At 50.0% G+C, this 57671-nt stretch carries 49 protein-coding genes (1 of these 49 cut by a window edge); 26 read left to right on the top strand and 23 right to left on the bottom strand.

Features of this window, described 5'->3' with window-relative positions; genetic code table 11:
* Window positions 1-161 precede the first annotated feature (161 nt).
* From KXJ70_RS15195 to KXJ70_RS15185, 3 genes are all read left to right on the top strand, one after another.
* A complete protein-coding gene (locus tag KXJ70_RS15195) occupies window positions 162-1073 on the top strand; it encodes a DMT family transporter (RefSeq protein WP_219044380.1) in 912 nt (303 codons plus the stop codon).
* A gap of 156 nt (window positions 1074-1229) precedes the next feature.
* Window positions 1230-2072 carry a glutathione-dependent disulfide-bond oxidoreductase gene (gene yghU, locus KXJ70_RS15190; protein WP_219044379.1) on the top strand — a complete coding sequence of 281 codons (843 nt, stop codon included), beginning with the start codon at window positions 1230-1232 and terminating at the stop codon, window positions 2070-2072.
* 172 nt (window positions 2073-2244) lie between these two features.
* Complete coding sequence (locus tag KXJ70_RS15185) at window positions 2245-3369, top strand: GGDEF domain-containing protein (RefSeq protein ID WP_219044378.1); 1125 nt, start codon at window positions 2245-2247, stop codon at window positions 3367-3369.
* 81 nt (window positions 3370-3450) lie between these two features.
* On the opposite strand, the gene KXJ70_RS15180 is transcribed toward KXJ70_RS15185, so the two are convergent.
* The 3 genes from KXJ70_RS15180 to KXJ70_RS15170 all read right to left on the bottom strand — a co-directional run bounded on the left by KXJ70_RS15180 (window position 3451) and on the right by KXJ70_RS15170 (window position 9846).
* Entirely contained in the window at window positions 3451-4641 is a 1191-nt protein-coding gene (locus KXJ70_RS15180) for a class I SAM-dependent rRNA methyltransferase (RefSeq protein WP_219044377.1), read from the bottom strand.
* Between the two features lie 106 nt (window positions 4642-4747).
* Window positions 4748-5977 (bottom strand): methyltransferase, encoded by a 1230-nt coding sequence (locus KXJ70_RS15175; RefSeq protein WP_219044376.1) that lies wholly within the window; start codon window positions 5975-5977, stop codon window positions 4748-4750.
* An 86-nt stretch (window positions 5978-6063) separates the two neighbouring features.
* Window positions 6064-9846 carry a response regulator gene (locus KXJ70_RS15170; RefSeq protein ID WP_219044375.1) on the bottom strand — a complete coding sequence of 1261 codons (3783 nt, stop codon included), beginning with the start codon at window positions 9844-9846 and terminating at the stop codon, window positions 6064-6066.
* Window positions 9847-10022: 176 nt separating this feature from the next.
* On the opposite strand from KXJ70_RS15170, the gene KXJ70_RS15165 reads away from it, so the two are divergent.
* Complete coding sequence (locus KXJ70_RS15165) at window positions 10023-10469, top strand: YaiI/YqxD family protein (RefSeq protein WP_219044374.1); 447 nt, start codon at window positions 10023-10025, stop codon at window positions 10467-10469.
* A gap of 4 nt (window positions 10470-10473) precedes the next feature.
* Here KXJ70_RS15165 and KXJ70_RS15160 read toward each other — a convergent pair whose 3' ends face one another.
* The 5 genes from KXJ70_RS15160 to KXJ70_RS15140 form a co-directional block, all read right to left on the bottom strand.
* Window positions 10474-11100 (bottom strand): hypothetical protein, encoded by a 627-nt coding sequence (locus KXJ70_RS15160; RefSeq protein ID WP_219044373.1) that lies wholly within the window; start codon window positions 11098-11100, stop codon window positions 10474-10476.
* A gap of 313 nt (window positions 11101-11413) precedes the next feature.
* Complete coding sequence (minE, locus tag KXJ70_RS15155) at window positions 11414-11668, bottom strand: cell division topological specificity factor MinE (protein WP_219044372.1); 255 nt, start codon at window positions 11666-11668, stop codon at window positions 11414-11416.
* Window positions 11665-12480, bottom strand: coding sequence for a septum site-determining protein MinD (gene minD, locus KXJ70_RS15150; RefSeq protein WP_219044371.1), 816 nt, complete (start codon window positions 12478-12480; stop codon window positions 11665-11667). Before minD ends, minE begins: the two co-directional genes overlap by 4 nt.
* A gap of 58 nt (window positions 12481-12538) precedes the next feature.
* Window positions 12539-13324, bottom strand: a complete 786-nt coding sequence (gene minC, locus KXJ70_RS15145; RefSeq protein WP_219044370.1) for a septum site-determining protein MinC — start codon at window positions 13322-13324, stop codon at window positions 12539-12541.
* Between the two features lie 196 nt (window positions 13325-13520).
* On the bottom strand, window positions 13521-14246 hold the full coding sequence (locus KXJ70_RS15140; protein ID WP_219044369.1) for a 4'-phosphopantetheinyl transferase family protein: 726 nt from the start codon (window positions 14244-14246) through the stop codon (window positions 13521-13523).
* Between the two features lie 44 nt (window positions 14247-14290).
* On the opposite strand from KXJ70_RS15140, the gene KXJ70_RS15135 reads away from it, so the two are divergent.
* The 7 genes from KXJ70_RS15135 (at window position 14291) to KXJ70_RS15105 (ending at window position 23532) form a co-directional block, all read left to right on the top strand.
* On the top strand, window positions 14291-15442 hold the full coding sequence (locus KXJ70_RS15135; RefSeq protein ID WP_369409799.1) for a DUF2804 domain-containing protein: 1152 nt from the start codon (window positions 14291-14293) through the stop codon (window positions 15440-15442).
* Between the two features lie 168 nt (window positions 15443-15610).
* Window positions 15611-17476, top strand: a complete 1866-nt coding sequence (locus tag KXJ70_RS15130) for a S8 family serine peptidase (RefSeq protein WP_219044368.1) — start codon at window positions 15611-15613, stop codon at window positions 17474-17476.
* Between the two features lie 83 nt (window positions 17477-17559).
* Complete coding sequence (locus KXJ70_RS15125) at window positions 17560-17715, top strand: hypothetical protein (RefSeq protein ID WP_219044367.1); 156 nt, start codon at window positions 17560-17562, stop codon at window positions 17713-17715.
* A gap of 243 nt (window positions 17716-17958) precedes the next feature.
* Window positions 17959-18636 carry a c-type cytochrome gene (locus tag KXJ70_RS15120; RefSeq protein ID WP_219044366.1) on the top strand — a complete coding sequence of 226 codons (678 nt, stop codon included), beginning with the start codon at window positions 17959-17961 and terminating at the stop codon, window positions 18634-18636.
* Between the two features lie 14 nt (window positions 18637-18650).
* Window positions 18651-19799, top strand: coding sequence for a cytochrome-c peroxidase (locus KXJ70_RS15115; protein WP_219044365.1), 1149 nt, complete (start codon window positions 18651-18653; stop codon window positions 19797-19799).
* Window positions 19800-19832: 33 nt separating this feature from the next.
* Entirely contained in the window at window positions 19833-21227 is a 1395-nt protein-coding gene (locus KXJ70_RS15110) for a parallel beta-helix domain-containing protein (protein WP_219044364.1), read from the top strand.
* 43 nt (window positions 21228-21270) lie between these two features.
* Entirely contained in the window at window positions 21271-23532 is a 2262-nt protein-coding gene (locus KXJ70_RS15105; protein ID WP_219044363.1) for a TonB-dependent receptor, read from the top strand.
* Between the two features lie 74 nt (window positions 23533-23606).
* On the opposite strand, the gene KXJ70_RS15100 is transcribed toward KXJ70_RS15105, so the two are convergent.
* Window positions 23607-24257 (bottom strand): TetR/AcrR family transcriptional regulator, encoded by a 651-nt coding sequence (locus tag KXJ70_RS15100; protein ID WP_219044362.1) that lies wholly within the window; start codon window positions 24255-24257, stop codon window positions 23607-23609.
* A gap of 89 nt (window positions 24258-24346) precedes the next feature.
* Here KXJ70_RS15100 and KXJ70_RS15095 point away from each other — a divergent pair, with 89 nt between their 5' ends.
* Genes KXJ70_RS15095 through KXJ70_RS15080 form a run of 4 tightly spaced genes read left to right on the top strand, consistent with a single transcriptional unit; the run spans window position 24347 to window position 28474 of the window.
* Window positions 24347-25813, top strand: coding sequence for a flavin-containing monooxygenase (locus KXJ70_RS15095; RefSeq protein WP_219044361.1), 1467 nt, complete (start codon window positions 24347-24349; stop codon window positions 25811-25813).
* A 10-nt stretch (window positions 25814-25823) separates the two neighbouring features.
* Complete coding sequence (locus KXJ70_RS15090; RefSeq protein WP_219044360.1) at window positions 25824-26687, top strand: SDR family NAD(P)-dependent oxidoreductase; 864 nt, start codon at window positions 25824-25826, stop codon at window positions 26685-26687.
* Window positions 26684-27625: an alpha/beta fold hydrolase gene (locus tag KXJ70_RS15085; RefSeq protein ID WP_219044359.1), complete on the top strand. Its 942-nt coding sequence runs from the start codon at window positions 26684-26686 to the stop codon at window positions 27623-27625. The genes KXJ70_RS15090 and KXJ70_RS15085 overlap by 4 nt, the downstream gene beginning before the upstream one ends.
* 30 nt (window positions 27626-27655) lie before the next feature.
* Entirely contained in the window at window positions 27656-28474 is an 819-nt protein-coding gene (locus tag KXJ70_RS15080) for an SDR family NAD(P)-dependent oxidoreductase (RefSeq protein WP_219044358.1), read from the top strand.
* 50 nt (window positions 28475-28524) lie between these two features.
* On the opposite strand, the gene KXJ70_RS15075 is transcribed toward KXJ70_RS15080, so the two are convergent.
* Window positions 28525-30870: a 1-acyl-sn-glycerol-3-phosphate acyltransferase gene (locus KXJ70_RS15075; RefSeq protein ID WP_219044357.1), complete on the bottom strand. Its 2346-nt coding sequence runs from the start codon at window positions 30868-30870 to the stop codon at window positions 28525-28527.
* 103 nt (window positions 30871-30973) lie between these two features.
* A complete protein-coding gene (locus KXJ70_RS15070) occupies window positions 30974-31807 on the bottom strand; it encodes an alpha/beta hydrolase (RefSeq protein ID WP_219044356.1) in 834 nt (277 codons plus the stop codon).
* Window positions 31808-32302: 495 nt separating this feature from the next.
* Here KXJ70_RS15070 and KXJ70_RS15065 point away from each other — a divergent pair, with 495 nt between their 5' ends.
* The 3 genes from KXJ70_RS15065 to KXJ70_RS15055 are packed head-to-tail and all read left to right on the top strand — an operon-like array spanning window position 32303 to window position 35956.
* On the top strand, window positions 32303-33469 hold the full coding sequence (locus tag KXJ70_RS15065) for a 1-acyl-sn-glycerol-3-phosphate acyltransferase (RefSeq protein WP_255558507.1): 1167 nt from the start codon (window positions 32303-32305) through the stop codon (window positions 33467-33469).
* Entirely contained in the window at window positions 33470-35593 is a 2124-nt protein-coding gene (dinG, locus tag KXJ70_RS15060; RefSeq protein WP_219044355.1) for an ATP-dependent DNA helicase DinG, read from the top strand.
* A gap of 18 nt (window positions 35594-35611) precedes the next feature.
* Window positions 35612-35956: a YqcC family protein gene (locus KXJ70_RS15055; protein ID WP_219044354.1), complete on the top strand. Its 345-nt coding sequence runs from the start codon at window positions 35612-35614 to the stop codon at window positions 35954-35956.
* Here KXJ70_RS15055 and KXJ70_RS15050 read toward each other — a convergent pair.
* Window positions 35953-36573: a response regulator transcription factor gene (locus tag KXJ70_RS15050; RefSeq protein WP_219044353.1), complete on the bottom strand. Its 621-nt coding sequence runs from the start codon at window positions 36571-36573 to the stop codon at window positions 35953-35955. The genes KXJ70_RS15055 and KXJ70_RS15050 overlap by 4 nt on opposite strands.
* A 183-nt stretch (window positions 36574-36756) precedes the next feature.
* Here KXJ70_RS15050 and KXJ70_RS15045 point away from each other — a divergent pair, with 183 nt between their 5' ends.
* From KXJ70_RS15045 to KXJ70_RS15035, 3 genes are all read left to right on the top strand, one after another.
* Window positions 36757-39822 carry a cache domain-containing protein gene (locus tag KXJ70_RS15045; protein WP_219044352.1) on the top strand — a complete coding sequence of 1022 codons (3066 nt, stop codon included), beginning with the start codon at window positions 36757-36759 and terminating at the stop codon, window positions 39820-39822.
* Window positions 39812-41326: a response regulator gene (locus KXJ70_RS15040; protein WP_219044351.1), complete on the top strand. Its 1515-nt coding sequence runs from the start codon at window positions 39812-39814 to the stop codon at window positions 41324-41326. Before KXJ70_RS15045 ends, KXJ70_RS15040 begins: the two co-directional genes overlap by 11 nt.
* A 71-nt stretch (window positions 41327-41397) precedes the next feature.
* Entirely contained in the window at window positions 41398-42153 is a 756-nt protein-coding gene (locus tag KXJ70_RS15035; RefSeq protein ID WP_219044350.1) for a M48 family metallopeptidase, read from the top strand.
* Between the two features lie 7 nt (window positions 42154-42160).
* Here KXJ70_RS15035 and KXJ70_RS15030 read toward each other — a convergent pair whose 3' ends face one another.
* Entirely contained in the window at window positions 42161-42799 is a 639-nt protein-coding gene (locus tag KXJ70_RS15030; protein WP_219044349.1) for a TetR/AcrR family transcriptional regulator, read from the bottom strand.
* A gap of 141 nt (window positions 42800-42940) precedes the next feature.
* Here KXJ70_RS15030 and choxAB point away from each other — a divergent pair, with 141 nt between their 5' ends.
* A complete protein-coding gene (gene choxAB / locus KXJ70_RS15025) occupies window positions 42941-44590 on the top strand; it encodes a cholesterol oxidase (protein WP_219044348.1) in 1650 nt (549 codons plus the stop codon).
* On the opposite strand, the gene traF is transcribed toward choxAB, so the two are convergent.
* A complete protein-coding gene (traF, locus tag KXJ70_RS15020) occupies window positions 44568-45713 on the bottom strand; it encodes a conjugal transfer protein TraF (protein WP_219044347.1) in 1146 nt (381 codons plus the stop codon). The two genes, choxAB and traF, sit on opposite strands and share 23 nt — an antisense overlap.
* 210 nt (window positions 45714-45923) lie before the next feature.
* Between traF and KXJ70_RS15015 the strand changes: the two genes are divergently transcribed.
* Together KXJ70_RS15015 and KXJ70_RS15010 are read left to right on the top strand one after the other, a co-directional pair.
* Complete coding sequence (locus KXJ70_RS15015) at window positions 45924-46532, top strand: 1-acyl-sn-glycerol-3-phosphate acyltransferase (RefSeq protein ID WP_219044346.1); 609 nt, start codon at window positions 45924-45926, stop codon at window positions 46530-46532.
* Window positions 46533-46819: 287 nt separating this feature from the next.
* Window positions 46820-48052 carry a sensor histidine kinase gene (locus tag KXJ70_RS15010; protein ID WP_219044345.1) on the top strand — a complete coding sequence of 411 codons (1233 nt, stop codon included), beginning with the start codon at window positions 46820-46822 and terminating at the stop codon, window positions 48050-48052.
* A 58-nt stretch (window positions 48053-48110) separates the two neighbouring features.
* On the opposite strand, the gene KXJ70_RS15005 is transcribed toward KXJ70_RS15010, so the two are convergent.
* The 3 genes from KXJ70_RS15005 to KXJ70_RS14995 all read right to left on the bottom strand — a co-directional run bounded on the left by KXJ70_RS15005 (window position 48111) and on the right by KXJ70_RS14995 (window position 49656).
* On the bottom strand, window positions 48111-48353 hold the full coding sequence (locus tag KXJ70_RS15005; protein ID WP_219044344.1) for an anti-sigma factor family protein: 243 nt from the start codon (window positions 48351-48353) through the stop codon (window positions 48111-48113).
* The gene (locus KXJ70_RS15000; protein WP_219044343.1) at window positions 48347-48961 is read right to left on the bottom strand and encodes a sigma-70 family RNA polymerase sigma factor; all 615 of its coding nucleotides are present in this window, start codon (window positions 48959-48961) and stop codon (window positions 48347-48349) included. Before KXJ70_RS15000 ends, KXJ70_RS15005 begins: the two co-directional genes overlap by 7 nt.
* Before the next feature lie 83 nt (window positions 48962-49044).
* A complete protein-coding gene (locus KXJ70_RS14995; protein WP_219044342.1) occupies window positions 49045-49656 on the bottom strand; it encodes an HvfX family Cu-binding RiPP maturation protein in 612 nt (203 codons plus the stop codon).
* Between the two features lie 229 nt (window positions 49657-49885).
* Here KXJ70_RS14995 and KXJ70_RS14990 point away from each other — a divergent pair, with 229 nt between their 5' ends.
* Both KXJ70_RS14990 and KXJ70_RS14985 read left to right on the top strand, forming a co-directional pair.
* Window positions 49886-50215 carry an HvfA family oxazolone/thioamide-modified RiPP metallophore gene (locus tag KXJ70_RS14990; protein WP_255558505.1) on the top strand — a complete coding sequence of 110 codons (330 nt, stop codon included), beginning with the start codon at window positions 49886-49888 and terminating at the stop codon, window positions 50213-50215.
* A 167-nt stretch (window positions 50216-50382) separates the two neighbouring features.
* The gene (locus KXJ70_RS14985) at window positions 50383-51261 is read left to right on the top strand and encodes a DMT family transporter (protein ID WP_219044341.1); all 879 of its coding nucleotides are present in this window, start codon (window positions 50383-50385) and stop codon (window positions 51259-51261) included.
* Between the two features lie 28 nt (window positions 51262-51289).
* Here the strand turns inward: KXJ70_RS14985 and KXJ70_RS14980 are convergent, their stop codons facing one another.
* The 6 genes in view from KXJ70_RS14980 to KXJ70_RS14955 are tightly spaced (at most 37 nt apart) and all read right to left on the bottom strand, a layout consistent with a single transcriptional unit that may run on beyond the window.
* On the bottom strand, window positions 51290-53011 hold the full coding sequence (locus KXJ70_RS14980; protein ID WP_219044340.1) for a BatD family protein: 1722 nt from the start codon (window positions 53009-53011) through the stop codon (window positions 51290-51292).
* 37 nt (window positions 53012-53048) lie between these two features.
* Entirely contained in the window at window positions 53049-55103 is a 2055-nt protein-coding gene (locus KXJ70_RS14975) for a VWA domain-containing protein (protein ID WP_219044339.1), read from the bottom strand.
* On the bottom strand, window positions 55100-56131 hold the full coding sequence (locus KXJ70_RS14970; protein ID WP_219044338.1) for a VWA domain-containing protein: 1032 nt from the start codon (window positions 56129-56131) through the stop codon (window positions 55100-55102). Before KXJ70_RS14970 ends, KXJ70_RS14975 begins: the two co-directional genes overlap by 4 nt.
* On the bottom strand, window positions 56124-56639 hold the full coding sequence (locus tag KXJ70_RS14965) for a DUF4381 domain-containing protein (RefSeq protein WP_219044337.1): 516 nt from the start codon (window positions 56637-56639) through the stop codon (window positions 56124-56126). Before KXJ70_RS14965 ends, KXJ70_RS14970 begins: the two co-directional genes overlap by 8 nt.
* Window positions 56636-57586, bottom strand: coding sequence for a DUF58 domain-containing protein (locus tag KXJ70_RS14960; protein WP_219044336.1), 951 nt, complete (start codon window positions 57584-57586; stop codon window positions 56636-56638). Before KXJ70_RS14960 ends, KXJ70_RS14965 begins: the two co-directional genes overlap by 4 nt.
* On the bottom strand, window positions 57583-57671 hold the end of the coding sequence (locus tag KXJ70_RS14955; protein ID WP_219044335.1) for an AAA family ATPase. 868 nt of this gene lie beyond the right edge of the window; only the last 89 of its 957 coding nucleotides appear in the window; its start codon lies beyond the right edge, outside the window — the gene reads right to left on this strand; it ends in the stop codon at window positions 57583-57585. Before KXJ70_RS14955 ends, KXJ70_RS14960 begins: the two co-directional genes overlap by 4 nt.

The raw sequence follows: 57671 nt of genomic DNA, 5'->3' as shown, positions 1-57671 counted from the left end.
CCAAACGCAATCTCGCATTGCGCTGGGTGGTGTGGCGTGCGGCAGAAAAATGATGCATTGATGTAAAACGCAAAATTTCTCAAAGGCCGCAGACACTCTCTGCGGCCTTTTTCGTTTCTGGCCACAGATAAATGACTCGGCAAGTATTCAGGTAGACGATCATGCTTGTAAGATTGACCTATGTATTGGTCATATTTATTTGGGCCACAACGCCGCTAGCAATAAAGCTAGGCGGTGATTCCCTGCAGCCAATTGCGGGTCTAACCATGCGAATTGCATTGGCCTTTGGCGTGGGCAGCATTATTTGTACCATTGGCGGCTTTGCGGGGCTAGCGATTCGTCGCCACTGGAAATTGTATTTTGCGGCGTCAATCAGTCTTTTTCCCAATATGGCATTGGTGTATTTCGCTGCCGAGTATCTGCCGTCTGGCCTTATTGCCTTGCTATTTGGTTTGACGCTATTTTTTACCGCCGTACTTGCGGGGCCTATTTTGGGTGAAAATCTATTGCAGCCGCGCAAGGTATTTGCGATTGTTTTGGCCGGCTTGGGCCTGCTGTGCATTGTATTTGACGATGTGAGCGTGACGGGAGATAGCTATATCGGCATTGGGCTTATGTTGCTGTCGAATGTGCTGTTTTCGGCAAGTGCATTGTGGGTGAAAAAGCTAAACGCAGAAATGGCGGTTGAACCCATTGAACAAGCACTTGGCGCAATGGCATTTGCCTTGCCGGGAATGGCACTGAGCTGGGTGTTTGTCTTTGGTGTTGAGCCTATTTATATTAGCTCGCAGTCCCTAGGGTCGTTATTGTATTTGTCGCTGTTTGGCTCATTGGTGGGCTTTGTCGCCTACTATTCAATACTGAAACACATGGCTGTTGAGACAGTGTCTCTGATTCCGTTTATTACGCCGGTACTTGCAATCGTATTGGGCGTGCTGGTGGCGAATGAGACCGTGACTGTGGCGATTTTGCTGGGGGCGGGTTTGATTTTTCTCGCGCTGGCAATTCATCAGGGCTTTTGGCGTCGAGCCAAAGTGGCGCAGGAGGCGTCAGTGGCGTCGCCTAGTCATTGATCTTTGGTGATGCGGAGAAAACTCCCTGCAGATTGGATGTTGTGTGGCGTCGCCCTAGGTTTCGCACGTGCGGTAATCTATTGATAGAGTGAACGAACACGGCGATCGATTTAAGTAACAAGATTGATTTTTGATATTTAGCGGGAGAATCTTCCAATGGCAGACTTTAATACCTACACGCCACCGGCGGTGTGGAAATGGGACAATCAAAGCGGCGGCAAATTCAGCAATATCAACCGGCCAATATCTGGCGCTACCCACGAGAAAGCATTGCCGGTAGGTGAGCACGATCTGCAACTGCATTCACTGGCTACCCCCAATGGGGTGAAAGTGACAGTGATGTTAGAGGAGTTGTTAGAGCTCGGTATTAATGCGGCAGAGTACGACGCCTACACGATCAATATCGGCGAGGGGGAACAGTTTGGCAGCGGCTTTGTGGAAATAAATCCCAACTCCAAAATCCCCGCCTTGCTTGATCGAGGTGTAAGCCCGCCGATAAGAGTCTTCGAGTCGGCGGCCATTCTGCTCTATCTAGCTGAAAAATTTGATGCTTATTACCCCAAAGATCCTGCTGAGCGAGCTGCTTGTCAGTCGTGGTTAATGTGGCAGCAGGGTAGCGCTCCCTTTCTCGGCGGTGGATTTGGACATTTTTACGCCTACGCGCCAGAAAAGTATCAATACCCCATTGATCGCTACACGATGGAGGTAAAGCGACAGCTAGATGTGTTGGATAAGCACCTGTCGCAAAACACCTATTTATGTGGTGACAACTATACTATTGCAGATATGGCGACTTTCCCTTGGTACGGTGCGCTGGCGCAAGGTCGTCTATACGATGCCGCTGAATTTCTTGATGTTGCCTCGTACCGTCACGTTGTACGGTGGGCAGAGTTGATCGCTGAGCGACCAGCGGTGCGGCGTGGGCTTCGTGTGAACCGTCCCTGGGGCGATGAGAAGACCCAGGTAGTTGAGCGGCACAGTGCGGCTGATTTCAAATAGTGCTGCTCAGCGCAGGAGGGTGATGTGTGGCTAGGAATGACGCTTGCGAGTTGCTTCGCCACTGGCTTGCCGCCATAATTTGCAGAAATGGGCCAGTGGTTGTAGTTTTGCTTTAGCTTGTGGCGCGATGATTTACAGGTGAAGTGCGCTAATAAGGGATATTTAGCTTAGGATGTTTAAGTTCAAGAGTTTTAACATACTTTCATTGGTAGACTCATTTCACTCTAAAACAGGTGGCGGCAATGCAAGATTGTATCGTCATCGTTTTGTCGCCAGTTTAATCCTTAGCGTCCTGTTTTATGTCTCGCTTATCATTTTTGTTGCCACGTATTTTCTTCCTTTGGGGGAGCACAGCGTACATATAATAAGGCTGTTCTTCATCTTCATTGGTGTTGGCGCACTGCTGTCGATCTATATTTTGCGAACATTGAATCAGCGTGTTTTCGCAGTGAATACTCTTATTACTTTTCTTGGCTTGGCCTTGATCTATCTCGCCATGATGACTGGCGGGATTGAATCTCCTGCGGCGATTTGTCTGATTATTTTCCCTGCCGTTGCTGCGCTCAGTATCGATTTTAAGGCGGGAATAATTTGGGGTCTTCTAGCGGCGCTATCGTGGTCGCTGCTGTTCGCAGCGCCTTACTTAGGTATTCCGATACAAAATGCGATGCCCGACGTTGATGATGGCCTTGCCTTTTTTGTCAGCATTTTTACAACCCACTTTTTCATTGCCTTTGTTGCGCTTTATTACAATAAAACCTCTAAAAGCTTGCGCGAAAAGTTATTGAAAGAGCGGCGTGAATATCATTACTTAGCCAATCATGATGCACACACCGGGGCCATCAATCGGCGTCATTTTCTGGAATTATTAAAAATGGAGATTTCTCGCTGTGAACAGAGTGGAAGTACATTCTGCTTATTCTTCATTGATTTAAACGATTTTAAAAAGGCTAATGATCAATATGGTCATCATTTTGGCGACGAGATATTAGAAGTGTTTAGTCGCCGTTTGCGGCATCGAGTGCGGGAAATTGATACGGTGGCGCGTATTGGTGGTGATGAGTTCTGCATTATTAGCCGCGACATGGGAAATGAGGAGGATGCGAAGCGGGGCGAGCGACGGATTGAGGAGATCCTGCAAGAACCGCTTTCACTCAAGGAAGGGAAATACACGCTGAAGGCGAGTATCGGCTGGTCTATCTACCCGCAGCACGCCACAGACTACGAATCCTTGCTCAAATACGCAGATCAGCACATGTACAAGGTGAAACGCTTAAGTAAGACCGCGCGAAAATAATCGCCGCGGCGTTTTACGCTGACTTAGTTTTTGAATTACCTTTATTGATTAGAGCTTGCGAAGCGAGTTATTAGCCAAAAGTTAGGTGCGGGAAATTCGGCTCAATACGGCTTTTAAATAGCGCGTTTCAGGTATTGCCGAGTGAACTGGATGGTCGGCTCCCTGCATACCCTCCGCAAGAATTTGGGCGTGGCGATCGATATGTCGCGCAGAGGCGCGGACTAAATCTAGCATTTCCTCCCGAGGCATGTGCATTGAGCAAGAGCCTGAGATAAGAAAGCCGTCGTGGTTTAGCAAGCGCATGGCCATCTCGTTGATACGGCGGTAGGCTAGAATGCCTTCTTTCTGATCTTTCTTACGTTTGATGAACGCCGGTGGGTCTACGATGATGACATCGAAGCGTTCGTCAGCTTCTTTCAATGATTTTAGCGTTGTGAAAGCATCGCCTTGTACGGTGCTGAGTTTATCGGCAACGCCATTGAGCTCAGCGTTTTTGTGCACCATATCAAGCGCGGATTCGGAGATGTCAGCGCACCAAACATCGCTTGCGCCAAAGACAGCAGCTTGCACACCAAAGCTGCCCACATAGCTAAATACATCTAGCACACGCTTGCCGGGGGCTAAGGTGCGCAGCCACTCGCGGTTGGGGCGCTGGTCGTAGAACCAGCCGGTTTTTTGACCCGCAGCCAGTGGCGCGAGAAAACGCACACCGTTTTCAATCAGTTCTACTTCATCTGGAACCTCGCCATAGGCAGTGACAACCTCTAGCTCCAGCCCTTCAAGTTTACGAACTGCGGCATCGTTGCGTAACAGAATTGACTGCGGCTGCAGCATGCGCACAAGCGCTTCAATGATAATGTCGCGCATTGCATCCATGCCTGCAGTGTTGAGCTGTACTGAGAGGTGGTCGCCGAAACGGTCGACAACTAAGCCCGGTAGTAAATCACTCTCACCATAGATAAGTCGGTAGCAGGGGTGTTCATACAGGGTTTCGCGCAGCGCGAGGGCGGATTTGATCCGCTTTTTTAAAAAGTTCACATCGATAGGCCGCTCATCGTGACTCATGAGTCGAGCGCAGATTAGAGACTGGGGGTTAACATAGGCAACCCCCAAGCTCTTGCCCTGTTGGTTTTCCACAATAACGTGTTCGCCCGCCGAGAAATTGCGCAGTGGTGTCGCGCTGGCGTCTATCTCATTACTATAAATCCATAAATGACCGCTGCGCAGACGTTTGTCTTCGTTCTTGGCGAGGCGGAGGCGTTGAAGTGTCATTACTGGATTCCTGAGGATGGTCGCGGGAAAAGCTGGCATTATCCCCGATTGCTGCCTAGTGTGAAACACCGCAGCGATGAGCGGCGTTGGATTACCTTAGTTGCCTTTATATTGCTGCGCGTTTTACGGCTTGAACAAGCAGGTTTCGTGGCGTGAGTGAGCTGGGGCAGAACTCACTGAGCGTGCAGTCATAATGCTGTTCTTGTAGATATAAAATACTGTCGAGTACGCAGCGCAGCTCTATCGCCCGTCGAAATGCCATGCGAATAAGGTCGAGTCGTTCCGCTTTGCGCAGACCTTGTGCACCCGCGACTTCATACTGAGCGATATTGGTCGGAATGGTGACGGCGATTGATTTGCGGCTGAGTATTTCATTTACCCAATCCCGAAAACGCACCTTGCTCCAGTGCTGAGGGCTTGAGGGTAGAGCTGTGTCAGTGGCGAAACCCTGTTCAGCAAGTAAAATTCTAAGTCCTATATAGCGGGCTTGGAGCCGTCGCCTAGCGGCGGTTTCGCCCGCCCCTGCAGTGCAGGTTTGTCGCACGGCGGTACGCAGATCGCTATTGGATAATGACAGTGCGCTAGCCTTCATTGAGCTGGAAAGCGCTTGATATTCGCCGTGATTAAAGCGGTGGTAGCAGCACGGCGAAAAACTGATACGCGGGCTGTGCGCTGTCGCGCTAACGCTTAAAAGGCGTTGATGGAGTCCGCCGCAGGCGTGTAGCGCTAGGATCTGTGTTGATGAATTGACGAAGTTAAATACACCCTCACTGAGCACGTCGCATTTCACAATTTGGTATGTTCGCCCCGCGCTTTTTCCAGCTCGCTTATTTCCCGAGTCCACTAGGCTTGCGTCAATTTCAAGACCAACAGAGTCTAGTGCATAGCGAGAGAATAATGCTTCACTTAAATAGCCCTTACCACTGCACCATTCAATGGCGGGTGTATTGTTGAGGAGCGCTGGGTTTTGGTTTGCCTGGGTTTCGCCTATTTTAGTTGGGTGGGCATCGATAAACGCCTGGATTTGCTGCCATTTATTGCCGGGAATACCGACGGGTGGTTCGCGGTGGGAGGCTGCAGGTGCTGATGTGATCGTGATTAGCTCAAGCAATTCGACGGCGGGCGGAAAGTAGGGAATTAAGCGTGTGAGCAGTTGCTGGTCATTGCGTTGTAGTTGCGCAAATTCATCGTCATTAAGCGCAAGTAGAAAATCTCCAAGAACGGCATTGTCGTCAATTGGTGACGCTGTGAAGTTGCTGTAGGCATTGTGACGCCATAAAGATTGATTCTGGATCAATACCGTATTTAGTCGCTGAGCCCAAAGTTCGAAATTCATGATTGATAAATGCCGCCAAGTTGACCGCAGTATAAGCGCTAAGCCGTGGAAGCCCTAAGCCGAGTCTTGGCAAATTTTAAATTTGATCAGTTTAATGCGGTGCTGGTCGCTGCAGTGTGTTTTGGCGTTAAATAGCTTTTGAAGCAGTTCCTGAGGTTTTCACTTTGTTGTTTGAAGTCATTGTAGAGCTGGTCGACGTCTGTGCTGTTTTGATCTTTCGCGGCGCGCTCAAGTTTAGCGGCGCACTCTTGCAATTTTATGCCGTGCAATTGTGCTGCACTACCTTTAACGGCATGGGCGATGGACGCCATCTCGTTGTGGTTTGACTCAGTATAGGCGGAGTCCAATTCCTTGAGTTGGGCACTAATTTGTTCGCAGAATAAAGTCAGTAATTTCTTAAGCACCTCTTGACGCCCCATAGCACTTTCTAGTGCCCTTTCTTTAATCCAAATTGCCCCTTCGTCGCAGCTGCTATTTGCGGGGTCTACGTGTGGTAGCGAAGTCGGTAAAGCGGGGCTTGGCGTTAAGGTCTCTGTAGGTAACCAGCGTTGCAGCTTTTCAATTAGATTGCTCGGGGTAAAGGGCTTGGGTAGATAGTCATTCATTCCCGCACTAATGCACTTCTCTTTATCACCAGACATCGCATTTGCAGTGAGCGCGATGATGGGGATAGAGCGATAATCATCGCCTGCGCTACCGTTGCGTATATGCTTGCAAACTTGGTAGCCGTCCATTTCCGGCATTTGGCAGTCAAGCAATATCAGTGCATAAGGCATGTCGTTCGGAGTGGCATTTAACATTTGCAGTGCTACTTGGCCGTTGGCCGCGACATCGGTGTCAAATCCCATTTCCGTCAAGGTGCAGCGTCCTACTTCTTGGTTAACCGGATTGTCTTCAACCAATAGCACCTTGTGTTGGCTGAACGCGTCCTGTTTTTGATGAGTGCGCGAAATGGCAACGGTATCGCTTGCGTCTAAGTTGCTTAATTTTCCTTTTGCCGCTTTTGTTGGGAATGCCTTTTCATGTGGCTTGAGCTTAAGGATTGATGTGAGATCACTGTATGAAATCGGCTTGAGATAAAAGCCATTGGCACCGGCGAGTGAAAGTTGTTCGCCGTCAGCAATATCGGTATACGCTACTATCACAATTGTTGCGCAGTCAAAGTGAGGGTTTTGGCGAAGTTTGGTGCACAGTGCGACCGTATCGCTTTGGTGTTCGTCAGTCATACCGATGATGACGAGTTTTTCTGCGTCGTCTTTGGCCTCGGATTCCACTTGTAAGATTAAATCATTGGCACTTTCTGGAGCGCTAACGTCGACTTTCCATTTTTTAAGTTGATTGCAAATAGAACTTGCGAACGCCTTATTGTCGTCAAGGATAAATACGGCACGATTACGTGTTGTATCTAGATTGAATTGATCTGCGGTGTCGCGGTCGCTGCAATCTTTTAGGCAAACTGTAAATGTAAAGGTGCTGCCTTCGTGATAGGCGCTGGCGACGGAAATGCTACCACCCATTAGCTCGCATAAATTCTTACAGATAGATAAGCCTAGTCCAGATCCACCAAATTTGCGGGTTGTGCTGGCATCGATCTGTGTAAACGGTGAGAAAAGTCGTTTTATTTCGCTATTGGGGATGCCAATGCCAGTGTCGGTAATGGCGCAGCTTAGAATCAAGTTGCCATTTTTGGAGCGCAATCCGGCGCGTAGAATAATGTTGCCCTGCGCGGTGAACTTAATGGCATTGGCTAATAAATTGGTAATAATTTGACGTAGGCGAGCTGGGTCACCAGATACCCAACTCTGATTAATCGCGCTTTGATCAATGATTAATTCTAGCCCTTTTTCATGGGCGTTTAAGGCTTGACTCGCACCGATGTCGTCAAACAGTTTTCTGATATTGAAAACAATGTTTTCTAATTGCAGCTTGCCGGCGTCGACTTTAGAAAAATCGAGAATATCGTTTATCAAGTTTAATAGGGATTGCGCGCTTGTTTTCGCGACATTGATTTTACGTTCTTGGTCTTTATTTAGCGGAGAGTTTTCTAATAGATTTAGCATGCCTAGCACGCCATTCATTGGTGTGCGTATTTCATGGCTCATAACGGCTAAGAATTCGCTTTTGGCGTGTACGGCGGCTTCTGCTTTTTCTTTGGCGTCGATAAGTTCATCTCGTACTTTTCTGCGACTATCGATGTCTTGCACTGAACCATAGACACGAATACAGCTCTGGTCGTGGAATTCGGCTTGACCGGTAATGTGAACCCAGGTTTCGCGCCCGTTCGCCGCGCGTATTTTTATCTCTTCGCTGAAGGGGACGCCGTCTTCCATTGCTTCTTTTATTGCTTTGTTAATTCGTAACAGCGAATCTCTGGTGTGATAGAACTGATTATTATTTTGGTAGCTTGGAGTGAAATCGTCGGCTACTTTGAATATTTTTCTGGTCATTTCCGACCAGTACATTTTGTCGGCTTTGACGATATATTCCCAGGCGCCAACGCGGGCTTGTGCGCCCATTGAGCGCATTAGCGATTGCTGGCGTTGCATGATCTCGGCCGTTTTCTTTTGTGCAGAAATATCTTCGATTATCGACCAGACAAAGGCTTTTCCGGAGTCGTCATGAATTAATAAGCCGCTCAGCCGCACCGGGAATTCACTGCCATCTTTGCGGATATAGTTGCGTTCATAAGGGCCGTAGCGACCGGTTTTTTGTAGCGCTCGTATTTGATATTGCTCGGCTTCTTCGGCATTTTTTGCACTTAGCTGCCAATCGTTTAGGGCTATAAACTCTTCGCGGCTATACCCTGTGCTGGCGAGCAGGGTATCGTTAACTTGCAAAAAATCACCGCTTTCAAAGTCGCTAAGTGCAATGCCGTTGGGTGATAAATCAAAAAGACTATGCAATAAAAAATTGTGTCGTTGACGGCGTACAACCAATTGCAGAATGGCCGCGATCATTGAAAAGATGGCTAGACCTGCAATAACGAGATAAGTCCTCAGTGCACTGGCATTATTAGCTAGTGTCGGCCAGCCGCTTTTGGGTATGGCAGCGAGCTGCCATTTCTCTCCTGAGGGCATGGATATTTCGGCGGTAACGGGACGAGCATCTTCGACAAAGGAGCTGGTGTTGCCGAAAAACACTGCTGAGGAATCCGACCCTAGCTTGCGTATTGCGATATTCAACTCTGAATTTATTGCCAGCAGGCCGCTGGCCTCATACAAGCGCTGTAGGTCGATGACAGCGGACACGGTGCCCCATACGCTTGCCGACTGATCTTCCGCATTCGTTATAACGACTGGTATTCGGGCGATAAGTCCCTGCCCACCCTGGATAAGTTCAAACGGGCCAGAGATGATGGTTTGTTGCGTGTCGCGTGCGCGAAGCAAGTCTTTGAGTTGATCTGGGCGTTTATTGTAGTCGAAACCGATTGCGCTCTCGTTGCCCTCTACAGGGTACATATACTGCAGCGTTAGGTTACGTGTGGCGCTAATATTGCGGAGCTGCGCGCTGCCATCGAATAAGGGTTTTGCAAATTTAGCGAAGCCTTCTTGATCGATATTTGGGTTAGAATAAATTGCTGACAGCATGGCTTTAGAGGTTTGTAGATTGCCTAGTATATTGCCTTCTAGTCTCGCGGCGATAATTTGGAGCTCTTTGTCTGCTTGGTCGCGAGAGCTTATTTTATAGGTGTGATTATTGACTTTGTCGATGTAAGCGCCAATGGTAATAATTGAGATGACGCTGACTATCCATACTAGTAAATGCAGGCATTTCATTTTGTCGTAGTAAAGGCGATAACGGGCATTGGGCTGTGTTTTTCCCGTTTCAGTGTGGTGATTTATTTTTAAGCCTGTAAATAGGTCTTTCATGCAATAGAGCTCTGCATCGTTCGGCTCTCTTGGTTTTCCGCGACCTCGTCATGCTACGGTAGCTATAACAAGGTCGGTATTCGTACTTTCCCTAGGGCTGCTTATCGGCCTGTGTTTGATTCCGGTGCTGAAATTGTCGAGTACAGGTGTTTTGTTAACTGAAAAATGAGGTGGTCGTGACGATTTGGGTGGACGCGGACGCATGTCCAGTGGTGGTAAGGGAAATCTTGTTTAAGGCGGCGGTGCGAACCAAAATTATGTTGACCTTGATCGCGAATCAATCGGTGCGGGTGCCGCCATCACCCTATATTTCAGCTGTGCAGGTAAGTAGTGGCTTTGATGTGGCGGACAATGAAATAGTGCGCCGCGCGCAGGCGGGCGACTTGGTGATTACCAGTGATATTCCCTTGGCTGCCGAAGTAATAGAAAAGGGCGCTTTGGCGCTGAGCCCACGAGGCGAATTGTTAACGGCAGACAATGTCCGAAGTCGCTTAAACATGCGTGACTTTATGGACACCATGCGATCCTCAGGGGTACACAGCGGCGGTGCGCCCGCCTACAGTTCGGCAGACAAGCAAGCCTTCGCCAACCAGCTCGATCGCTATCTGGCGCGGCAAGCGTAATATGCTATTTCAACACTTCAATAAAGCAGCCGTATTCTTTATCGAGTTCGACGCTGAAACGAAAGTGCTCTGCGCCAGCGTTGATAATGTAGCGCTGAAAGCCGGGTAGTAAATGAATTGAGTTAATCACGCTGTCTACGGGCAGCGGGATATCTAGAGTGGTATCGAGCAGGCGATTGTATTTGCGCGCCTTTACGGTGCCGGCTTGCAATCCGGCGCTGAAGCAGTCAAGTGCGCGCAGGTAGTTTTCGGTAAACTTCGCATTTTTATCGCTATCACCTGCGGCAGAGTCCGTATCGATGGTGGTACCCTGATATTTGATGCGCCTGCCTTCACTGGCCTTGCAGCTAACGTCGTCTGCGGCTCGGCCCTGGTCACAGCTGACCATGCGGTAGTAGGTGAAGTTGTCGTCTTGCTCGTGGGCCGCCAATTTGATCTGGCGTTTTGATCCCGGCCCGCTTTCACAGCGGGAGATAGCCTGCTTGCTAGCTGACTCGCCGTAGTTCTGAACGAGTTGAGTGATGGCGCGAGTGAGTAACTCCCCGGTAAAGATCTCTCTGTCCTCGCAGTCCGCCGCGAAGCTGATAGTTGGTGAGGAGAGGAGAAGAGCAAAACAGATACGAAGTAGCATAGATGACTCTTTTTCGTGCCTTTTCGGTGATTGAAGTGTCACGCAATTGTATTGCGCGCTAGATGGCAGATTGGCCGTGCCGTCTAGTAAGTAGCAATATTATCAATATTAAGTAGCTGCCCCCAACCGCTATTGGAAATAAAAGAGTCGCTAATGATAGGGACGTTACTCAGCGTCTTTCCGCGCGCCTGAAGATTGAAATAAACAGCAGCGACGTAAGCCATAAGCTACCGTCGCTGCTTTGCAGAAGATGAGTTAATCATCACTGCGAGTTTTATGGCTAAGCCTAATTTACTGGGCTCGGTCAGAGAGACTAAACCCGATCAGGCAGCGTGATGTTGAGCTCCAGCACGGAGCAATTGCCGTTATTATCCAGCTGTACTTCAACCTGATCTTGATCGACATCGACGTATTTCCGAATCACCTCTAGCAACTCTTGTTGCAGCTTAGGCAGATAGTCGGGCTTATTTCGCTGATTGCGTTCGTGGGCGACAATGATTTGCAGGCGCTCTTTGGCAATAGATGCCGTATCTTTCTTCGCGCTGCGGAAATAATCAAATATGCTCATGCGCTCCTCCGAAACAAACGTTTGAAGAGTCCCTTCTGCTCTACACTCATGAAGCGGTGTTCGACTTCTTCGCCGAGTAGGCGGCTTACCGCGTCTGAGTACGCTTGGCCTGCGGGGCTTTCTATATCATGGATGACGGGAATACCTTGGTTCGAGGCTTTGAGAACGGTCTCGGATTCAGGGATAACGCCGAGTAGTTTGGTGGCGAGAATTTCTTCTACATCCTGTACGCCGAGCATTTCACCTTTGGCAACGCGCTCGGGGTTGTAGCGGGTTAGCAATAAGCACTCTTCAACGCGTTCGCCATTTTCTGCGCGCCGCGATTTGCTTTGCAGTATGCCTAAAATGCGGTCTGAGTCGCGCACCGACGATACTTCTGGGTTGGCAACGACAATGGCCATATCAGCGAAATACATCGCCATAAACGCGCCGTGTTCAATGCCGGCAGGTGAATCGCAAATAATGTACTCAAAGCCGTCGGCGGCCAATTCGTTCAGAATGCGCTCTACGCCTTCGACGGTCAGCGCGTCTTTGTCACGGGTTTGCGAGGCGGGCAATATATAGAGGTTTTCCGCCCGCTTGTCTTTAATCAAAGCTTGGCGAAGATTGGCTTCACCATTGATGACATTGACGAAGTCGTACACGACGCGGCGTTCGCAGTTCATGATGATGTCAAGGTTGCGCAAACCGATATCAAAATCGATAACCACGGTTTTATGGCCGCGCATGGCGATACCACTACTTATCGCGGCGCTGGTGGTGGTTTTACCCACACCGCCTTTTCCTGAGGTAACTACAATAATTTTGGCCAAGGCTTTAATCCTTCTGTGCTGGTGTTGCGTGGTAAAAATAGGTGAAGTTCAGGCAAGGCTATACGAGTGGGGTAATACAAAGTGTCTGCTCGTCCAGGCTGGCGTGAACCGCGCTTTTCCAATGATCTTTGCGAAGATCTTCATCTACTTTAAAGTTGCCGGCGATAGAGACCAGTTCGGCTTCTAAACTTTGGCAAAAAATACGTGCCGAGGTGTCGCCGCGCACACCGGCTAGTGCGCGGCCGCGCAAGGCACCATATATATGAATATTGCCGTCGGCTAAGACTTCAGCGCCAGCAGATACCGATGCCATGATAATGAGGTCGCCGCCGGGCGCGTAAACCTGTTGGCCGGAGCGAATAGGCGTGGTGACTATTTTGCTGGGGCTTGAATTGGGGTTGATCTCGCCAATATGCTCCGCTGCTGGCGCGGCGCTGGCGTCTTCGGTGGCTGTTGGCGCGGTGTCGCTTGCGGTCTTGTCCGCATTGGGTTTGACGCGTCCGACGGGCATAATCGCCAACGAGATTTGTTTTGCTTCGTCCTGTAGTGCTGCATTGCTGTTGCGCAATGCCACCGGTAGGAGCCCGTGTGTCTTACAAATTTCAACTAGCTCGCTCAGTGGCAAGGTGCTTAATTCGCCGTCAAATTCTTCAAAGCTGAGTACAACCGGCGTTTGTTTAAAGAAGATGGGGGCTTCTGCGGCTTTGTCTTGTAGCTGTTGCTCAAACTCAGTGCGGTCGTAGTGAGATATTTCTAGCAGGGTCAGGGGGAATAAGCCCCCTTTCAGACGAAAGGCGGCGGATGATTCCGTATTTTTACCTGTTAATGATTTTAAAAGTGGCAATCTACTTTCCTGAATTTTTTTACTGATGGAGCCGTGCGTGGTGGTGTTTCGTCCTGCGCGACAAGGTAGCAAAATTATTGGGGCTTAGAGTAAGGCATCGCCGCGATTGTTCAACTGTTTTTCACTTTGTTGGCCTTTAGTTTGGCTATATCTGCGATTTGTTCGTTATTTCTTACTCGGGTCGTGTCTTTACGGACTACTTTTGCACGGTGCGCAGCATTAAACAGGTCAATATCCTTTGCTTGGTGATTTGGTAGCGAAGATGCAAAAGGTTGCGCTCATTGTGCAAAATCCATAAGGCTGGATCAAAGCGAAATGCGAGGCTGCAACTATCGGCGTCAATGCTGTGCAGTTTTGCGGCATTGAAGCCGAAATACTGCTGAATCCGCGGATAAAGGGCTTTGTAGATGGCTTCTTTTGCCGAAAAGCACAGGCTCAGTCCAAGCCCGGCTGACAGGCTACTTTGGGCGATAATTCGTGATTCGGCGCTGTCGATAATTCGCGACTGCAGGCGCTCGGCACGCTCGTCATCGAGAATATCTTGGGCGTCGATGCCTATCGCTGAAACCTCGGATTTTTCAGCGACAATGCAGGCGGCGTAATCGTCGGTATGGGTAATGCTTCCCACTAAGCTGCTAGGCCACTGCGGGCATCGCTTGGCGTCGGCGATGAGTTTAAATTCGCTTATTCCTAAACTGGTCATAGCCTCGTTGGCTAAAAACCGCCCGGCAAAATACTCAGCTTGGCGTTTGCGGCTAGCGCGGATCAGCGTGGGTGGGCAATAAATCGACGACTGCTGGTATTTTGCCAGTTCAAAGCTATTTTGGTCGAAGTGGCTGCTAACGAGTATGGCGGGCGGGTAAGTTTCGGTGTCGTGGACAGGTTGAATAAAGGCCTTGTTCGCTGCACTGGAGTTGTCCATGTTTTGTCCGCTGGGTGGTATGGCCTGCCTTGTTGGCGCTAAGTGTGCCTGATGGTAATACCCTGCGCAATGTATGGCCTTGTTCACACTTTGGGCTTCATGTGTTTGACCGTCACTTTTTACTGCAACAGAATGCGAACACTTGTATACCAAACAATGAAAATAATAATGAGAATAGCAAAGTGAATCGCAAAGCGGCGCTGATTGGCGAAAATGGGCAGCCGGCATTTGGCGTATTTGAGCAGGGCGTAGAGCGCATTAACTTTCAAGATTATGATTTGCGTTCGCCTATGGACCGCAAATTGGGGCGCTGTGCCAAGCATTTCAAATTTAATCAATTTCAATTTATTGCCTTGGTGAGCCCGCAGTTGATCGTCGGTGTGGCAATCGTGGACTTAAAATTGCTCAGCAATGCCTTTGTATACTTATACGATCCGCAGACCCAGGCATTTGACGAGTTTAGTTTTGTTCAGCCACTGGCTCGATACACCCATATTGATACGCAGCCAGAGAGCGGTTCGGCGTCTTTTCGCAGCGGTAAGAATAAAATTTCAATCGAGGTTAAAAACGGGCGGCGGCAGCTTCGCGCCACCCTCAAAAGCGGTGTCACTATTAGTGCAGATATTGATGAGACCGACGCGGCATCGCTGGCGATGTGCAGTCGCGCCGGTTATCAGGGCTGGGTGTTTACTCGTAAGAATGCGGCTTTGGTTTGTGATGGCAGCGTTGTCTGGGCTGGTAAACATATCAATTTAGCTGAGGCGAAGGCCTTGGCTTCGGTCGACTGGACCGCTGGCTATATGCGGGGTGAAACTTTCTGGAATTGGGGGAGTATGTCGGCAACCCTGCGTGATGGTCGTAGGCTGGGGATGAATCTCGCTGCGGGGGTGAATGAAACCGGATTTACAGAAAACGCACTATGGCTGGACGGCAAGCTGATAAAGGTAGATGCGGTGGATTTTCAATTTGACCGCTATCTTCCCAATAGTCCGTGGCGCATGCGCTCAGCGGACGGCATAGTCGACTTAGTATTTACGCCATTGGGGCGGCGCAAAGAAAAAATTAATGCGGTTTTTATTGCGTCTAACTTTACCCAGCATTTTGGTGTGTTTGAGGGAGAGCTGCGCATAGGCAATGAGCTAATAAGCATTAATGATTGTTTGGGCTTTGCTGAGGATCACTACGCGCGCTGGTAGTTGGCTCCCCCGCATTTACCGTGGGCTGAGTCCGGTTAGATAGCTACTGGGCTGAGCGGTTTCCCTTATATTGGCAAATCTCGTATGAGGTTCTAATAATAAGTTGGAATGGGATTTACGAATTTACTTGAGCTTATGAATAATAAAATAACGAAGGGTGGTTGATATATGAGGTTAATTATACGTGGGCGAGTGCTGCTTAGCGGCGTTGTTTTAGCGTTTTTGTCGGCGTGTGGCGGCGGCAGCGGTGGCGGTGTCGATGTTGCAGAGCTTAGCAATACGGTAGAAGAGCAGGCGACCGTATTTGAAACGTCGGTGTCCGATGCACTTAGCGCCGGTGAGCCGATCGACGGCCAATATATAGTCTTATTGAATAAATTAGACCAGCCGATTTTATCCGCTCTGCCCCTCGGGGATTTGATCGGTGACTTGCTGGGCGGCGTTAACGGCGTATTGCTGGGAAGTTTTGAAAATGTTGTTCGCGGGTTTGTCGCGCAACTTAGCCCAGAGGCGGCAGAGCTATTGGCCCAAAACCCATTGGTTAAACTGGTTGAGCAGGATCGCACCGTGACAATTGCGGCGAGCCAAGCCAATGCGACGTGGGGCTTAGACCGAATTGACCAGCCCAACTTACCTTTAGACGGTGTCTATACTTATAACGGCAGCGGCAATGGCGTGCATATTTATATCGTCGATACCGGCTTGCGCACTAGCCATCAAGAATTTACCGGTCGAGTGGGTGTCGGTCGTAATTTTGTTTCTAGTGGTTTTCTTTTTGCTAGTACTGACCCCGCAAATATCGAAGATTGTAACGGCCACGGTACCCATGTTGCCGGTACGGCGGCGGGTACTACATGGGGTGTAGCTAAGGACGCGACGGTGCATCCGGTGCGTGTCTTGGGTTGTAATGGCTCGGGTAGTAATGCCGGTGTTATCGCCGGTATTGATTGGTTGGCAGCTAACCATGTTAAACCTGCCGTTGCCAATATGAGTTTGGGCGGTAGTAGCAGCGAAGCCCTCGATCAGGCAGTGCGGGCGGCGATTGCGACCGGTGTTACCTTTGTGGTCGCAGCGGGTAATGACAATATTGATGCCTGTAACGGTTCGCCAAACCGTGTGGATGAGGCGATTACCGTCGGCTCCACCAGTTCAAATGATGCGCGGTCATCGTTTTCAAACAAAGGTGCGTGTGTCGATATCTTTGCGCCGGGTTCGTCTATTACCTCGGCGTGGTATCAAGGCAATACCGACACCAATACAATCAGCGGCACCTCAATGGCATCACCCCATGTGGCGGGTGTGGCAGCCGTGATTTTGGGGCAACAGCCTTCTGCTAGTCCAGCGACCGTGTTTGCCCAGATTGTTGGCGAAGGTGCGGCTGGTAAGCTCAGCAGTATCGGTACGGGTTCCCCGAATCTCTTGCTGCAAGTCTCGGCGGCCGGCAATGGTACGCCAACGGATTTTCCACCAAACGCCTCGTTTACTTATAGTTGTGCTGACCTGAGCTGTACCTTTAGTGGCGCCAGCTCTAGCGACGATAACGGTATTAACAGCTATCAGTGGAATTTCGGCGATGGTGGTTCGGCGAGTGGTGTGGCGCCATCGCATGATTTTTCTGCTGCGGGAAGCTACACGGTGGCATTGACGGTTAGTGATACCGCTAATCAGCAAAACACAGGTGTGCAAAGTGTGGTGGTGAGCTTGCCGGGCAGCGGTCCCTGCCCAGAGTGCGCCCAAACCAGCGGCACCCTTAGCGGTACCAATGCCCAGGCTTATAGCCCGAGTAGTAGTGGGTTCAGCAGCGGTGGTGGTCAGTTCCGCGGGTTCTTAGTGGGCCCTGCGACCGCTGATTTCGATTTATATCTAGAGAGGCTGGGCGGTTTTATTTTCCAAAGCTGGTCAGTGGTGGCTGCAGGTGAGACAAATAGCTCTGATGAAGCGGTAACTTATAATGGCAATGCGGGTACTTATCGCTGGCGTGTAAAATCGTTTAATGGCGGTGGTGATTATATTTTATACACCGATAATCCTTAAATTTGTTGTTAGTCATTTAGCTTAAGGAAAACGGCACATTTGTAGTGCCGTTTTTTTTGCCTGAGTTTTGGGGCTAGGCTTAGATGACTATTTTGTTTAGCGCAATATCGATGAGTGGCAATGGCTTTGCGGGGGAGTTGTCGCTCGGGGTGGTGAAAAAATTGCACAAACCTGGTTTGATCGGTGTTGTCATTGACAACATATTAAATTCACTATTCAATCGCCTAATGTCACTTTAAGTGAAGTTTGTATCTCAGTGCCAATTGAGTCAAACAACAATAAAAATGAAGACAAAATTCGCTAAATGTAGATAACGTGTTGGTTCAAGTATATTGCCTTGGCTAGGTTTGTTCGGTAAGTTACGGGTAGATAACTTTCGAGCAAAGACGCCTTTCGGCATCTATACTGGGTGTTGTCGCCGATATGACCTCGTGATTTTCTCTAGTGAGCTTGATTAACCAGAACAGAAAAGGATCGTCAGAATGAAACGATTGGTGTTATTGCTAAGTGTGTTCTTAGTGGCTTGTAGTAATGACAATACTCCTGACGTGAGTAGCGATAAGGCTGCGGCTGAAGCAGTGCAGGCTCTGCAGCAATCTGGCTCTGTTGATGGTAAAGCGCTTTATGCCGCGTGCGCTGCCTGTCATGGCGCGCAGGGTGAGGGGAATCCAGGTTTACATGCGCCATCGTTGGCGAATCAGCAGGATTGGTATCTCGAACGGCAGCTTCTGGGTTTTAGGAGTGGCGTGCGCGGCAGCCATCCTGAAGACGGCTACGGTGCGCAAATGCAGGCAATCGCTAAAACCCTAGCAGATGACGCGGCAGTTAAAGCGGTCGTCGCCTACATTGCAGACTTCAAGGCCAAACCTGCTGCGAAAACCCTAGAGGGTAATATTAAGCGCGGCGCGGATTACTATTCTAATTTGTGCGGCTCCTGTCACGGTCCTGCGGCGGAAGGGAATGAAAAACTCCAATCGCCGGCGCTGGCGGGTGTTGATGATTGGTATTTATTGAAGCAGTTCAATCATTTTCGCGACGGAATTCGCGGTGCGGATCAGACCGATCGCTACGGCTATCAAATGGGCATGATGGGTAAAACCCTGCCTAACGCTGAGATAGCAAACGACGTCATTGCCTATATTCAGTCGCTGGCGGATTAATAATGCGGGGAAGGATGCGCCTGCTGATTATATGGCTATGTGGTGCTTCTGCGTCGGTGCCACTGGCGGCGAGCGAGTGGACCTTAAGCGATGTATGCCCCGCTGGCTTTCATCAGCGCAATGATGCTTGTTATTTGCAAAGCTTTTACAACGACTACGGGTCGCTGCAAGAGTCGGGAGTGGGCGGCTTAAAGACGGGGCTGCCGCCGCTGCGAGAAGGCTTTAGTGCCCAGCAAATAGATCTTGGCCGATTATTGTTTTTCGATCCCTTATTGTCGGTGGATGGTGATATGGCGTGTTCCTCCTGCCATCAGCCGGCGAGAGGTTTTTCAGATGGATTGGCTGGCAGTGCGGGGCGACACGGTCAGGCGATGACCCGTTCTGCGCCCACGCTTTGGAATGTGGGATTTTTGCGTGAATTGTTTTGGGATGCGCGGGCGAGCTCACTAGAAGAGCAAATGCAGGGGCCGTTATTTGCCCAAGAAGAAATGGCGAATACGCCGGCGCAGCTGCTAAAGAGTTTGCAAGACAATGCCAATTATCGCGAATTATTCAAGCAAGCTTTTAATGGCGAGCCATTGAGATTAGAGCAGGTTTACACTGCGTTGACCGCGTTCCAGTCCTCGCTGGTGTCCTTGAGTAGTCGCTATGATTTATATGCTAACGGCTTTCATGAGGTGTTAACGCAGCCGGAAATAGACGGCATGAATGTGTTTCGATCTTTTGTGGCGCGTTGTGCGGAATGCCATACGCCGCCATTGTTTACCAATCAGCAGATCGCGGTGATTGGCTCGCCGGAGCCTGACGGTGTGGCATTGGATATTGGCGTTGCGGCGATTACGGGTGATGAGTCGCAGCGCGGTGGGTTTCGAGTACCGACATTGCGCAATATTGAATTAACCGCACCGTATATGCATTCGGGTCGTTTTAACACCTTGCGCGACGCGGTGGCGTTTTATACCGGTGGGCGTGGACATGCCGTCCCGAAAGGCGAGCACCTGAGTTTGCACTGGCATATTTGGGAGCCCAATCTTGCTGACCACGAACTTGATTTATTGGTGGCATTTTTAAAGACCTTAACCGATCAAAGTTTCATGCCGGTATTACCGCAAAAAGTACCTTCGGGCTTGGCGCCGGTGGCGACCCAAATTCTGACGCATTAATTATCCAGACTCTGGAAATAGAGGAGCACAACAATGAAGAAAATAATTCCACAGGGGCTGTTGTGGCTTAGTCTAATACTGCCGGCACCAAGCTTGATGGCGGCTGACATTTTGGTCAAAGACGGCGAGTCTATTCAGGGCGCGGTGAATAAGGCGAGCACCGGTGATGTTATTTTAGTTCATCCTGGTACGTATAAAGAAAGCGTTTATGTCGACAAAGACGGCATCACTATTCGCGGTGTTGTAATAGACGGCGAGTGGCCGGTGATGGAGGGCGAAGGGGTTCGCAATGACGCCATTTTGTATTCCGGGAATGATTTTACCGTTGAGTGGCTAACGATTACCCATTACAAAGGCAATGCCATTATGGGGCAGGCCGGTAATAATTTTGTGATTCGCTACAACCGCGTTATCGATACTGGGGTGTACGGTATTTTCCCTCAGTTTGGCAAGAATGGCTTAATTGAATACAACGTCCTGAGTGGAATTGAGGACGCCGCCATTTACGTGGGCATGTGCGACAACGTCGATGTTCGCCACAACGAAGTCTTTGATAATGTGGCCGGCATAGAAATTGAAAATACCCGCCACGCCCTAGTCGAGAATAACTACGCCCACGACAATACAGCTGGCCTATTAGTATTTATTACCCCCGGGCTGCCGATTAAAACCACCTACGATGTTGTTTTGCGCAACAATTTTGTTGTTAACAATAATACCGCTAATTTTGGCGCACCGGGTTCGATTGTGTCTAAAGTGCCGGCGGGAATCGGTATTGTCGTCATGGCGGCCGACGACGTTATTGTTGAGGGAAATATTATTTCCGGCAATAAAACCGCGGGTATGGTTGTTACTGACTTGGCATTTATTACCGATATTTCCAGTGACCCCGATTCAGAGCCCAATCCAGATCGCATGGTGTTTCTCGATAACCTGATGTTTGATAACGGCGCTGATCCTGTGGCGGACGTTAAAGCATTAATGCTGACCCAATTCAGTCGCAGTGGTCCGGATATCCTGGCTAATTTAGGTTCAGCCCAAGAGCCTGATAATTGCATTATCAATCGTGAACGCTACACCAGCTTTGGTATAAAGAAGTGGAGTGAGTGCGAGCGCAAAGACACCAAAGACATCGTGAGTATGCTGATTCCCGGCGGGGCGCCAAGTGAGGTGGTGACTACCGAGGGCCGCACAAAGCTCCTTTATCAAGGTATTTGCGCTGGCTGCCACGCCTATAACCTTCGCATGATTGGCCCGCCAACCTTAACTGTGCAGGCTTTATATTTAAATGATCCCCAGGGTATCGCCGACTACATTGCTGCGCCCCATAAAGTACGGACAGATTACCCCACTATGCCGCCACAGGGTCATTTGTCGCCCGAGTTACGGCGTGATGTTGCAGAGTATATGTTGAGCGTTACTAAATAATGTTGAGCTAGATGATTTTTTGCGAGGGCATATTATGAAATCCATGAGTAGAAGTCGTTTGGCCTGCGCTGTTGGCCTTGCAGTACTGGGGACGTCATCGGCATATGCAGCCAAAAATCTCGCTTTAGAGGAGGTGGTGGTTACGGCCCAGAAGCGCGAGCAGAGTGCAATGACGGTGCCGGTCACGGTAGACACCTTTACTAATCAAGATTTGGAAAATACCGGCGCGCTGAATATGGAAGATATTCAAGCCTATATTCCCGGCTTAAAAGTGGGTGATGGGGTGCGCGGCGGCGGTACTACTCAGTCTTCATTTGTGATTCGCGGCATAGATAGTTCCAATATCAGTACGGGTGGCGACCCCTCTGTCGCCACCTTTTTAGATGGTGTTTATTTACCGCGTGCAGCTATTACCGTGCCATTTTCTGATATGGAGCGGGTGGAAGTGTTGAAGGGGCCGCAGGGCACATTGTTCGGTCGTAATGCCGCGGCGGGGGTGGTGAGCTTTATTCCCAATGCGCCGAGCCTAGAAGAAAGCGAAGGCTTTGTGATGGCAAAGTTGGGTAGTTACAATTTATTCCGCGTAGAGGGTATGGGCAATATGCCGCTAAGCGATAGCTTGGCACTGCGGGTTAACTTGCTACACAACCAGCGCGATGAGGTGACTGAAAATAAAGGCCCAGCATCACCTAATCCCGGAGAACAAGATAATCAGTTTGCGCGTTTCGCTCTGCGCTGGGAGGCAAATGATAGGCTGAGCATGCAGTTTGCCTATGATATTGATCGTGTCGATAACGGCCCGCAGGCGCGAATCAGTATTAGCGAAGAGTTTTCTAATTTTCCTGACCCCACTGATCGTAAATTAGAGACGGATGCGATCGGCGGTGGCGAAACTAGAGATATGGAGGGCTTTACCGGTAAGCTTTGGTATGAGCTAAACGACGTTAGCAGCATGACCTTAATTGGCAGTTACCGCGCATTTGAAACCTATAATTTGCAAGATGAAGACGCCACCAGTGATGAGTCGGTGTATGTTGATACCAATAATATTGAAGACTCTGATATCGCCTACTTTGAAATGCAGTTCAATGTTGCACTCGAATGGGTAGACGCGGTATTCGGTGCCAACTACAGCAAGGAAGATACCTATCAGCAAACCGCTCTCACGTTTAGCTATGGTGCAGTATTGGAGCTGGCATCCGGCATGGCAAGTATTCCTCAGGGGCTTTTAAACTCCCTAATAGGTGATGTGGTAGAGGGTAATTTTGTTACCGAACGAATGACCAATGAGGGGGATTTCGAAAGCTACGGTTTATTTATGGACTTAGATTTCCCAATTACGGACAGGCTGAATGTTATTACCGGTCTGCGCTATAGTAACGATAAAAAGTCATTTAGTTGGGATGCGCCACTAACGGACTTTGTCGTGTCGCAATTGCTACAAGAAAATTTCTTTTTTAATTCTGATGGCGTAGAAACTGCCTCTGAAAGCTGGGATAAAATTACCGGTCGCGTGGTTGCTAATTTTCAAATCACCGACGGAGCGATGACTTTTGCAAGCTACTCCACTGGGTATAAGTCTGGTGGTTATGATTCCTTGAATACTGGTACTCGAGAAGCACCATTAGCCCCCGAAGTTGTTAGCAATATAGAGCTGGGTGTGAAGGGCGATTTCTTTGACACCCAAGTGCGTACCCAGATTGCTCTGTTTAAAATGATTATTGATGATCGTCAAGAAGCCATTGAATCGAGATCACCTGACAGTAACGGCGCGGTGCCTACAGTCATCAATACCGATGAAGATATTCAGGGTATCGAATTGACTGCAGATTGGCTGGCGACCGAAAATTTGCGCTTTGGACTGGTTTATACTTACCGCGAGCAAGAGTCTAGTCGTGAAGCGTACTTCAACGCACAGGGTGAATTTGAGGTGGCCGATCAGTTGAATGTTAGCTCGCCGCAGGAATATACCCTGACAATGGATTGGTCTCCGGAGTTTAATTACGGATTGCTTTTGTTCCACGTTGACTACATCTACGAAGAAAATACTGAGCCCAGCAATGAAGATCATCAGCCTTTCTTTAATACCGTTAGTGGCTACGGCGACGATACCCAGCTATTAAACGCGCGGGTGGCGTGGAGCACGCCGAGCGGCGGCTATGAGATGGCCTTATGGGGTAAAAATTTACTGGGCAATGAGCGCGTGTCACAGCCCGGAGGTTTAACTGGCACTGATATTGGCACCTTCCATGTCGGTATCGTTGATCCTTTAACTTACGGGGTGGATTTTAAAGTTATCTTTTAAGGTGCTTGCTTGGGTTTTGGTTGCTAGGTAGTAGCCAATAAAAAGGTAAAGCGAGCCCTGTGGCTACGGGCACCTTAATGCGAAGGCGTGTTGAAGAGTCCTCTAATCAGACGCCCGTTCGCGCTCACTAATGTTGCTCTCGGTGAGCGGTAGTCATCGAGCAGCCATTGCATCGCAGACTGGCTTATTGCACCAACCAACGCTATGCCTGTTATGCGCGTTTCCTCTTCGCCAAGCGGCCAATTTGACATCATGGATTTGCCAAGTCGCAGCAATAATTCGGCAAACTCCTGTATGCGGCTGATGTATAGCGTGTCAATACGCGGGCTGACGCCGAGGACTTCTAACCAACACACTCTAGCCACTCGCGAGTTTTCAAATGCACTAAAAAACGCCTCAAGGCCAAGTTCAATGTGCTTGGCTGTAATTGGCTCGCTGCCAGTGGCATTGATTGCTGCCAGAACCTGAGTTTGGATTTGGTCTAAGGATTCGGTATAGACCGCAGCTAATAAATCTTCAGTATCAGTGAAGGTTTTGTAGAAATAGCGATCGATTAATCCAGCTTCTTTGCACAACATTCTGACGGTTGTCGCTCGGTAGCCAACCGTGCCAAATAGCTCTAGTCCTGCGTCCATAAAGGTTTGGCGCTGACGCGCCAGTCTTTCGGCCGCACTTTCACCGCCGTAGGTTCGCCCCGATTGACTGTTTTTTTCAATTTTGTTCATGCTGTTATTTGACGACAAGCGTCATCAGAAGTAAAGTGATGTCGTTCGTCATCACATGAAATTTGCTAGAGCCCTCGCGGGGAGAATAAATGCAAGCAAAGCAGTGTTATCGGGTTGTTATCATTGGCAGCGGTTTTGGTGGTCAGTGTGCTGCAATCCGCCTACAGGAGCGGGGCATCACCGATATTCGACTTCTTGAGCGCCGCGATTTTATGGGCGGGACGTGGTGCCAGAATAGCTATCCCGGCGCGGCGGTCGATGTGCAGTCACCGCTGTATTCCATTTCGTCGGAGCCTTACGTGTGGTCGCAAATGTTTGTAGAGCAAGAGGAGTTGCGGCAATACACCAATGCGGTGATTGATAAGCACGGCCTCCGCGACAAAACCACACTAAATGCCAATGTGGCGCAGGTCCGCTGGAATGAGGATGATAAGCGCTGGATTATAGAGACTGACGCGGCGGGTACGTTTGAGGCGCAAATTCTGATTAATGCCTCGGGGCCGCTGAGTACACCGGTGATTCCAGATTTTCCTGGTCGTGATACCTTCAAAGGTAAAAGTTTTCATACTAATGGCTGGGATCACTCCTATGACTACCGAGGCAAGCGTGTTGCTATTGTTGGGAGCGGTGCGAGTGCAGCACAGGTAATTCCGGCTATTGCAGGGGATGTAGCTGAGCTACACGTTTTTCAGCGCAGTCCGCATTGGGTGTTGCCAAGGCCAGATCGTAAATTTTCATCGTTCCAACAAAAATTGTTAGGCATTAAACCGCTTTATAAAGCACTGCGCTGGTGGATTTATTGGTGTCTTGAAACTCGTGTGATTGGCTTTAAGTATTCCAAGCTGATGCTGGATTTAGTTGCGGGGCGGGCCGCGTTGAAATTACTCAAAAAGCAAGTGCCCGATCCGGTGCTTCGTGAAAAACTCACTCCGGATTTTGTTATCGGCTGTAAGCGAGTCATATTATCAAGCACCTTGTATCCGGCTTTGTCGCGGTCAAATGTCAGTCTACATGATAAGCAAGATGGCATCGCAGCAATTACCGAAAATGGCATTCTCACCCAAAAAGGCCAACAAGTTGATGTTGATCTTATTATCTGGTCTACCGGCTACGATGCGACTGATGGTGTGATCTCATACCCCGTCATTGGCAAGGACAATAGGCGTTTAGCGAGTGCTTGGGAAGAGTTTCCTCGGGCCTACCTCGGCACTGCCATTCCAGGTTTCCCTAATCTCTTTGTGGTTACTGGGCCCAATACCGGCATTGGCCACACCTCCGCAATATTCGTAATTGAATCACAGATGAAATACATCATTGGCAGCATTCGGCAGCTGGAGAAATCTGGTAAACAGGCCATAGAAGTCAGCGCCGACGCCGAGGATCAATACACCCAGATGGTTCACTCTGAAATGGAAAAAACCGTTTGGAAGTCGGGCGGTTGTACCAGCTGGTACCAGAGCAAGAGTGGCCATGTTATTGCCATGTTTCCCGGCTTCAGTTTTACCTTTAACAGGCTAGCCAGCCGGTTTAAGACCAAGCACCATTTGTTTAGATGAGATCATCAATATGAAGGATTTTAATAATAAAATAGTCGCTATAACTGGTGCAGGATCGGGTATGGGTCGTGCGTACGCCCTAGAATTTGCAAAGCTAGGTGCAAGGCTGGCGCTCAATGATTACGACGAAAAGGGCTTAGCTAAAACAGTTGAAATGGTAAATAACACCGCTGAGACCAAGGTGTTCAGTGCAGTGTTTGATGTTGCTGATCGTTCTGCCATGGAGGCATTTGCTGCTAATGTAAAATCCTCACTGGGCAACGCTCATGTCATTATAAATAACGCCGGTGTGTCGGGTGATGGGAAGCCGGTGTGGGCAACGCCGCTGTCTTCAATCGAGCGTGTAATGGGTATTAACTTTTACGGTGTAGTGCATGGTACCCAAGTTTTTTTGCCACAGCTGATCGAAAATGGCGAGGGTGCTGTGGTGAACGTATCTAGTATTTTTGGCCTGATTGGGCCACCCAATAACAGTGATTACAGTGCGGCGAAATTCGCCGTGCGCGGCTTTACTGAAGCGTTAATGGTTGAGTTGCACGATAGTCCAATCAGTGTGCACCTTGTCCATCCCGGTGGAATCGCTACCAATATTGCCAGCGCCCCTCAGCACCAAGCCTTCTCGGACAAGTACTTATCAACACCGCCGGAGGCAATTGTGCGCCGCGTGATTCGAGGTATATATCGCGGTACGCCGAAGATTGTTTATGGCAAAGATTCATTTAAAACTTGGTTGGGCGCCAACCTAGTGCCCTTGCGTTTGCTCAATAAACTTATTTGGTGGGATATGCGCGACGTAATCGACCGCAGCGACTATCCGCTGAAACCGGTTACTAAGCCAATTGCTACGCTGATTAATACTAGGAAAGCAGGATGAAAAAGCCCTTAATATTTGCTGTTATTGCTCTGCTTGCGAGTTTTGCTCTCTGGGCTACGGTGACCTACCCGCGAATTGGCGGTGGCTTGCTGCACATGGCTAGCGGCATTGAAACGCGCCTTTATGGTTTGCACCGGGCCAAAATCGATATTAGCGATAGCCAGATGATGAGCTGGCAAGGTGGACCGCAAGATGCCCAAGAAACCGTGATAATGATTCATGGTTATAGCTCAGAAAAAACTGTGTGGATGCGCTTTGCCAGCCATTTTACCGATAAGTATCAGGTCTTAATTTTAGACCTGCCGGGCCACGGTGAAACCGCCTTTGATCCGTCCTTAAAATACGACACCGTGAGTCAGGCGCAACGGGTGGTAGAAGCGATGGACGCGCTAGGTATTAAGCGCGCCCATATTGTAGGCAATTCCATGGGTGGTTTTATTGCCGCTCAGTTAGCGCTGCGCCATGCAAACCGCGTGCAGAGCGCAGTATTGGTTGATGCCGCCGGTGTTGTTGCGCCACAAGAAAGTGACATGGCTAAAATGCTCGCGACGGGCCGCAACCCGTTTGAGATTCATAATCGCGATGAGTTTATCGAATTCTACGCGATGACCATGTCTCAGCCACCGTGGCTGCCAAGAATGATTTTAGATTATATGGCGGATGACTACATTATTCGTCGCGAGTCGCTTATCCGTATATTCCAGGACTTTCATAACACTGGTCTTTTGGATAAGCACCTAAGCGACATTAACGTGCCCATACTCATTCTGTGGGGTGAGCGTGATCGCCTGCTGCATATTAGTTCCGCAGCGATTTGGCAGAGCGGTATACCGAATGCCGAACTCATTACTTACCCAGAACTTGGTCATATGCCCATGCTAGAAGCACCGCGTAAGAGCGCAGAAGATGTGCTCGCCTTTTTCGCCAAGCATCGTTAAGGCTAGCCGTAATCACACAAGGGATCAGATATGAAAACATTTATAGACAAGGTTGCCATTGTGACTGGCGGCGGTGGCAGTGGCATCGGTCATCATTTAGTGATGGAGCTTGCGCGACGCGGCGCGAAAGTTGCGTTTTGCGATATTGCGAAGCTCGACGCTACCGAAGAGCAGCTCACCGCAATGCACGCAGACTATTACAGTGAGAAAGTCGATATGGGTGATAAGTGCGCCATCAATCTTTTCGTCGACAATGTCCTTGCGCACTTTGGTCATATAGATCTTCTCATAAATAATGCGGGTATTGCTTCCGGCGACCTCACCTTCGGCGAAGCCAGCGAGCAAGACTTTGAAAAAATTACCAATATTAATTATTGGGGAGTGATTCATACGACTCAGCGCTGTTATCAACATTTGCTCAGTCGGCCGGAGGCTGCCATCGTTAATCTATCAAGCTCGCAAGGTATTCTTGCCTTGCCGTATCTCGTACCGTATTGCACCACAAAATTCGCGGTGCGCGGTTTTACTGACAGTTTGCGCGCAGAGCATCGTATCCGAGGTATCAACAACGTAACGTTGCATACCGTGCATCCCGGTGCAGTGGCGACCAACATTACAATCAATGCTGATCATCACAATAGCAGCACAAAGCATTTTCACGAACTGCTTCAAAAAGGTACTCAGCCGTCGGAAGCTGCGAATATCATTCTTCGTGGCGTGCAGAAAAATATCGGCCGTATCTTTATTAGCGACGGCCGCGTGCAGGACATATTGGCGAGACTTATGCCTTCAGCATATATTGCTGTTGTACGCTTAGTAATGAAGTTACAGGGCGTTGCGGTGCGATAATTGTAGGGTGAGCTGCGCCCTAGTGGCGCAGCCTTTAATGCTGGAGCGGATTATTTTTCCAGTGCAGTTCGTATTTGTAGTCGTTTGGCATCGGCCATTGATGCTAAAAAGCGAACATTGGCGGAAATTTCGCGCAGCTCTTCCAGCCAGCGCTGACGCCCGGCAACCGCCTCGTCCCCCGCCTTGAGTAGCTCTTGGTTTTCTGCGATTTTAATCGCATTTTCAAAGTAGCTACCCGACACGGACTCTTCACAATGTATTCGCTTCTGCAGCACCCGCTGTTTACCCAGCGTGAGAGCGTGGTTGATGAGATGCTTTTGATCGCTGATTTCGCCCACCGGCTGCATCCGTAACGCTCTTGCCAAGACAAGATAGGCTTCGATAAATGGGCGAAGCGTGCCGTGACCTAGAATAGGGGTTATGCCTGCGAGGAGTTTGCGGGTTGCTTTAGCACCTTGTTTAACGCTGTCTCGCCAGTTGGGGGCACGCTGCTCAAGTTCATGTTCGAGCAGCACAATAAACGCACTTGAGCCCTCGAAGAAAAACTCGTACTTAAACATGTCCCGTAAACGCAGCGCTTCATTGTGAAACTGGCTAAGCGCTTCATCGCCTGTTGCGCTAACGGCAAGCAGTGCTAGATCGGCGATGGCACTGGTGATGAAGAAGTGAATCAGACCGTTGCGGTAGTAGGCTGCGGTGCGACCAGCGTCGCTCGGCAGCATATATACCGATTCGATGCCGTCGTTAAATATATTAATGACACCGGTTGTACCCAGGTCTTTTAAGCATTTCTGAATTCTGGCCTCATTGAGGTTTTGTACGTCGTTGGTGGTCGCAAAACCGAGTTTATTAATTAATTGCAGAAGTTCTTGAATGTCAGTGTTGAGCTCGTTGAATGTGATGGCCTTGTGGCCGTGCTCAAGAATGACATAGCAAATTAATGAGTTGACCGTAATCGGCGTGGCATTGTTTGCGTCGACAGCGAGTTCAAAGGCGATCTTTTGAATGTCTCTGGTTTGCGGTGCTGGGCTACTTAGGTCCAGGTGTTCGCTAATGGTAACGCCTTCACCAAATCGCACATGAATTTTACCGTGGGGATTTTTAAGGCCGCTGATATATTCCATAAACCAAGATGTGGATTCAGGGCGCTTTTTACCGCCGGCTTGCAGTGCGTCGTAATCAGCCACTTCGGGCACTTGGTCGTACGTAATCGATACTGGCATTAATATTAAGTCGGGAGCGTCGTCGCGCATATGCGCGCTTACCACATAGTTAATTAAGCCGAAACGAGGCGGCATTAACTTGCCGGTGCGGGAGCGGGTTCCCTCTAGTGCCCACATCAAGGGGAAGCGTTTTTCTCCCAAGTAATCGATGTAGTTTTTGAATACAACTTTGTAGACCGGGTCATTCTGGAAGCTGCGTCGAATAAAGATTGCGCCAGACCGGCGCAGAATCGGTCCGATTCCTGGCATATTCATATTGATGCCACCGAATAAATGCAATGGCGTCAGATTTTGATCGTGAAAGATGGTCATCAGCAGGAAGCCATCAATATGTGATTTGTGGGTGAACAAAAAGGCGACGGGTTTTTCAGTGAGAAGTTTGCGAATGCGTTCAATATCGCCGTCGACATAGTCAATATCTTTGTCAAAACCGCGGGTATACATGAAGCGGCCTAAGGCGGCGGCGAGGTCGGTACCGAGGGCGCTTGGTTTTGCAGACATTTCGTCCAGGCACAGTTTTGCTTCTTTAATCAAACTATCCATCGAGCGACCAGTAGATTCGCTGATTTTGCTCAGGGCATTAATCACTGATGGTTTGCGAATGACTTCGTCTGAAAGAAGCTGAGGTATCTTATATCGAGCGCCTTTTACTTGGCGTTCGACTTTTTCGAGCGCTAAAAAAGCAGAGCGATCAATAAATTTAATAAGGTCTTCAGTTCCGCCATGTTTTTGGGTGTGGTGAGCGCAGCTGTCTTTGAGTTGCTCCAGGCTGGCGCCGTTGCCAACGGTGATACTGTAGCCGCTGCTGTCTTTGCGCAGTCGCAACTGCTGTTGAAACCAGCCTGGGTATTCGCGGTTGCCGGTAATTAAATCTCTCAGTGATACACCTTGCATGTCTCTCGGCGTGCGTGTTTGCCAGCAAATACGCACGGGAACAAAGTAAGGGTTGTCGTTTGACTTGGCTAGCTCTAGTAATTGGGTGGTGGAGCGCTGGCGGCGGGTCTGCATATTTCTTAGGTGGCGGTGGACAACATGATACCTTGAGCCGGCAGGTTGATGTTTGCGTATAGCATCTTCTAAAAGCTTTTTTTCGGTCCGATTAACGCTGTCGATAATGAAAACAACAGGGCAGGTGGTGGCTTCGGGCCAAGGGTTGCTGCGAGTTTGATCCATATTGCTGTTCCTTTGCTTCTATATCGCGAGAGTGCCACTAATTAAATCGTGTTACCTATTTTTGGAACCCTAAATAGTTAACTAGTAAATGTTGTGACCGTCTCTATAACTTTTTTTCCATCCAATCATATATCTCTGCGTAGATGGAATATTTTTCCGGCTCTAGAAAAATTTCATGATAGAGGCCAGGGTAAATTTTTAAGGTCTTATCGCTGGACGAGATGCCTGCGTACAATTTCTCTGAGCCTGTTGGAGAGGCCATTTTGTCGTCGCCGCCATGCAATATAAGCATCGGCAAGCTAATGCTTGCCGCATTGCGAATGACCATGTCGGCGGTGCGTAAAATTTCGCTTATTAGTCGAACGCGAATCTTGCCTGTGAATACTCTGGGGTCGTTGCGGTATGCCTCCACAACAGCGGGATCATGACAGACGTCATTTGCTTCTAATTGCAGAATAGGGAGTTTAGGTAAAATTTTCGATAAGCAGTGGACCACAAATTTTTGTAAGGGGCTGATAACGTCCCCCGTTGCGAGAGCGGCGCCAGACAGAATGCAGCCAGCAAGTTTCTGCTGATACTTTAATAGATAGGCAGTCGAAATTACGCCGCCCATGCTATGTCCGACCAAGAAGAGTTTGGCGTTAGGGTGGAGCCCGGTTATCTCGTTACAGTATTGATCAAGGGTGGTGATGAAATCATCAAAGCGGTTTATATAGCCGCGCAGCCCCTGTGAGTGGCCGTGCCCCTCATGGTCTAGCGCATACACTGCATAGCCTTGTTCGGTGAAATAGTTGGCGATATCGATATAGCGATTGCTGTGTTCTGCAAGACCGTGCACCAGAATGATCACCGCCTTTGGTGTGCCGACGGGTTGCCAATTTTGGGTGTAGATTCGGCAGCCGGATTGGCTGCTTAGGGTGCCTTGCTGGTGTGTCATTAGTGTGCTTCCACTGCAATGTCAGGTTTAGATTTTCGGGAGTCGGCTCTTAGACTGAGCGGCATGTCTAGTAATATACGATCAAGTGCATGACGGATGCTAGTTTGTAGTCGAATCCTTTTAATATAAGGCCAGTAAGCATGCGTGCAGTCGCTACTCCTATTCAGAATTAGGTCGACTGCGCGCCGAGAGTAAACTAATAGTGCCGTGATGCTGCCGATACCGCAAAATGCCAATGTCGCGAGTATAAGTTTGCGGTGTGGGCTCGGGCTTAAGTTAGACGTTGTCTAGCTCCAGTTGGATTAGGAGGTGTTGGACTTAAATTTGGCGTTTTACTGGCTGCGTATAATTGAAATTATCAGGTATATGAGTGTTTGTGCGACGTGCGCGTTGCGCTGAAAATAGCGAGTTTGCTGCTTACTAATGGTCTCTGGCAGATGACGACTGCCATTGAATCCTTTATTGTACGCCCCTTTATATCGTTGAGAGCACAAAATGATGGATGACTTCGCTGAGATCCGGCCATACCACGACGACGAAGTTGTGCCGGTTTTAGCCAAGTTACTGGGCGATGCCGAGTTGCTGAATGTGGTCGCAAACCTGCGCATCCCCAAACTCAATCGCTACCTACCTTGGTTAGTGCGCCCGCTTGTGGCGTGGTATCTGCGTCGCGAGCTGAACGGGGTTGCCGATGTGGTGGGCTTCCAGCGAGTTATCAAGCAGTATATGGATACCATGATTGAGGACCATACCTGCAGCTTTAATGTATCAGGCTTAGACGCTTTGGCGCCAAATTCCGCGTATTTATTCATTAGTAATCACCGCGACATTGCCCTGGATCCCGCCTTTGTCAATTATGCCCTCTATCACCACGGGCGCGACACGGTGCGCATTGCGATTGGCGATAATCTGCTTTCCAAGCCCTTTGCCGCTGATTTGATGCGTCTTAATAAGAGCTTTATTGTTCGGCGCTCAGCCAAAGGCCCGCGCCAGATGCTCGCCGCATTTAGGCAATTGGCGAGCTATATTCGTTTCTCTCTGCTGGAAGAGCGCAGTTCTATTTGGATCGCTCAGCGTGAAGGGCGCGCCAAAGATGGCAATGATGCAACCGAGGCGGCGGTCATTAAGATGATTGGTATGGCCCAGCAAAAGCCGGAAGAGAGCTTTTCTGATTATATTAACAAGCTGAATATCGTGCCGGTGTCGATCTCCTATGAATGGGACCCGCTGGATGCCGCCAAGGCTCAGGAGTTAGTTCACGTCGAGCGCGACGGTGCCTATTTAAAAGCGGAGCACGAAGATTTAAAAAGCATCGCCATTGGCGTGTTAGGCAACAAAGGCGATGTTCATGTCAGTTTTGGCGCGCCCTTAAAAGGCGAATTCGCCGACGCGGCGAGGGTAGCTGCGGTGTTAGACGAGGCAATAATTGATCAGTATCGCCTCCATGCCAGCAATGTGCTGGCGTATATGCGGATTTACAATGACGAAAGTTGGCGCGAGCTGCGGGTGCCGGAAATAACGGATCGCGATGTCGCAGATTTCGAGCAGCGTTTTGCAAAAATTCCTGACGCCTTTCGTTTAAAGGCGATGGAGATCTACGCCAACCCGGTTTGCAATCAATTGCGTAGTCGAGATTTACGGGCAATCGAGAAGGCGGTATAGGTGCTCACCGATGCACTTAAAAAGACAATTCAGGATGCGTACCGGCAATTTCTGGATGTAAAAGATTTGAAGCCACGTTATGGGCAGCGGTTGATGATCGCCCATATCGCGAGAGTCTTGGGTGGCGTAAAGCGCAATCAAGAGTTTCAGCGCGGGGGCGGTGATCATCTCTGCGTGGTGGAGGCCGGCACTGGCACCGGCAAGACCCTGGCCTATGCGGTGGCTGCAATCCCGATCGCACAAGAGAGCAATAAAACACTCGTTATTTCCACCGCGACGGTTGCGCTTCAAGAGCAAATTATCTACCGCGATTTACCTGATATTCTCACCAAAAGCGGCCTGCAATTTAGCGTTAGCTTGTCTAAGGGGCGTCGTCGTTACATCTGTCTGTCCAAACTAGATCAATTGTTGTCAGGGGCCGATGCAAAGGTATTACCCCTGTACATTGACGAGCACATGGCCGCGCCGGACGCCGAAAGCCTGTCTTTGTACACGGATTTCGCGCAGAAAATGGCAACCGGGAAATGGGCGGGTGATCGCGATGACTGGGATACTGTGATTGCCGATGATAAGTGGGCGCGGGTGACAACCGATCACGCCCAATGCACCGGTCGCCGCTGCAGTCACGTTAAGCAATGTAGTTTTTTTAAAGCTCGCGAGTCGCTCACTCAGGCAGATGTTATTGTCGCCAATCACGATCTTGTGCTGGCGGATTTAGCCTTAGGCGGCGGCGCCATACTTCCGCCTCCGGAAGAATGCATTTATATCTTCGACGAAGCGCATCACCTGCCCGACAAAGTGATTAACCATTTCAGCGCCAATTTTCGAATGGCTGCGACTGAGCGCTGGCTAGAGCAAATTGAACGCGCTTTGACAGCGATGATTGCCGTACCCGCTATGGACGTTACCGCCCGTGGCCAGCTAGAGAGCTTGCTTACCCAACTTATTGCCGTGCGGCGCGGTTTGGCGCCACTGCGGCCGCTATTGGAAGAGCTGCTAGAGAGCGCAGAAGAGCGGCAGGGAAGCAAGAGTGTGCGCTTTCCCGACGGTATCGTGCCCGACAATCTCGCCGCCCACGCCAAAAATATGGTCGAGGGGTTTAGCGGCGTGATCCATCAAGCGGAAAGGATTATCGATACCTTTCAAGACAGCTTAGATGGCAATCAATTGATGGCGAGCCGAGAAGTGACGGAACAATGGTTGGCGACGGTGTCTGCTGCGCGTTTTCGCGCGGAAAGTGCCTGTGCGCTCTGGCGCTCTTACGCCAGTGATGCCAGCAAAGAAAAGCCACCCAATGCGCGGTGGATGGCGTTAGTTGAAACGGGGCAGGGCCTGTTTGATATAGAGTTGAACGCCAGTCCCATACTGGCCGCCAATGCCCTTAAATCAGCGCTGTGGTCACGTTGTTATGCCGCGGTGCTAACCTCGGCAACACTAACCGCCCTGGGCAGTTTCAACCGCTTTAGTATGCGCGCCGGTTTAGATAGCGATGCCAGTTTTGAGGTGGTTCCCAGCCCTTTTGCACACGCCGATGCGGGCGAGCTGCACATACCGGCAATGAATTGTGATGCAGGCAATGCCGAGGCGCATACGGCGGCGCTAATCGATATGCTGCCAAACTTAATGGCGCCGGATGCCGGAAATTTAGTGCTGTTTTCCTCCCGCAAGCAATTGCGCGCGGTGCGCGAGGGTATGCCGGCGGATTGGCAAGGACGGATATTGGCGCAGGATGATTTGCCGAAGCACGAGATTCTGACCCGCCACCGCGAGGCTTTAGACAAGGGGAATGGCAGTGTTATATTCGGTTTGGCAAGTTTTGCCGAGGGTGTCGACCTGCCCGGTAAATATTGCTCCCACGTATTGATCGCCAAAATTCCCTTTGCGGTGCCGGAAGATCCGGTTGAAGAAGCGTTGGCCGAGTGGATTAGTCGCAATAATGGCAATCCGTTTATGGATATTACGGTGCCAGATGCGGCGGTGAAATTGATACAAGCCAGTGGCCGGTTACTGCGCAGTGAATCAGACGTTGGCCGTATCACCATTCTGGATAGGCGTATTGTCACGCGGCATTACGGTCGTAAAATGCTGGCGTCGATGCCACCGTATCGACAGATAATTGAGTAGATTTTGGCGGGCTGAGATATGAGCAAGTATCATGAAGTCGCTGCGGTTTTAATGGATATTGAGGCCGAGTTACGCCAGATTGGCCACTGGGATGCCGAGCCGCCACCGCCGGAGGCATTGCGCAGCGAGCAGCCATTCGCCATCGATACGCTCAATTTCGCGCAGTGGTTACAGTTTGTTTTTATTCCAAGAATGCGGTTTTTAATTGAACAAAGGCAAGAATTGCCTCGGGCCAGCGGAATCGCGCCTATGGCGGAGGAGTATTTTCGGGCGAGCTTGTTGCCAGTAGGGGGCTTAATGACGGCCCTGCAGACAGTGGATGCGCTGCTGGGCAGTCAAGGTATTAGTGTAAGCAAGCCCTAGCTATTGCTGGACTCTTCGGCTGCCATCACCATGCGTACCAAATGGGCTAGTGAGCGAACGCCCATTTTTTCCATAACGCGTGCGCGGTGAATTTCGACGGTGCGCTGGCTAATATCCAAGTCGTAGGCGATAACCTTATTCGCCTTGCCCTCGATCATCAGCTCCATAACCTGACTTTCGCGCGGCGTAAGGTCGCTCAATTTGGCCCGAATTTTGTGTTTTTCTTCGAGGTCGGCGCGATTCTCAGCGTCGGCAGCAATAGCCTGTTGGATTTTGCCTAGTAGCTCTTCTTCACGATAGGGCTTTTGCACAAAGTCCACCGCGCCGCGCTGCATAGCGTCGACGGCCATTGGCACATCGCCGTGACCGGTTACAAATATAATCGGTAATATAGAGTTGCGAGTGTTGAGTTGCCGCTGCAGCTCCATGCCGTTCATGCCCGGCATGCGTATGTCTAACACCATGCAACCGGCCATATCGATGGAGTAATCCTCCAAAAACGTATCGGCTCGTGAATAGCTCACTACTTTGTGGCCAACTGATTCCAATACCATTTGTAGTGAGTCTCGTACGGCTTCGTCATCCTCTACGAGGTACACCGTCGCTTCTGTAGTCATTATTAGGTCCTTGCGGTTACCGTTTTATATGGGATAAGGCTATCATGAAATTATTAACTTTGGGCATGCTTAATCGGTGAAATAGTCGATTGATACTGGCGGGAAGCGTCAAGACTGGATAAGCTTCCGCCTTATAATCCGCATTGCAACGAAGCAAATGCCATAAAACAACAAGGGTTGCGCATGCGAACTAAGCGCAGTTTAGTACAAATTTATCTTCTTAGCCTAGTCGCACTGTCTGCGATCCCTTTGGCTATTTTCGGCTACATCTGGATTGCCAAAGAATACGAGCGCTATACGCAGCAAAGTGAAGCGTGGCGAGATACCTATGTAGAGTCCCGTCGGGAGTTGTTGCGCAGGGAAGTTGGCAAGGCGGTTGAGTATCTAGATTTTAAACACACGCAGCTAAATCAGCAGTTATACAACGATTTGCGCCAGCAAGTTGCCGTGGGTATTTCTCTGGTTGAAGACACCCGCAAAGAATTTGTTGGCGAAAGTAAGTCGCAGCAGTTAAACCGCTTGCGAACGACAATGGGATCGCTGCGGTTTTTAAATAATAAGGGCTTCTTTTTCTTATTTGATGGCGACGGCAAGGCTTTGCTGCCGCCGATGAACCCCCTTACCGATGAGCGAATGTCAGACAGTACGACGATTAATGCTTTCTCTCGTCAGATTAAAAGCGCTTTGTCAGACAAGAAATACGAGTTTCTAGAATACCGTTTCACCGATCCTAATAGCCAAGTCGCGACCGAGCGCAATTTTAGCTTTGTGTACTATTACAAGCCGCTAAATATTTATATGGGTGCCAGTATTTATCTGCGCGACGAGCTTAATCGCTTGAAGCGCGAAGTAATCGAGCGAATTGCCGCGGTACCTATTGATCCAGATAACTCTATTTTATTTGTCGTCGATAAAGATGGACGGCAATTGGTAAACGCCTACGATCCCAGCAATGTCGGTTTGCTCATGCCCGATATCGTAAACGTAAGTGCAAGGGTGGGCGGCGAAGAGCACAGTTTGTTTACCGAGCTAAGCTGGCTTGACCGAGATGGTATGAAAAAGCCGGTAATCTCCTATATTCGCCGTTTTGAACCTTGGGGTTGGGTGTTGGGTTCTGGCGTATTTTTGGACGAGCTCAATGTTAAATTAAGCGATGAGCGCGCCGCACTGCAGGAGCGGGTAAAAGAGCATATTCGCTTTATTGTGATTATAGCCTTTGCCTTGATGGTGTTTTCAACCTTCGCTGCGCGCTGGTTGGCGCGCCGAAGTGCTGCAGGCTTTACGATTTTCCAACAATTTTTTGCTGACGCAAGCAAGCGGTCTACCACCATAGATGTAAATCACCTGCCTTTTGCGGAATTTCAGCGCTTGGCTGAAGACGCAAATTTCATGGTTGAAAAGCGCACCGAAACCGAGCGCGCCTTAAAACTCAGTGAACGTCGTTTCCAATTAGCCTTGGACGCTGCCCAAAACCACCTCTGGGATCTAGATTTGCAGACGGGCTTAGTTACGGTGGGAGAGAGTTTCTTTCGTATGCTGGGCTATAAAGCCCCCGCTACGCCGTATCCGGTTGGTGCCTTCAAAAACATTGCCTGCGATGACGATGTGCAAATTATCGCCTCTGCGGTCGACAGCTGGCTTGGTATGGCGACGGGCAATAGCGTTGAGTTTAGAGTTAAGGATCGCGCGGGTAATTTCCGCTGGATCTATAGCCGTGGCGATGTTGTTGAAAATGATCAAAATGACAAGCCGATGCGCGCCATGGGGATCATGACGGATGTCACCGACCGCAAACGTATTGAGCAAGAACTGGTCAACGCGCGAATAGCCGCCGAAGATGCGCTACACGCTAAAAGTCAGTTTTTATCTAGTGTCAGCCACGAGCTGAGAACCCCATTAAATGGGGTGCTAGGTTATGCGCAGCTGCTTCAGCGCGACACGGGAATTCCATCCGGCAGTCAGGAATATTTGCGCGCGATAGAAAGCTGCGGCAAGCACCTGCTCACTCTTATAAACGATGTATTAGATCTGGCCAAAATTGAGAGCGGTAATATCGATATTGTTTGTCGACCGAACAAGCTCGACGACATTGTGGCCAATGTCAGCGATATCGTAGCGCACAGGGCGAAGTCGAAAGGTCTGGATTTTATTGTCGATCGTTCGCCGAATTTGCCGGAGAAAGTGCAAGTTGATGAGGTGAAGCTGCGGCAGGTTCTTGTTAACTTACTTGATAACGCCGTAAAATTTACCAGCGCTGGCAAGGTGGTTCTAAAACTACACGCTGATCAGGAAACCAAGCAGTTGATGTTTTCGGTGACCGACAGCGGAATGGGCATACCTAAAGAAAAGCTCCGCGATGTTTTTGAACCCTTCCGCCAGGTTAATCCACAGGATGGCAAGGGCACTGGTTTGGGGCTGTCTATCTGTCGCCGCTTGGTTGAGGCAATGGGTGGCAATTTAAATGTTAGCAGTGAGTTTGGTCACGGCAGTTGTTTCTATTTCGACGTACCGCTGTTGGAAATTCATGAAAGTGAGTTCGACGATGAATCGCTGGTAAATACGATTGATCCTGTTACAGAGCTTTTATCTACCGTTGGCGAAAACCCCGCGATTATTATTGCCGACGACGTGGCGGTAAATCGTCACGTGCTTCTCGGTATGTTGGAGGATGTGTCGACAGATATCAGAGAAGCCGCCAATGGTTTAGAGGTTATTGCGCACTTAAAAGAGCGCACGGCAAAATTGGTACTGATGGATTTGCGTATGCCCGAAATGGATGGCATGGAAGCGACCCGCGTGATTAAACAGGATATGGGGATGGTCGATGTTGCGATCATTATGGCGTCAGCGACAACAGATGAAGAGATGATGGATGAAGCTGTGCAGGTAGGGTGCGATGGCTTTTTACCTAAGCCAATTGGTATCGGCGATTTACTCAAGGTTGTTGCTGCCACTTGCGGTGTTGAAGCGCAAAAACAGCAGCCTATGCCTAGCCCAGTTGTGAGCAACCCACTGCCCTTACGTGATTTTGTATTACCTAAAGAAGATGATTTGCAGAATTTGAGTGAGGCGGTCGACTTAGGCGACGTCACGCGACTGCGAGAATTATTACAGCAGCTGCGCAGACGTTGCCCTGAGTGCGACCCCTTTCTTGACGAGGCAGAGTTATACCTCGCTGAATTTGACTTTGATAAGCTCGCCCACTTATTAGTACAAGCGACGCGCGAGACCACTATCGATGACGCCTGATAGCGGTAGTGAACAAATTTTATTGGTTGATGATAACCCCACAAATTTGCAGGTTTTGTTTAAAACCTTAGAGGGGAGTGGCTACCGGCTATTGGCGGCTAGAGATGGTGAGGCCGCACTATATACCGCTAAACGCGCTCGGCCAGCGTTGATATTGCTCGATGTTATGATGCCGGGTATGGACGGCTTTGAAGTTTGCGAACGCCTAAAAGCTGATCCAGAAACGGCGGATATCGCCGTGATATTTTTGTCGGCCCTAACCGATAGTCAATCGAAGGTGCACGGTTTAGCGATTGGTGGCGTCGATTATATTGCCAAGCCTTTCCAGACTGATGAAGTCTTGGCCAGGGTGCGTACTCATATAAAAATTCAGCGTCTTGAGCGCGCTTTGGCGCGACGCAACACCGAGTTGGAAGATGAAAATCAGCAAATATTAAATGCAGTCGAAGAGGGAATATTGGGCTTGGATGTCACTGGTCGTGTTACATCCATGAACGCTCAAGCAGCGGCAATTACAGGGTGGCCCGCCTCCGATTGCATTGGTGAGTTATTCTCTCAGCTACAGTTGTTCTCCGGTGACGAGGCCCTTAACCAGTCCTTGGGCTTGCTGTGCGCGGGAGGGGTTAGTTTGCGTAAAGACCACGTCAGCATTAATACTCGCACCGGCAGTATTGCGCCGGTTGCGCTCAGTGGTTCGCCGCGTAGTGAGGGCGGTGCAGTATTGGTGCTGCGGGATATTAGCGAGTGGTTGCAGAGTCAATTTGCCCTTGAGCAAGCTCGCGAAGAAATGGATAGCCAGCGTCAGCATTTGGCGCATATCGAGCGCTTAAGTACGGGCGGTGAAATGGCTGCCGGTATCGCCCACGAGGTGAATCAGCCGCTCACGGCGGTGACCAATTACGCGCGAGTTGCCCAGCGGTTGGTGGCAGATTTGCCAGAGGAGCGCCGCCAGAAAATGGATGAGGTGCTGGCTAAAATTACCATTCAGGCGGAGCGCGCAGCGGCGGTTATTCAGCGTATGCGCAGCTATGTTAAAAAGCCCTCGGGTGGTCGGGTCGTGTTGGCATTAAACGCGGTGCTCGAGGATGTGTTGGCGCTTGCGGAAGTGGATTCGAGGGTAAACGCAATTCCAGTTCGTTTGATTGCAGCGCCAAATTTGCCCGCAATTTTTGCAGACGAAGTTCAGTTACAGCAGGTGGCCTTAAATTTAATTCGCAATGCCATGGAGTCGACTGCGAATGCGGGGCAGAGTAATGCCGTGGAAGTAAGCACTTACCTAGAACAAGGTCTGGTGTGTTTCCGAGTAAAAGATTTTGGCGCAGGTTTGGCGCCGGAAATAGAGGCGCAGTTGTTCAGCCCCTTTGTGACGTCGAAGGAAGGCGGCATGGGTATTGGTCTGTCGGTCTCAAAATCCATTATGCAGGCGCACGGTGGTGATATTCGCTACCAGGCCAACCCTGACGGTGGCGCTATTTTCAGTTGTGAATTTCCGGTGCATCAGTAGGGCTCATCTTCCATGAACTGTATCTTGCACTCCTGCGCCTCTGCAAATTTTCTGACTAGCGGGCGACGATCGTGTTAAGAGCGCTTAAATCGAAGCGGGTTACCGAGCTGCGCAGTCAGCAACAGCTGCGGTACTCAGATCAAACTATTGTGATTACCATTATTCGCAGTCGGCGCCGGCGTCGCAAACTCAGTTTGCAGGTGGGCCGTTCTGGTGTGGTATTGCGAGCGCCATTTTCGACCTTGCAGGCCGATATCGATGAGATGCTCATCCGCAATAGAGATTGGATCTGCCAGCGTCAGCAAGTGGTATTTCTTCAGCAAGGCGACGTGCTTCGCTTCCAGTCGGGTGAGCTTCACGATTATTTAGGTGCGCCGCTGGCGCTTAGGATTGTGGCCGGTGCGCGGCGGGCAAAGGTGTTAGCCGGCGATGGTGAGCTGTGTGTTCACGGTGTAAATGACGATTCGGAGCAGGTGCGTCGCGTTTTGCAGCAATGGTATTTACGGCAAGCCCAGCAGTTGTTCGCTGAACGCTTAGCCTTGTGGGCTAGCCGTCTTCCCTGGCTTAGCGGCGTCCCGGAACTTCGGCTCAGGCGTATGCGCTCGCGCTGGGGTAGCTGTTCTGCAGAGGGGCGTATTTGTTTGAATACCCATTTGATTAAGGCAGATTTGCGCTGTATTGACTACGTTATCGTCCACGAGCTCTGCCATATCCAAGAGTTTAATCACAGCCCGAGATTTTATGCATTAATGACCGAGGCTATGCCCGAGTGGCGGCAGTGCAAGGCGGAATTGGAGGCGGTTGGCGCTAGAATCGTTCGCGAATAGTAAACTGCTATTGCGGTTTTGCAGCACTGTAATTGGTAGCCGCAACGAATAAAAATAAACTACTCTCAATGACGCTGTCCACGGGCTCACGGTAATTTGTGAGCGCCCAGCGGCGAGCGATTTGCAAGACTGCGCCGACCAAACCGGCGTACACCATGCCCTGATCAGGTATGTCAGAAATATCTGCCAATCCCAAGGATTCAGTCAGCGCTCGAATCAAGACCGCAAACTCTTCCATCGCTTCATAGTAGAGTTCGTCAATCGTGTCACTGACCCCCAGTATCTCGAAAAGCAGTAGTCGAGCGATATCAGGATTTTGAGAGAGTGTGTCGAAAAAAGCCTGTAAACCAGCGCGGGAAAAGGCGGCGGTGTTGCGCTCTGACGCTTCAAAGGCAGCCAGCATCCGGCTTTTTAGATAACGGGTTTGAGTCTTGTATACCTCTGCTAGCAGAGCTTCGCGATTGGCGAAGGACTCGTAAAAATAGCGTTCAGTTAATCCGGCCTCACTGCAAATACTCCGCACGCTTGCGGCGGCGTAACCTTGGTTGCCGATAACACTCAAACCGGCGTTGAGTAATTGCTCGTAGCGTTCGCTGCGGCGCTGGTCGCCACTGCTACCTCGGTAGCGGCGTGACTTTTGGGGCATTTGGGCGGCGTCTTTGTTGGATTTTGCGATTGTTTTTGGCATCTTGAAATTTTGACATGGGTTGATGTCAGATGTAAAGTGACATGAACTATTGTCAAATTGTGCCGCGCTGCTCGGCTGCGGTGAAAAAAGGTGTTTTGCGTGGAATACGATGTCGATTACTTAATTGTCGGGTCTGGCTTTGGCGGCTCGGTGTCTGCTTATCGCTTGAGCGAGAAGGGCTATAGCGTTGCCGTTATGGAGATGGGAAAGCGCTGGAGTGCTGAAACGTATCCCCCATCCAATTGGTATTTTCACCGCTGGCTGTGGCGGCCAATGCTGGGCTTGAAGGGCTTTTTCAATATTAAGTGGTTTAAGCATGTCCTGGTTTTACATGGCAATGCCGTGGGCGGTGGCTCAATTACGTATGCAAATACCTTATTAGTGCCGAAGCCAATTATTTGGCAGCAGGGCAGTTGGGCGGGTTTAAAAGACTGGGCAACCGATATGCCCGCGCATTACGCCACAGCTCAAAAAATGCTCGGGGTCACTGAAAACCGCATCCTTGGGCCGGCGGATATAATTCTAAAGGAGTCTGCTGAAGATTGGGGCTGTGGTGATAGTTTTTACAAAACCCAAGTTGGGGTGTTTTTTGGTGACGAGGGCGAGGCGCCGGGTAAATCGTATGCCGATCCTTATTTTGGCGGTGAAGGTCCTGATCGTAATAGTTGCATCGCCTGCGGTGGCTGCATGGTCGGTTGCCGCTACAACGCCAAGAATAGCCTCGACAAAAACTATCTCTATTTGGCGGAAAAGCAGGGCGCGCAGGTTTTCTCTGAAACCCGAGTCATTGACGTTGTGCCATTAAATGGAAAAGCAGATGGCGAAGACGGCTACGAGGTGACCACCGTCAGCAGCACGTCTTTACTGTTTCGCAATAAACGCCGCTGGCGTGCAAAGGCTGTGGTGTTTGCGGGTTCGTCGCTAGGTACTCAGGATCTGCTTTTTAAATTGCGAGACAAAAAGTCGCTCCCCAATATATCGACGCAACTTGGCCGTCGCGTTAGAACAAATGCGGAGTCGTTGATTGGTGTGCGCTTACCCAATGTGGACAATATGGATTCTGGTATCGCTATTGGTTCCGGCATTTACCTTGACGAAAAAACCCATATTGAAGCTACCCGTTATCCGCGAGGCTCTGATGCAATGGGGCTATTGGTGACCGCGATGATACGTGGGAAGACAGATTGGCGGCGATTGTTTAATTGGATTTACACCTTGATTCGACTTTTAGTGCGCAATCCTAGGCAGGCGATCGGATCGCTTATCCCTTTTGGCTTAGCAAAACAGACCATCATATTATTGTGTATGCAAACCTTGGACGGCCACATTGATATGCTCTATAAGCGTCGCTGGTATTGGCCTTTTAGTAAGCACATGGTCAGCTTTGGGCCCAAAATTCCCGCCCATATTCCCGAGGCTAGCGAGTTCGCCCTGAAGGCTGCACGGCGTTTGGGTGGCATGGCTGGAAGTCTGATCACCGAAGTTCTGTTTAATATTCCTGCGACAGCCCATTGCATGGGAGGTGTTGGAATGGGGCGCTCCGCCGCCGACGGCGTGGTTGACGTGCAGAGCAGAGTGTTCGGTTATAAAAATATGTTAGTTTGTGATGGGTCTACCTTGTCGTCTAACCTGGGGGTTAACCCATCGCTGACGATTACCGCGCTGACGGAGCACGCCATGGCGTATATTCCTGCTAAGCAATCTCTAGGCGCTGAGTCGCCAACGGTTACAGAGGCAGTTGCAGGCTAGCGCCACCGCCAAATTCGCGGGGCCCAGCATAGCTAAATTGGGCCTCGATTCTGAGTAATTCACCGAGGCGATAATGCAAGCCTACCGTCGGTAAATTCGAATCATTGCCGCTGTGTAGCCAAGTATAGCCTAGTAGTAACTGCAGCTTGTCACTAACAGGGAGTAGGCCGCTAAGCGCGTATGCTCTGCGGGACGACAATTCGCCAAACCCTTTTTGTGGGCTAAGGTCGGCGTCTAAGCGCAAACTTGCCCAGTTTGCGCTGTAGTTGATATTGCCACTGATATGCGTCCGCTGCTGGTAGCGAGTCCCCTCGGGTCCTTCAATTTCTTGCTGATAAATATCGTTTAATTCTAAGCCGAATAACCAATTGTCGATTTGGTGCTCAATTCCGAGGTCGGCATTGGCTTGGATGCTATTTTCAACGTCTCTGCCGCGGTCGAATAGCTTGTCTTCGTCGTAGTCTTCTATTGAAATTTTACGCTCGATAACACTGATGTTTTGAAGTTTTGCGGTAATGCCAATTCGGGTATTGGGCATGCTTTCCAAGCTGAAGCGATAGTTTAGGCCTAAGTAATTTTTCCAAAGTGCAGATACGTTAACGCTAGATTGCAGATCACCAAGCGAGAACAAGCCGAGAATTGTGGCAAAGCGCAGTCGATTGGCATCGCCTTCGTCGTAAATAAATCGACCACTGCCATTAAATTCAGAGCCCCCGACTACCACCCAATTTTTATCTTGTGTCAGCAGAGCGAAGTGACCGCCAGCGGCAAAACTGGTTATGTCATTATCGGCATTCTCTAATTGTTCGACCAGCTCGGTTTCGTCGCCGGGAATAACCAGAATGCCTCTTGATCGACCATCTAAAGCGACCCCCTCATCGTAAATGTTTTTCAAGTTGTCGAGCAGACTGTCAGCGTCGTTAACAAAACCGTAGCCATCTCCCTGCAGCGCTGGCTCAGAATGTGAATTAATTGCAGGGAATGAGGCGGAGCGAGTGTGTAAATTGCTTAACCGCTGGTCGCTAGCGCTATCGGCGGTCACATGTGTCGATATTAATGCGATGCAGATCAGCAATATTTGCCTTAAGCGGAGTTCGGAAAATATGGGCAAGAGTGTATTCATCCTATTGACGATATTATTCTTAAACGGCTTGGGCCGTCTTTACTAGGTGAGTCGGCAGAATAGTGGAGCGAGTACAAAGCGGCAAGCGCATTGGGCTTGTTTTGTGTAATATCTGCTAATCGTCGATATAGCCCAAGGCTTTGCTGAGCACAAATTACGTCGTTCTGAGGCCCTGGATCGATACAATAATAAAGCTGGTGAATGCATTAAATGGCGATGTCTCAAGGCAAAACGATTAGCAGTTATCCTCTGTTACTTAAAATTATTCGCGCTCTGGTAGGTGGTTTATTTGCCCTAAGGGGCTGGCGATTTACCAGCGAACAGCCTGTCGCTCGCAAGTACGTCATGATTGTTGCGCCGCACACCAGCAATTGGGATTTTTTTCTCATGGTCGTGCTTGCCGCTGGCTTGGGTCGCCAGGTGCGTTTTATGGGCAAGCACAGCTTGTTTACGGGTTTGCAGGGGCGCTTCTTGGTCTGGCTTGGTGGTGTTGCCGTCGAGCGAAGTAGTCATCATGATTTTGTCAGCCAAATGGTGGTGTTATTTAAAGAGACCGATGACATGGTCTTGATCATTGCCCCAGAGGGCACGCGTAGCAAAGTTCAGGCGTGGAAGGGCGGTTTTTACCATATTGCGTCAGGTGCGGATCTGCCGGTGTTGGCCGCTCAGCTAGATTATGCAAAAAAATATGTTGGTATTGCACCGGAATATAGGCTGAGCGGCAATTACGCTTATGATATTGAGCGGATCCAAGCGTTTTATCGCGACGTAACCGCAAAGTACCCCGAGCAAGATAGTAGCTGCGTAAAATCACTATAAATTAGGATAGTTACTGTTTGTAGGTCTATATTTAGTGCTGGGTGAGCTGATTTTGGCGTTCTGCTTTTGTCGAATTAGACGTTTTTAGCGTGACATCTAGTCTTGGGTTTGGGTACTGCAGTCCCACTAGCTTGCGGAGTTTTGTTGCCTGCTAGGTGAAATACACAGTGTTGTGCTTGAATTTAGCTTGCTATAAAGATGAACGACATTATGAAAGTGTATACAGTGACATTATTCTGCTGCGCATTGGAAGATGGTAGGCAGCATGCAAATTATGGATTGGTGAAATGTCCGACTTAATGAATTTTTTGCTAGGCCCAGAAATGCCACCCCACGGGCATTGTTATTTATGGAATGAAGACTTGGTGCTTTTACACGTCACAAGCGACGTGTTGATCACTCTATCCTACTTCACTATTCCCATTGCTTTGGTCTATCTAGTTCGCAAGCGTGACGACTTAAAATTCAACTTTATATTCGTCATGTTTGCGGTCTTTATCTTCGCCTGCGGCGCGACCCATCTCATTAATATATTCAATGTCTGGTACGGCGCTTATTGGCTTAGCGGTATTGTGAAACTGATCACCGCCATTGCTTCTGTTGGTACGGCCATTATTGTGTGGCCATTAATTCCCAAGGCCTTGGCGCTGCCCAGCAATAAGCAGCTGCTAGATTTGAATCAACAGTTGCGTGACGAAGTTGCCGAAAATGTTAAACAGCGTGCAGAGGTGGAGCGTTTGTCGCGGGATTTGCACCAGTTGGTGGATGAGCGCACTGAAGAGCTTGCCGAAACACGCGTGATGAAAACCCTGCTTGAGCAAAATCAGGTTTCCTTGGAGCGTTCGAATGTGGCACTTGAGCGCTACGCGACAGTAACGTCGCGTGATATCAAAGAGCCGCTGCGTTCGATTGCCGTATTTGGTGAGTTATTGTCGGATCGTTTGACCGATCGCTTGGCAGAGGACGAAGCCAAATGGTTGACGATGATGGTTAAGTCGGCCAAACACACAACGTCCATGATTGATGATTTACACGAGTATTCGAGTCTGAATACCGTCAGTGAATTTGAGCCTTCCTCGCTCAATGACGCTTTAGAAAAGGCGCTCTCAATGAATGCAGCAGAGATGAAAAAGTACGGGGTGGTATTGCAGCGCGAAGCACTCGATACAGTTGCTTTGCCCATGGAGGCATTAACGACCTTGGTTTCAAAATTATTGAATAATGCGATTAAGTTTAGTCGAGATAAGGAGCCCCCGACGATAGAAATTGGCCCGCTGAAAGATGGAGAAAGTGGCGAGCTTGGGTTTTATATTCGAGACAATGGTGTTGGGATTGCGCCGCAGTACAGTAAAAGGATTTTTGGCGTTTTCGAACGACTACACGCTGAGCAAGAGTATGAGGGTAATGGCATTGGCTTGGCAATCTGTCGACGGATTCTCGATGAATATGAAGGGCGAATAACACTTCATAGCGAAGAGGGACAAGGTGCTGAATTTAGAGTTTATTTACCCGCCGCGTAGTGGCGGGTTTAGAGCAGTGATGGGTGCGGTGTGAAGAAAGTGCGGGCGATGATGTGTCTTATTTTCCTGAATTTGACGGGTTAATTCGCGAAAATATCATATCCGCCATGGCGTCGTCGCCGCGCCATAACTGTTGTGCCAGAGCCGCACCAGTTTGGCGGCTGCGATCGAGGTGGCGGCGAAAACGTCGACAGTGGCGACAAATCATCAGGTGCGCGCGAATTTCAAGCCGTTTCCAGCCAGTGTGCTGGAGATCGATATCGTCGCTGGCGAGATCGGTAAATTGCCTGCAGTTTAGCATTCTCCAGTCTCCTGATAATGATTGATGGTTTTCATAAGTTGTAATCTCGCCCGGTGCAAAATCACTCTAACATTTGCTTCACTAAGAGATAGTTGCTCGGCTATCGTCTCCAAACTATGTTGCTCCACATCGCGAAGTAAAAACACGGCCTTCTGGTTTTCTGGCAATATTGTTAATGTGTGTTCTATGCAATGTCGTAACTGATCCTCTTGAAGCATGAGCTCTGGTGTATTGATGTCCCAGTGCGATGGGGGATTCACCCAGTGCCCCCCGCCATTAAAGCTATTCGCGTCAAGCTCGGGGCGCACTTCGTCGATATCCCCAAAACTACTGTGACGCTTTTCCCGGCGCAGCCTCGATTTAGCTTCGTTGCTCACAATCTGAATCATCCACGTCGACAGGCTGGACCGCCCCTCAAATTTAGCGATTGCCTTGTAAATAGAGCTCCAGGCTTCTTGGGTGACGTCTTCCGCAAAAACATCGCCGACAATGGCCCTGGCAACGATAAGTAATTTCGGGTGATAGCTGCTGATAAGCTGCTTAAACGCATTGTTATCACCCATTTTAAGGCGGCGAATAAGTTCTTGATCGTCGGCGGGCAAAGACACAGGCGTTTCCAATAAAAGATTAAGCCCCTAGTGTCCCTGATCCTCCTGCTTTCAGGCAACTGTTCACTGCTATGTATTCCACTTTATTTTGTCACTGTTAGCGCACGATCTAGCCAGTAATCAGCGCTAACAAAGCGACCGCCACCCATTACCATTAGGGCGAGCAACATAACAAGGTAGGTGACCGCAAATTCGATACCGTTGTTCAGTACCACGAAATTGCCACTTGATGTCAGCCAGTCATAATTTCCGTGGGTTTCAAGTAGCGAGCGTGCTGCGGTAAGTTTCTCTACCGAGTCAAGTACGCGATCATTGGCAAACGGCGCACTGGCGTCGGCGATTGCCTGCCAGCCATTGTGCCAGTGCACGGTGGTGGCGGCCACGATCATCGTCGCGGCTAAAGGTATAGAAATCCAGCGTGTCGCAAATCCGAGCAATAGCAATAGTGCTCCGCCCACCTCTGCGGCGGTTGCTAAAAAGGCCATTACGTAGGGAAAGGGTAATCCCAAGCCCCAGTCACTGTTGCCAAACCAGTCGACAGTGGCTGAGAAATGCATCATCTTGCTGCTGCCAGCCATCCAAAATACGGGTACCAGATAAAGGCGCAGCGCCAGTGCGGGAAGGCCATCCAGCGGTGTCACCATTTTCGCGATAGCAGTCTGCAGGTTGCGAATTTTGTTTATAAAATCTAGCATTGAGTTTACTCCGTATAGTTACCAGCATTGCGCTATAGTCGTTTGTCGACGGAAACCACAGTGTCGGTTTATGCGATTAAGACGTGCGGCGACAAGTCTTGTTACAGCCGGCGGGAAGAAATTTATTTTCACGACGGTGTAACAGATGGTTTTTAACTGTCTCTAATAAGTAGAGTCGCAATGCTGCGGCCAAATAGATCTTTTAACTGATTACAAAGGTGATGACATAATGAAAAATACTGCGATGACGGCACTAGGTGCAGCCATGTTAGCTTCTTCAATGGCCTCGGTTGCCGTTGCAGATACCAACCCATTTGCGGCTAAAGTAATGAGTAGCGGTTATCAGCTTGCTGATTACGCTAAAGATGCAGAAGGTAAATGCGGCGAAGCAAAATGCGGTGCCGAGAAAAAAGACGGTGAAGCGAAATGTGGTGAAGCCAAATGCGGTGCAGATAAAGCAGCTAAAGAAGGCAAGTGCGGCGAAGCCAAATGCGGCGCGGATAAAGCAGCTAAAGAAGGCAAGTGTGGCGAAGCGAAATGTGGCGCTGACAAGAAGTAATTGTTAAATCCCAAGCTCTTCCTTCGACGAGGAGCTTGGGTCTACTCACTATCCCCTCCTATTTCTAGCACTTGACTAGCAAACGTCTACTCGGCTCATTATAGTATTGCTGCATTCTGCCGGCACAGTCGGTCATTTCGCCTGCGATTAATATAAGAGAGCTTTGCTTGTTAACCCTCAGCCTTGAACGAAAACAATTACTCAGTGGTTTATTGTTGTCGCTGGTGACCGTCTTTTTTTCAAGCACTGTTGCGGCGGTGGGTAAGCATGTGTCGCAGGAGGTGCATGTCTCCGCCATTGTGCTTGTGCAGTACGGCATTAGCTTTTTATTCGCGCTACCTGCAGTGCTGCGAGCTGGCCGCTCCGGTGTGGTAACAAGTCGTCCCGGCTTGCATATTGTAAGAGGGGTAAGCGGCTGTGCGTGTTTCTATTTGTACTATATTGCGCTCAGTAAAATATCACTGGTTGAGGCAACCTTGCTGCGATCGTCTGCGCCGTTAATGGTGCCATTGGTGATCTACCTGTGGTTTAGTGAACGGCTTCGCAAGGAAACCTGGCCGCCTTTGGTGGTGGGCTTTGTCGGCGTGGTCCTTGTGCTTAAGCCAGGTTTTACCGGCTTAAGTTTGTGGCATTTGTTGGCGCTGCTATCAGGCTTGGGTCTGGCGGTATCGATGGTTAGTACCCGAGTGTTGGCTCAGCATGAGCCGCAGAACCGTATTTTATTTTATTACTTTAGTATCTCCTTGTTGGTCAGTCTGCCGTTTTTCATTTGGAACTATCAGCCTATTCCCCTATCTGCTTGGCCGGGATTATTGTATATGGGTGTCGCTATTTACCTGAGTTTTGTCATGTACACCTTGGCATATCGCTATGTATCTGCGGCCGCCTTAGCACCAATAAGCTATTTCGGGGTTGTGTTTAGCGGCCTATTGGACTGGTTAATTTGGGATCATATTCCCGATGTGCTAACTCTCTTCGGTATCGCTTTTGTGGTCTCAGGTGGGGTGTTGGTTCTTAGGTATAAAGTGACACCTGCGCCAGCTTAGACGCAGAGTATCGGCTTTTCAGTGACGCTTAGCTTTTATATAGCGGGGAAAGTGCTGGTTCAGCTAGGTGTGCGGCTGGCTTGCTGCGCGCCTTTTTGACTGCGTTTATGATGGTACTAGGGTCTATGGTGATCGCCTGCCCAGAAAATAAATGGGCGTCGAGTTGTCGGCATGGCTCTTCAAGTTCAGGTATGGCTTTCGCTATCTCGCTCAATGTCATCACGCGCTTAAAGTGGCAGCTTGCCCAGTGTGTTAGGGCATTGCGTAACTCTTTGTGCTCAGCCTTAATTTTTAGGCAGCGCTCCAGTGATTTGAAAGCTTTGCTCTCGTTTTGAGTGCTACTTTCCGGCGCGCTAATCGGGCTGGCAGGGCGATGCCGTCCACGCCACCACGCTGCCGCAAAAGCGATATTGCTGAGTAACAACATGGCGATAACAGTCCATAGTAGCGAGGAGTTATACGCTTGTGTGCTGTCGACGACATTCGCTTTAGCAGTGTCGTTATCGGCAGTGGGATTATTGACTTTATCGGTGGCATTGTTCGAGGCAATTTCGCCAATCGAGGCCGTGCCGTCGCTGGTATTTGCCAGCGCGGGCGCTACTGTGAATCGACGCTCAGGAAGTACGGCAAATTCCGCGCTGTCTGTATCGGTATTCCACCATGCGAGACGAACCTCTGGAAGCACAAAATCGCCAGCGCGGGTGGGAATGATAGCAAGGGATTCGCTGCGAATTCCGGTCCAGTGCGATTGCTCGTCACCTTTTTCAATTTTGGCTTGGTCTGGATAGAGTTTGGCATTCTGTAAATCTATAATAGGTAGCGCAGGCAGTTGTGAGCCCAGCAGGCCGTCAGCGTTGATATTGATAGTGCGGGTAACAGAGTCACCGACTTTAAGTTTGTCGGGATCCTTACTCCAGCTTTCTTCTATTTCAACTTCTTTGGCTGGCAACCACACCGAACCAGTAAATTCCGCGGGTGGAGGTGAGACTTTTACCCGGTGTTGGCCGCTGCGTTTTACCACCAATCTGCCCGGGTCGAGCATCGAGGGTCGGTAGCCTTCAACCCGCGCTTGCAAGGTAAGGCTGGGAATGGAGAGCGTGCCGCTAACTTGTGGGTATATGCTGTAGCGCCGTTCGATAACTTGAAAGTAGCGACCGTTGATTAGAGTTTGATAGCGTTGCTCGCCATTGGCCTCAACCACTGCATTGTCGACCTCGGGCGCGTCTAGCGAAGCGTCGAGTATATTCACCGAGGTAAATATTTTTACGGTGTACTGCAGCTCCTGCTGCACGTAAGCATTGCGAGGGGTGATGTCAGATTCAAGATAGATGCTATCGCTATTGGCTTGTTGAGATTTTGCGGCCTTGCTTACCGATATTGTGATGGGGCGGGTTTTGTACTTTCCCATCGGGAGAGCGGGTATTGTCAGGGTGCCTTCGCGTTTTGCGACCAGGGTATAGTCCCATTGTCGGCTACTATTCACCTTGCCATTGATAATATTGGTGCGGCTGCTCTGCTGTTTATTAATAATGTGAAAGTCTGCATCTAGCGCACTGACATCTGGTTCGCCGGAAAACAAAATGCTGTCTGCCACAAGCGATAGGGTGAAGGTTTCTTCGCTGGAAACTTGATTGCGATCAACGCTGGCGCGCACATTGGTTTCTGCGTAAGCGTTGTTCATCTGGCACAGGAGTAGTAGCAATACCGCCAATATTGGGCGAGTAAGAATATTTAGGAGGCTGTTTGGCATAAACGCTTTCCTGCGATGCGCATGGTCTGTTGTCGAATTAATAGGGTGCATAGTCTTCATTACCGCCTTGCTGTTCGCCGCGCTGCTGACGTTCTAAATGTTGGTAGCGAAATTTATTGCGCAATAAATTCCCCGGGTTGTCAGGGATTTTTCGCAGCCATTGCTCACGAGCCTGCTCCTCTTCGGTAAGCGGCTCGTCGCTCTCCATGGCAGCTTGCGCAGTTTGTTTGTCGGCAGCTTGGCCCTGTGTCTTGTTGTCTTGATTGGCTTGTAATGCGTTTTGAACGGCTTCGTTTTGTTCGGCCGCCTGCTTAGCATAGTCTTCTGCTAACTGTTCTTGGCGCTCCCGCGCTTGATCTTCTTCGGCCTTAGCCTGTTCACTTTGTTGCTCTGCCGATGCTTGTTCACCATCATCTTGCTCGCGGTCGTTTTCCTGTTGATCAGACGATGAATTATTTTCCTGATTCGCCTCTTGCTCAGAATTTTGATTGTCTTTGTTCTGCGAATCACCCTGTTGATTTTGTGACGGCGAGTCTTGCGAATTATTTTCATTAGAATCTGAGCTTTCAGATTCAGAGCTCTCTGAGTCAGAACTTTCGCTATCTTGATTCTGATTATTCTCACCTTGGCTTTCTTGGTTCTGCTTCTGCTGATCTTGCTTGTCGTTTTGGTCTTGATTCTGGTCTTTTGATTGCTGCTGATTTTGTTCTTGTTGTTTCTTCAGCTCTTCTACTATTTTTTTATTCGTTTGAGCGTCGATAAGATCCGGATTTTTTTCCAGTGCGGCCTGGTAGGCGGCAATGGCCTCATCGAGTTTGCCGGCCTTGGCAAGCGCGTTCCCGCGGTTGTAGTGGCCGTCTGCGTTGTCAAACTGGGAGTAGCTTTGTGCGGCGGCCTCAAAGTCGCCGGCGCGATACTGCGCGGCGGCTTTCCATTCCGGGTTTTCAAATTTTTCAGCGGCGGCTTGCGGCTCAGTTGCTAGTATTTTTGCCGCTTGCTGATCTGGGGTCTGCCACAGATCAGTAAACTCAAAGGCATTGGCCTTGCTGGGTTGAAGGATAAGCAGAGCCGGAAGCAGCAGGGGTAAAAAGCTGGCCAGCCAGCTTTTACGAAAACCGAGCAGCGCAAAGGGCAGTAGCAATAATACCAGCCAGGGGCCGGCGTCTTTCCATTGATCGTAATTGCGTTCAGTGCGGCTATCCGCTTCGGCGCTCAGACTTGTAGCGGTATCGACGGAGAGCGCTTTTATATCGCTGTCGTCTAAACTGAGTTCTCGGTAATCACCGCCACCCGCCGATGCAAGGCTTTGTAATTCGCCTGCGCTCAGTGCCGGGACAATAATGTTGCCGTCCTTGTCCCGTGCAAAGCCACCGCCTGGTAGGGGAATGGGCGCGCCATCCTCGGTGCCAACAGCGAGTACTGAAAGAGGGTAGTCGCTGTTGCCAAGGAAGGATTCTATGCCATCAAGTTGTCGGCCATTAATGCCGTCGCTAATGAGTAATATCCGGCCATTCGCGCCACTGCGATCCAGCAGGTCTTTGGCGAGGCTAATTCCTGCGAGAGGGTTGCTGCCGGGCAGTGGCATCATGCCGGGATTAAGGCCGGGAATCAGTGTGAGCAGCGTGTTTACATCGTCGGTGAGTGGCGCCACAACAAAAGCGTCGCCGGCAAATACCACCAAACCGGTTTGGCCGTCGCGCCGTAAATGCAAGATGTCGCGCAACTTAAAGCGCGCCTGACCCATGCGTGAAGGTTGTATATCTTCGGCCAGCATCGATGGCGATAAATCCAACACTACCACCAGGCCGTCGGTATTTTTATGGAGGGGCGAGGGGGCTTTCTCCCAGGCCGGACCTAGCAGAGCCAACCACGTCAGCACGGCGGCGATAAGTAAAATAAGCGCAGATCGGCGGGGCTTGCCACTCGGTTTGCCGTCGAGCAAAAAGGGCAATAGAGCAGGGTCAATATGCTTTTGCCAACTGCGTTGTTGAAATTGCTGGCGGCTGAGGAGTAGGGCGCAGATTAGCAGTGGGATCGCTGTCCACACTAGTTCTGGTCGAATCCAGTGTAATTCCAGGCCGGCGATGTTCATGCAGCCCCCTCACTTTGTCCGCGTGTATTAAACGGCCAGTTGCGGCTCAGTGCTAACAACAGCATGGCGGCAGCCGCAAAAAATAGTGGCCAGTGCAGCAGTGATTTTTCCGGGCGCAGCATTTCCTGTTCTTGTTCAACGGGTTCTAGTGCGGCAATTGCATCGTAGGCCGCTTGGAGTTCGGCGGGGTTGCGAGCGCGAAAATATTCGCCGCCGGTTTTGCTGGCAATGGTTTGCAGCGTGTCTTCGTCTAAATCGGCAGAGGGGTTTACGGTGCGCGCGCCAAAACTGCTGCCAAAGATGCCTGGCACTTTCATTTCAGTGGCGCCAACGCCAATGGTGTAAATCTTAATTTTTTCGGCGGCGGCGAGCTCGGCGGCTTTTAGTGGTTTTAAGGTACTGGCGGTATCTGCACCGTCGGTGAGTAAGATTAATACACGGCTGTTTTCCGGCCGTTGACGCAGCCGTTTTATGGCAAAGCCGATAGCGTCACCAATGGCTGTCTGCTTGCCTGCAAAGCCCACTTGGGCTTCATTCATCAAGGTGCTGAGGGTTTCTAAATCGAAGGACAGCGGCGACTGAATATAGGGATTGGAGCCAAACAAAATCAGTCCTAATTTATCCCCTTGGCGCTGTCGAACAAACTCATTCACAACCGCTTTGACCACGGCAATCCGCGGCAAGCCCTGGTCTTTAATAATCATGTCTTCCTGGCTCATTGAGCCAGAGATGTCGACTGCCAGCATCAGATCTCGGCCAGTGGTAGGCATGGCGACGGGTTCGCCAATCCAGATTGGTCGTGCTGCGCCGGCGAGCAGGGCTAGCCATACCAGGCTGAGCAAAATGAGGTTTCCATAATTGCCGCTGCGAATCGGGCCGCTGTCCTCGCTGCCCAAGCTGCGCAGCTGCGCAAAAAAAGGTACCCGCAATGCGGCCGCCGTATTTTGGCTATGTGGTTTTGACAGCCACCTCACCAGCAGAGGTAGGGGAATTAATAAAAAGACCAGCGGCCACTGAAATTCAAACATGGTGGCTCCGGTGACGTTTTATCCACACCGTACTTTCTGCAATAAGAACGTCGCGGGGGAGTGATTGGGCCGCAGACTGATAAGCCGCGTTTAGCATCGCCTCCATGGCGGTATCGGTGAACGCGGGTTTGTCACCGCAACTTCGATATAGAAAATCAGTCCATTTATCACCGCTTAAGCCGGCGATATTTTTATTTGCGTAGCTATGCAGTGCGACACGGCGCAGTAGTTGATTGAGTTGCTGTGCAAATTCCTGATTATTTTCTACGGCCTTAAGCGCAAATAATTCAGCGAGCGCTGCGCGCCGGAATGCATTTTTACGGCGGTAGTGACGAAGGTAAAGCACCGCTGCCAAGGTGACAAAGATGATTGCAGCGATCACTAGCCACCAGCCTGGTGCCCAGGGAAAGCTGGCCACGGGTGGCGGTAAATGAATATCAGCGAGCTGATCCAATGGCGATGATTGGCCTGCAGTAGGATTTAGTGCGGCTAGATTATTTGCGTTCATCCCCGCCCCAGTCCGCGCTGAAGTGTTTGAAAGTATGCGGCGTCGGTTGAAAGCGCAATATGGTGAATACCGCCTCTTTTCAGGCTGGCTTGTAATTCGTGACTTTCTTGCCGATGCCGATTGAGGAATTGTTCGCGCAGGCTATTTGTCAGGCGCATTTGTAAGCGTTCGCGACCGTTGCTGACAGGGTAGTTGCCGTTGGCGGGTAAGCTTTCTTCCATTGGATCGCTGATGGATATAGCGATCACGTCGTTGTGGCGGGCCATTAAATGCAATTGGCGTTCGGCTTGCCTTTGATAACCAGCGAAATCACTGACGACATAGACCGTGGAGCCGGGGCGAGTAATACGCCGCATTTCTTCAAAGGCAGTGGCCAAGCTCTGGTCGCTGGCGATATCAGGCGCGGCGCTTGCGTGGCTGAGGGTTTGGTTATATTCGGCCGCGGTGTGGATAAAATTGAGCACTGCGCGATGGCTGCGACGCGGCCGCACTTCGCGGTGGTGTTCATCGGCAAATACCAGGCCACCAACCCGGTCATTGTTTTCTAGTCCCGCCCACGCGAGGGTGGCGGCAACGTGACAGGCCAGTACCGATTTAAAGCAATGGCGACTGCCAAAAAACATGCTGGCGCGCTGATCCAAACATAGCACAACCGGCCGTTCTTTTTCTTCTTCAAAAATCTTGGTGTGCGCCTTTGCCGTGCGGGCTGTCACCCGCCAATCGATGTGGCGAATTTCATCGCCACCTTGATATTCGCGCACGTGGTGAAATGCCAAGCCGCGGCCCTTAAATGGCGAAGCGTGATTGCCGCCCTGTTTGGCAAAGTGGCGCCGGCGCGGTGTCGCCTTTAGTTTTGTGGCGCCAAAGCGGGTGTGAATCAGCGCCTGCTGATCGACGATTGCGCCTTTCACCGGTGCGCTAAAATCACTGCGCAGGGGGCTGTTCATGCCACTGGCACCACCTGCAGAAGGCGGTCAATAATGTCGTCTTTGCGGATGCCGTCGGCCTCGGCTTCAAAGCTCAGAATCAGGC

It is taken from the genome of Zhongshania aquimaris, from assembly GCF_019312595.1.
In the GTDB taxonomy this organism is placed as follows: domain Bacteria; phylum Pseudomonadota; class Gammaproteobacteria; order Pseudomonadales; family Spongiibacteraceae; genus Spongiibacter; species Spongiibacter aquimaris.
This window is presented reverse-complemented; position numbering and strand designations above follow the sequence as displayed.

What these genes read in the sequence shown, in the direction of transcription:
- KXJ70_RS15195 (WP_219044380.1), top strand. Translation starts at nt 162, where the DNA reads ATGCTTGTAAGATTGACCTATGTATTGGTCATATTTATTTGGGCCACA.
- yghU (WP_219044379.1), top strand. Translation starts at nt 1,230, where the DNA reads ATGGCAGACTTTAATACCTACACGCCACCGGCGGTGTGGAAATGGGAC.
- KXJ70_RS15185 (WP_219044378.1), top strand. Translation starts at nt 2,245, where the DNA reads ATGTTTAAGTTCAAGAGTTTTAACATACTTTCATTGGTAGACTCATTT.
- KXJ70_RS15180 (WP_219044377.1), bottom strand. Translation starts at nt 4,641, where the DNA reads ATGACACTTCAACGCCTCCGCCTCGCCAAGAACGAAGACAAACGTCTG.
- KXJ70_RS15175 (WP_219044376.1), bottom strand. Translation starts at nt 5,977, where the DNA reads ATGAATTTCGAACTTTGGGCTCAGCGACTAAATACGGTATTGATCCAG.
- KXJ70_RS15170 (WP_219044375.1), bottom strand. Translation starts at nt 9,846, where the DNA reads ATGAAAGACCTATTTACAGGCTTAAAAATAAATCACCACACTGAAACG.
- KXJ70_RS15160 (WP_219044373.1), bottom strand. Translation starts at nt 11,100, where the DNA reads ATGCTACTTCGTATCTGTTTTGCTCTTCTCCTCTCCTCACCAACTATC.
- minE (WP_219044372.1), bottom strand. Translation starts at nt 11,668, where the DNA reads ATGAGCATATTTGATTATTTCCGCAGCGCGAAGAAAGATACGGCATCT.
- KXJ70_RS15140 (WP_219044369.1), bottom strand. Translation starts at nt 14,246, where the DNA reads ATGGACAACTCCAGTGCAGCGAACAAGGCCTTTATTCAACCTGTCCAC.
- KXJ70_RS15130 (WP_219044368.1), top strand. Translation starts at nt 15,611, where the DNA reads ATGAGGTTAATTATACGTGGGCGAGTGCTGCTTAGCGGCGTTGTTTTA.
- KXJ70_RS15125 (WP_219044367.1), top strand. Translation starts at nt 17,560, where the DNA reads ATGACTATTTTGTTTAGCGCAATATCGATGAGTGGCAATGGCTTTGCG.
- KXJ70_RS15120 (WP_219044366.1), top strand. Translation starts at nt 17,959, where the DNA reads ATGAAACGATTGGTGTTATTGCTAAGTGTGTTCTTAGTGGCTTGTAGT.
- KXJ70_RS15115 (WP_219044365.1), top strand. Translation starts at nt 18,651, where the DNA reads ATGCGCCTGCTGATTATATGGCTATGTGGTGCTTCTGCGTCGGTGCCA.
- KXJ70_RS15110 (WP_219044364.1), top strand. Translation starts at nt 19,833, where the DNA reads ATGAAGAAAATAATTCCACAGGGGCTGTTGTGGCTTAGTCTAATACTG.
- KXJ70_RS15105 (WP_219044363.1), top strand. Translation starts at nt 21,271, where the DNA reads ATGAGTAGAAGTCGTTTGGCCTGCGCTGTTGGCCTTGCAGTACTGGGG.
- KXJ70_RS15100 (WP_219044362.1), bottom strand. Translation starts at nt 24,257, where the DNA reads ATGAACAAAATTGAAAAAAACAGTCAATCGGGGCGAACCTACGGCGGT.
- KXJ70_RS15095 (WP_219044361.1), top strand. Translation starts at nt 24,347, where the DNA reads ATGCAAGCAAAGCAGTGTTATCGGGTTGTTATCATTGGCAGCGGTTTT.
- KXJ70_RS15090 (WP_219044360.1), top strand. Translation starts at nt 25,824, where the DNA reads ATGAAGGATTTTAATAATAAAATAGTCGCTATAACTGGTGCAGGATCG.
- KXJ70_RS15085 (WP_219044359.1), top strand. Translation starts at nt 26,684, where the DNA reads ATGAAAAAGCCCTTAATATTTGCTGTTATTGCTCTGCTTGCGAGTTTT.
- KXJ70_RS15080 (WP_219044358.1), top strand. Translation starts at nt 27,656, where the DNA reads ATGAAAACATTTATAGACAAGGTTGCCATTGTGACTGGCGGCGGTGGC.
- KXJ70_RS15075 (WP_219044357.1), bottom strand. Translation starts at nt 30,870, where the DNA reads ATGGATCAAACTCGCAGCAACCCTTGGCCCGAAGCCACCACCTGCCCT.
- KXJ70_RS15070 (WP_219044356.1), bottom strand. Translation starts at nt 31,807, where the DNA reads ATGACACACCAGCAAGGCACCCTAAGCAGCCAATCCGGCTGCCGAATC.
- KXJ70_RS15065 (WP_255558507.1), top strand. Translation starts at nt 32,303, where the DNA reads ATGATGGATGACTTCGCTGAGATCCGGCCATACCACGACGACGAAGTT.
- KXJ70_RS15055 (WP_219044354.1), top strand. Translation starts at nt 35,612, where the DNA reads ATGAGCAAGTATCATGAAGTCGCTGCGGTTTTAATGGATATTGAGGCC.
- KXJ70_RS15050 (WP_219044353.1), bottom strand. Translation starts at nt 36,573, where the DNA reads ATGACTACAGAAGCGACGGTGTACCTCGTAGAGGATGACGAAGCCGTA.
- KXJ70_RS15045 (WP_219044352.1), top strand. Translation starts at nt 36,757, where the DNA reads ATGCGAACTAAGCGCAGTTTAGTACAAATTTATCTTCTTAGCCTAGTC.
- KXJ70_RS15040 (WP_219044351.1), top strand. Translation starts at nt 39,812, where the DNA reads ATGACGCCTGATAGCGGTAGTGAACAAATTTTATTGGTTGATGATAAC.
- KXJ70_RS15030 (WP_219044349.1), bottom strand. Translation starts at nt 42,799, where the DNA reads ATGCCCCAAAAGTCACGCCGCTACCGAGGTAGCAGTGGCGACCAGCGC.
- traF (WP_219044347.1), bottom strand. Translation starts at nt 45,713, where the DNA reads ATGAATACACTCTTGCCCATATTTTCCGAACTCCGCTTAAGGCAAATA.
- KXJ70_RS15015 (WP_219044346.1), top strand. Translation starts at nt 45,924, where the DNA reads ATGGCGATGTCTCAAGGCAAAACGATTAGCAGTTATCCTCTGTTACTT.
- KXJ70_RS15010 (WP_219044345.1), top strand. Translation starts at nt 46,820, where the DNA reads ATGTCCGACTTAATGAATTTTTTGCTAGGCCCAGAAATGCCACCCCAC.
- KXJ70_RS15005 (WP_219044344.1), bottom strand. Translation starts at nt 48,353, where the DNA reads ATGCTAAACTGCAGGCAATTTACCGATCTCGCCAGCGACGATATCGAT.
- KXJ70_RS14995 (WP_219044342.1), bottom strand. Translation starts at nt 49,656, where the DNA reads ATGCTAGATTTTATAAACAAAATTCGCAACCTGCAGACTGCTATCGCG.
- KXJ70_RS14990 (WP_255558505.1), top strand. Translation starts at nt 49,886, where the DNA reads ATGAAAAATACTGCGATGACGGCACTAGGTGCAGCCATGTTAGCTTCT.
- KXJ70_RS14980 (WP_219044340.1), bottom strand. Translation starts at nt 53,011, where the DNA reads ATGCCAAACAGCCTCCTAAATATTCTTACTCGCCCAATATTGGCGGTA.
- KXJ70_RS14975 (WP_219044339.1), bottom strand. Translation starts at nt 55,103, where the DNA reads ATGAACATCGCCGGCCTGGAATTACACTGGATTCGACCAGAACTAGTG.
- KXJ70_RS14970 (WP_219044338.1), bottom strand. Translation starts at nt 56,131, where the DNA reads ATGTTTGAATTTCAGTGGCCGCTGGTCTTTTTATTAATTCCCCTACCT.
- KXJ70_RS14965 (WP_219044337.1), bottom strand. Translation starts at nt 56,639, where the DNA reads ATGAACGCAAATAATCTAGCCGCACTAAATCCTACTGCAGGCCAATCA.
- KXJ70_RS14960 (WP_219044336.1), bottom strand. Translation starts at nt 57,586, where the DNA reads ATGAACAGCCCCCTGCGCAGTGATTTTAGCGCACCGGTGAAAGGCGCA.